This window comes from Centipeda periodontii DSM 2778, assembly GCF_000213975.1.
Classification (GTDB): Bacteria; Bacillota; Negativicutes; order Selenomonadales; family Selenomonadaceae; genus Centipeda; species Centipeda periodontii.
In genome coordinates this window covers 1,767,507-1,811,465 of sequence record NZ_GL892076.1, presented here as the reverse complement: position 1 = coordinate 1,811,465, position 43,959 = coordinate 1,767,507, and the positions used below count along the sequence as shown (strand labels likewise).

Sequence of the window (43,959 nt, the reverse complement as noted above, 5' to 3'; positions counted from 1 at the left end):
GGGCATCGACGGATACCGTGACGAGGACATCCTAAACATAGCGGATGAGATAAACAGCCGCCCTCGTCGAGTGCTCGACTATCAAACACCAGCAGAACTGTTTAACACCTTCTTGGATGAAGTATACGCTATTGAAAATGTTTCTTAATTAAATCACTGTTCAACTTGCTCTTGCAATTCACGAATGTTTCTAAAACCCTACACAACATAGATTCCATTCGTCACCTTTGGCGTTTGGAATCTCTTTTTTATTGCAAAGAATCATTAGGCAACAAGCCCTCTCTTGTGTTATAATTTTCTTATATTTGAAACGTAGGAGGGAAGGCCGTTGTTTGCAAAGACCTATGGTGCGACGACCCTCGGGATTGATGGACGGATTATCGACGTTGAGGTGGATGTGTCGCCGGGGCTGCCAGGGTTTGAGCTGGTGGGGCTTCCCGATACGTCGGTGAAGGAGTCGAAGGAGCGGGTACGGACGGCGATTCGCAACTCCGGCATTCAGCTGCGGCAGGAGCGGGTGACGGTGAATCTCGCACCTGCCGATGTCCGAAAGGACAGCTCGGGGCTTGATCTGCCGATTGCGGTTGGTCTCCTTGCATCCTACGGTATGGTTCCGGAGACGGCGGTGCAGAGTACACTGTTCTCGGCAGAACTCTCTCTCGATGGAAACTGCCGTCCGATCAGCGGTATTCTCCCGATGGCAATCACGGCGCGGGAACATGGTCTCACAGAGTTTTACGTTGCACCGTCCAATGCAGACGAGGCACTCCTGATTGACGGACTAAAGGTCTATGCGGTCGAGAATCTGGCGCAGCTTGTGCGTCATTTGACTGGCACAGAGGTGCTGACTCCTGCCATACCGAATCATATCGAAACACAAAAAGATGCTGCCTTCACCGATGACTTTGCGGACGTACAGGGGCAGTATCAGGCGAAACGTGCGCTTGAGATTGCAGCGGCGGGAGGTCATAATGTCCTGATGGTCGGTGTACCTGGCTCGGGCAAGACGATGCTGGCACGCCGCATGAGTTCGATCCTGCCGGAGCTGACGAAGGAAGAAGCCATCGAGATCACGAAGATTTACAGTATCTCGGGGCTGCTCGGCAAGGATACGGGACTTGTGACGACTCGTCCATTTCGCAGTCCGCATCATACGTCCTCGACGGTGGCGATGATCGGCGGCGGCAGCATCCCGCGTCCGGGCGAGGTGACGCTTGCGCATCACGGCGTGCTCTTTCTTGACGAGTTGCCGGAGTTCAGCAAGAAGACGCTTGAGGTGCTGCGTGAGCCGATTGAGGATCGCCAGATTACGGTGTCGCGTGCGAACGCAACACTGACGTTTCCCTCTAGTATTATTTTGGTAGCCGCAATGAACGACGTAACGTCGATAACGATACAATGTAATGATGAACGAGAGGCAACTTGATACTCCATCGAATTATACGAATTGCGGAGGGAACTAAAGGAAACTGTAGGGGCGAGTACATAGAAGTTCCTTTACAGATTTTTATTTCTTGGGGAAATTATAGGATGATTTATGGGGAACAATTTACCCATAGAATTCACACTCAAAAACGGCGCGTAGCTTTTAGCTGCACGCCGTTCGGTTTATCTTCATGGTTTCGGTGGTTTTTGTTGTATTGCCGCCTCACCGGGCTGTGAATGTCTTTTCACAAATGTGCCAGAAGCTCCTGTAGGAGTGCCTCATCTTGCAAAAGTGTGATGGCAAAACATTTCTTTCCGGCATCTTTGAGTGATGCGCCGATGTGATATGCCTCTTGGTGGTCAAGAATAAGGAAACGATCGTGAAAGGCATTGGTGTGATTGATGGTAAGCGTTGGATATTGACGGTTGAAGGTCGCAACATCTGCTGCCGTCAATCTCGTATTGCTAAATGTGTGGATTTCCACGGAAACATTAGCTGGTTTTTTTGCCAGCAAATTGAGCGTCCCTATATCCACATAGCCATCAATGAGAATGATGTTCTTGGCAGCCTTTTGAATCAAGCTCGCCAACAAGCTGAAGGCATCGTAAATTTGTCCGTTGAAGAATATCTTTTGACTGGACTCTGTATGGGCATGGATAAAGTCAAAGACTTGCTCGAGTTTTTCATCGGTTTCTTTTTGATAGGTGAGTTGCTTCAATTCTACCCGCTCTATGCGCTCGAAAAGGTGAGCGTTGCCCGAGATAAAATGCCGCATCTCTACGAAAGCATCCATGATACGGATGCTGACATCAATAGCAACATCGCTGCGGAGAACTGCTGACAACATAGCTATGCCCTGTTCGGTAAAGGCGTAAGGAGGGATTCGCCGCCCGCCATGTGAGGAACTTGACATCACAATTTGTGATGTCAAGTTTTCCGCTTCCTCTTTGGTTAACTGGAAACAGTATCTTTCGGGAAATCTTTTCTGATTCCGCTTCACAGCCTGATTCAGAACTCGTGTCTCCACTTGGTAGAGCATAGCAAGGTCGCTGGCAAGCATTACCTGTTGATTGCGTATGGTGTAAATAAGTCGGCTGATATTTGGAGTGTCCGTGGTCGGTGAGATGGACACAGGCTGAATTTCTTTCATATTACTTTATCTCCTCTTGAGGTGCCAAAATGGGATCTCAAATTCTGCTGTTGAATAGCAATTAACCAAACTTTCTTGAGTAGGGTCGAGAACATAGGAGTTTCTTATGCCTCGACCCTAGAATATTTAATCGTTGATTTTCCAGTGTCCAAATCGTTTACTGCCGACGCGCTCTATCCGACCAGTCTCACGAAGCTGTTTTACTTCACGTTCAACTGTTCTTTTTGTAACACCTAGCCTTTCTGCCATTTCAGCCATTGTTACTGTTGGATTATCTATGATCAACTCCAGAATCCTACCCGCTATACCGACATCCAAACCGACATCTAAACCGACATCATGTCGGTTTGGGGATTTAGGATGAGCAACAAGTGCACTCTTGAGTGCCTTGAAATGTACTCGAAGTCCATTTCCTCGTAGTTCATAAAATGGAAGGTCTGCCCCCAGCTCCTTACAGGCTTCACAGATTTTTTCTATACCGCGTCCCCAATGTTCAATGTATCCAGCACGGTAGAATACGTTTGCAATATCTGGATTGTAGGGGATGGAATCATGAGGCTCCATCAGGGTCTCAACCGTCCATCCATCTGGAAGAATGCACTGATTGCTTATGATAAACGACTCATTCTCAATGCGAATCTGAACGGGAGTCCCAAACATATAACAGGTGTGGGCAATCGCGTTATATACTGCCTCACGGATGGCAGCTCTTGCATAAGGGTATGTTTCCACCCGACGATCATGTATATATGACACGTTAGCTTTCAGATACTTCAGATAAATCAGGTCGATTACTTGATCTGCATTCTTTATCAACGAATTTTCAAGATCATCATGATATTGCAGATCCGCTCCATCTCCGAACTTAGCAATTTTTATATAACTACCATTTTGTATAACGCTTGGATCGTGGTAAAAGAGCAACACCGCTGATCTTTTTAGTTTGCCGTTGGACATCAGATGCAACTTACTTAAAAGCTCTGCGTTAGAAAGATCAAGATCCTCCTGAGCCATTCGTTTGCTTCTTAGGGCTTCTCTACGGAAGATTTTGAAGCTCTCCTCGTCGAGATCATCTACTGTAATGTCCTCGACCGTTACATCCTCCCAACGAACGCCTGTCTTTCGCATAATGAACTGCGATAGTGCAATTCCTGTCAGTTGCTGCTTCGTAGCTCCACTGCGATAATGGAATTCTCCATGATAGCTGATAGGGAAAGTGCTAGGCTCTACTTTGATTTCGAGATATTCCACACCATCTTTTGTGTGTTTGTTGACATCCGCAACAATTCCAAGACCGGATTGGATTTTATTCGGAATATCCTCCAGCAGTCTTTGGATGTTCTTTACACCGACAATATTTCCGGAGTCATTCACTCCGATGTACATCGTGCCGCCCTGTGCATTGGCAAAACCACAGAGCCATTTCAGATACTCGTCCCGCCAAGACTCTTTATATTCTACATTCTGAGTTTCGGACATTCGTTATTTCCTCCAAAGTATATTGTTTCTCTCTGATCTCGTGTAGCTTGCTAATGATAAGGGAGATCGCGTCAGATGTAAGGGGAATAAAGACGCTGTTTATGGAGACATCAATCTAGTATCTCCCTTTTACTCTATATAATACAATATATTATACCATAAATCCTCGCCCTATTAAGAAAGTAGCTATGTCCAAGGACATTATTTTGCGTTAAAAGCAGATTGAAAAACTTTACAATATACAATATCCATACTGAGAGCTCTAAGAAGGACTTTAAATGTCAAAAAATGATAAAGACAGGTGGGAAACAGAGATATGGTAGTCATCATCATTTTTTGAAAAAATTGCACAAAATTGCTTGAAATTTGCTTGTTTGTGCAATATAATGTTGATATATCAATCACACAGGTCAGAAATACCATAGGAGGTGCAAAATCATGCAAGAAGAATACACCCGTGTCAAGCCTGTGGATAAGGAGCGAATGTCCAAGTATCTCGAGGCTGCTAAGGGACCGGGGCGGACGATGAAGCAATTTGCAGAGGAATGCGGTGTAAACCCATCTACATTTTCACGCATAGTAAATAAAAAGCTTGGAGGTGCCAGTACCGAGACTGTTATTCGCTCGATCTTTGAGCATAGAGATCGCACAAGTGGAATCACGCTTGAAATGCTTATGGATGCAAACGGTTTTGCTTCAGCAGAGGAGGTGCGGCTGTTTGCCGAAAAATGTACTGGTGCAATTACAGAACTTACGAGCATGGCTCATAAAGTCTTGGAACATGACCCTAATAAAATTGAACAATTTGAAGACATGCTTATACGCAAACAGACAGCATCAAGAAGTGTCATGAAGGAGCTGATGCGAAGAGCTCCTGATACTATTTTTTCGCCTCTACATCGTGTCAGAGTTTCAAAAACAAGGGTGATTTCTCTACAATTTTTGTATAGAAATGAAATCATTGGGGGCAATGGGCAATGGGGATTTGAGTTTTTGCAGACGTCATCCTCTGAGCGTATTATTCGTCGCTTTGGGGTAAATACAGATGATGCTGATAGTGATGAAATAGTTAAGCAACGAAGAAAATTTGAAAATGGGCGGCGCTTCTATGAAAACTTTACGCGTCGTTATGCAGCACTTACTTACTTCAAATCCGATGAAGTACCACAGAGAATATCTTATGTCGTTGATAATTCAGAGGCTTATGAAGACATTTTAGAGGACTTTGGTGAGCAGAAATTTCAAGGCTATGTTTCGTTACTTCTTGTGGATTTAAAGGAAGAAAAGGTAACCAATGAATTTGTCTTCCCACGTCAAGATGGAGGGAGTACAGAAAAATTTTTTTCTGCTCCATTTCCTTCGGATTTAGATGATGACGTGAACAATTTAGTGGATATTGACGAGATTCCATTTTAAGTAAAAGGAGTGGTAGTGTGCTTCAAAAAGGCAGTAAAATTCAAGTATCAGAGAGCGAGGCAATGGAACGGCTCAAATGTCCCGTTTGTGGGAAAAGAGCAGCAGACATCGATGCCAATGGTAATGTGAATTTGGCCCTCAAGTGCCCCAACTGTCATAATATCGTGAAACTCAACTATTCAGGACAACGTACATTATCGAGGCGACGGGTAGTCTGAACATAACACCAACATACCGAGCAATGGAGCCGCTATGAGCTACCGAATGGCCGGATGATGGTAAAGCGAGAGCTTTATCGTCATCCGGCCTTTTTGTGTTCGTGGAAATATTTCTAAAAAGTTCGGCCACCACGACTAAATGTGTCCAGTGGGATATTAAGAGGAAGATCTTCCTCTGCTGAAAATATCCAAAATAGTTTCTTCAGAAGTGGTGACCAAAACGGCTCGAACTGTCCGCTTTCTGTTGAGGGGAGTAACTTCTTCGGTACGTAGTGAGAGGAGATGATGAAAACAAGAAAATCAAGTTTCCCTAGGTAAGTCAATCTGTTGTCCAAGATGGCCATAGGACGGCGGGATGCGAATAGGGATGCTGACAGGTAACGAGCTTGTCAGTATCTCTATGCTCCCACCGTGCTTCTTTATGCCCATTTTCGGATAGAAGCCCGTGCGTAGTTTTGCATCCCGCCGTTCGGCAAGAACGAAAGGAACGCAAAACTATGAAAATCCAGCTCAACGGTATCATCAAAGACTACTCCGCGCAGGAGGTCAAGGCACTCCGACAGCAGGGACATCTTTTTCAGCTCAGTAAGAAGCTGGGCGTGTATGTCCCCGCCCCGATTCAGATCCACGAAAATGGAAGATTTCGGGATACGGGCATGGACGAACTCGTCCGGCGAAAGGCTGCCGGAGAAAAGTTCCTCAAGGCGTCGGAGCGGGCAATTTATGCACCTGTCGATGCCGAGCAATACTCTGCTGTCATGCGACCGATCTGGCGGGAGGATAAGCGGGAAAAGCGTGGGCAGCACTGTATCTATGAAGGAAAACCCTGCTGCGCCAATCGCAGCTGTGATGGCTGCTCACATCCCGTGTATCGGACAATCTCCTTGGAGCGTGCGGTGGAAGTCAACGATCTCGCGCTTCCCGTTCAAGAGGATGTCACCGAGACCGTCAGTTGCAGAGAGCGCAATCGCAAATTGTACGAGGCTCTCGGTGAACTCGATCCCATCGACCATGAAATTCTCGTCCGCAAGGCGGCGGGAGAGTCAGAGCGTGCGATTGCCACCGCCGTTGGCTTCAAATCTAAGGAAAGCATCCGCAAGCGTATGAATAAGTTCATGCCCGGGCTTCAAGCACAGCTCAAAGATTTTATGTAAAAATCGGTGACCAAAACATACGGCGGTGTCCTCTTCTTTATAGGAAGGTGAAAATCCCCGCAGTCAATCGAAAGGAAGTGATCTCCATGCGGGAGGAAAATGAAGCAATAGCCGAGCTTATCGGCGTTCTTCACCGACTGGTTAATGTCTTGGAGGAATTCGTGCAGAGTTCCGAAGGAGAGGAACCGTTGCCAACGGAGAAGACAGAAGCACCGACCCTTGAGGAGGTACGCGCCGTACTTGCGAAACTCTCTGTCGAAGGACACAGTGCCGCCGTCAAGTCGCTGATCGCAAAGTTCGGCGCAAACAAACTCAGCGACATTGCACCGGAGCAGTATGCGGCACTCTTGAAGGAGGCTGAGCGCATTGGCACGTAAGCATGCCGTTCTCTCCGCATCCTCTGCCGCACGATGGATTGCCTGTCCGCCGTCGGCACGGCTCAATGCGGAGAAATCCGACACGCCGAGCGAGTATGCCGCACAAGGTACGGACGCACATATGCTCTGCGAGTACAAACTTTGCAAGGCTCTGGGGGAGCGGGTACGCGATCCGACCAAGAACCTCGCTTCCTATGACACTGAGATGGAAGAGTGCGCTGAGGCGTACTGCCAGTTTGTGATGGAACTGGTCGGTCAGTTCCGTGACGAGAGCAAGGACACGATGGTGTCGGTGGAGCAGCGCGTCGATTTCTCGGCGTTCGTGCCGGATGGCTTCGGTACAGCCGATACGCTTATCATTTCGGGTAAGACCGTCTGCATCGTGGATTACAAACACGGCAAAGGCATCGAGGTCAGTGCCGACCACAATCCGCAGATGATGTGCTACGCGCTCGGATGCATCCAGATGTTCGACGGTCTGTACGACATCGAAGAGGTGCGGATGGTGATCTTCCAGCCTCGTCTCGCCAACATCTCGGAGTTCAGCATCTCGAAAGTCGACCTTCTGGCATGGGCGGCAGACACGCTTGTACCTGCGGCAAAGCTGGCACACGCGGGAGAAGGCGAGTTCTGTGCAGGGGCGCACTGCCAGTTCTGCAAAATCAAGGCGACCTGCCGTAAGCGGGCGGAATACAATCTGGAACTTGCTCGGTATGATTTCGAGATGCCGCCGACACTGGAGGACGCAGAGGTGGAGGCGGTGCTTGCAAAAGCCGACACGCTCGCCGCATGGGTCAGTGACATCAAGGAGTACGCCCTGCAGCGGGCAATCCAAGGAAAACAGTGGACGGACTGGAAACTGGTGGAAGGTCGCTCGAATCGGAAATACACCGATGAGGCGGCGGTCGCCAATACCGTCAAAGAAGCGGGCTACGAGCCGTATGAACAGAAACTGCTCGGGATTACGGCAATGACCAGTCTGCTCGGAAAAAATAAGTTTGAGGAACTGCTCGGAGGCTTCATCGTAAAACCGCAGGGGAAACCAACCCTCGCTCCCATGAGCGACAAGCGGCCTGTGATGAATACTGCAGCAGAAGATTTTAAGGAAAGTTGAGGAAAACACATCATGGCAAAAGTTATCAATCCGACAAAAGTGATCACGGGAGTCAAGACACGTTGGAGCTATGCCAACGTCTGGCAGGCAAAGTCCATCAACGGCGGTACGCCGAAGTTCAGTGTCTCGCTTATTATTCCCAAGTCCGACACCAAGACCGTGACGGCAGTCAAGAACGCCATTCAGGCGGCATATGAGGAATGGCAGTCAAAGCTCAAGGGAAACAGCAAGTCCGTCCCTGCGCTCACGGCGATCAAGACACCGCTCCGTGACGGCGATGTGGAACGCCCGGATGATGCGGCATACAAGGACAGCTACTTCGTCAACGCAAACTCGGCTACGGCTCCCGGCATCGTGGATGCTGCCCGCAATCCGATCATCGAGCACTCGGAGGTCTACTCCGGCGTTTACGGACGCGCAAGCATCAACTTCTACGCATTCAACTTGAACGGCAGCAAGGGCATCGCTTGCGGGCTGAACAACCTGCAGAAGATTTCCGACGGTGAGCCGCTCGGCGGCAAGACCCGCGCCGAGGATGACTTCGCCGATGAGGACGAGGACTTTCTCAGCTAAATAAGAGTTGACCGACACGGGCAGCGGGGATTCTTCCTCGCTGTCTTTGTCACGGAAGGAGAACATACATGAAGTCCATTTCTATCGATCTCGAAACGCGAAGCAGTGTGGATATTGGGAAAAGCGGCGTATATCGTTACGCCGAGGCAGAGGACTTCGCAATCCTGCTCTTCGCCTATGCCGTGGATGGAGGCGCGGTGGAGGTCATCGACCTCGTGGGTGGTGAGCAGATTCCGCAGGAAATTCTGGATGCTCTGACCGATGAGAGCGTCATCAAGTGGGCATTCAATGCCAACTTTGAGCGTGTGTGCCTGTCGCGTTACTTGTCGGACTTGGGGATGACCCTCGATCCGTTCCATGATAATCATCCACTTTCTACGGTGTGTGCCCGCTTTCTGAGTCCCCGCAGTTGGCGATGCACAATGGTCTGGTCTGCCTACATGGGACTGCCGCTCTCACTTGCCGGCGTTGGACGTGTGCTTGGACTGGAAGAGCAGAAAATGACGGAGGGCAAGGCACTCATCCGCTATTTCTCTGTGTCGCCGTTCCATGAACCTACAGGAGAGAAGTGGGAGCTCTTCAAGTCTTACAACCGTCGCGATGTCGAAGTGGAGATGGCGATTCAGCAGCGTCTCTTCAAATATCCTGTTCCGCAGTCGGTGTGGGAGGAGTATGTACTCGACCAGGAGATCAATGACCGTGGGATATGTCTGGATATGCCGTTCGTGGAGAATGCCGTCAAGATTGACGCGCACACCAAGGAAAAACTGACGGACAGGCTGAAAACTCTGACCGGGCTTGAGAATCCGAACAGTGTGGCGCAGATGAAGGAATGGCTCAGAGACTACGGTGTCGAAACGGAGTCGCTTACCAAGAAGTCTGTGACGGCACTTCTTGCCACTGTTCCCGCTCCATTGAAGGAAGTATTGGTGCTCCGTCAGCAGCTTGCGAAATCATCGGTGAAGAAATATCAGGCGGTGAGAAATGCTGTCTGTGCGGACAGCCGTGCGCGGGGAATGTTTCAATTTTATGGTGCCAATCGTACTGGGCGTTTTGCGGGACGCATCGTGCAGCTGCAAAATCTTCCGCAGAATCATCTCCCAGATTTGGCGTATGCCCGTGACCTTGTGCGGCAGGGAGATTCTGAATCCCTTAATATCCTCTACAACTCCGTACCGGATGTCCTGTCGCAGCTGATCCGCACTGCCTTTATTCCAAAGGAAGGCAGGAGATTCATCGTTGCGGACTTCTCTGCCATCGAAGCACGGGTGTTGTCATGGCTTGCGAAGGAGCGATGGCGCATGGATGTATTCGCTGATGACGGCGACATCTACTGTGCCACAGCGGGCAGGATGTTCCACTGCAATGTGGTCAAGCATGGAGAGAACGGGCATCTCAGGCAAAAAGGGAAACAGGCAGAACTGGCGTGTATCGCTGAGGGACAGCTTGTCCTTACGAATGAAGGACTCGTTCCTATTGAGCGTGTTCGCACGGAGCATTTGCTCTGGGACGGAGAAAGCTGGGTCAGCCATGATGGTGTCATTTTCAAAGGCGAACGGGAGATAATTACCTATGAAGGTCTTACAGCAACCCCGGATCATCTCGTCTGGGTTCAGGGGAAATCGCAGCCGATACAGTTTGGAGATGCCGCCTCCTGCGGCGCACATCTCGTACAAACAGGAGATGGTGGGACGGCAATTCGGCTGGGTGAGAATCATCAGCCCGGAAAAGAGATGGAATGCGGCAATGAATCATTGCTACGTTCTGACAAAATGTACGGGATGCGGTGCAATCCAGTGGCAGTACTTGGACAATCTTCGCAGCGGGAAATCGAAGGGCTGCCAGAGCTGTTCGCAACCGAGACAGATTCCATCTTGGTTGGACAGACGACTCACAGCAGCAAAACAACGCTGCGAGAACCCGAACGACAGGGCGTACCCTCTGTATGGAGGGCGAGGGATCAAGTTCGATTTTCCGAGTGTGACGGAGGCAGGTCTGTATCTCATAAAAACATTCGGTCTGCCCTCACGCTCGATGGAACTGGATCGCATCGATACGAACGGAAATTACACCAAAGGGAATCTACGTTTTGTACCCAGAGCGCAAAATCAAGCAAACCGCAGAATTACGGTTTTGTCGGAGTTTCATCAGGAGTATTGGCCTTATTGCCGCGCTGTGGTAACGAGAAAACTGTCCGCAGGAATGACTCGTTCGGAGATCATCAAAGCTGCGGAGACAGCTGTCAGCGAGAAAAGGAAGAATTGGCGTATCATCAGCGCACGGCTCGACTTTATGACATCAGAAATGCCGGAAAGCATCACCGTTTTACCGTATCGGGAAAATTAGTCCACAACTGCGGCTACGGCGGATCCGTCGGTGCGCTGAAAGCGTTCGGTGCATTGGAGTCCGGGATGAAGGAAGAGGAACTAAAGCCGCTCGTGGATGCATGGCGTGCGGCAAATCCAAATATCGTGGATTTCTGGTGGGCAGTCGACCGAGCCGCAAAAGACTGCATCAAGGAACGCAGCACGAAGGTCACGCACGACATTCGGTTCATTTATCAGAGTGGCATGATGTTCATTCAGCTTCCGAGCGGGCGCAGACTCTCCTATGTAAAACCGCGCATCGGAGAGAATCAGTTCGGTGGCGAATCCATTACTTACATGGGACTCGACCTCTCGAAAAAGTGGGCGCGGATCGAATCCTACGGTCCGAAGTTCGTGGAGAATATCACGCAGGCCATCAGCCGCGACATCCTCTGCTATGCCATGCAGACGCTGCGGAACATGGAGATTGTCGCTCACGTCCATGATGAAATCATTATCGAATGCGATGAACGCACCTCACTATCTGCCGTTTGTGAGCAGATGGCGAGAACCCCGCCTTGGGCAGAGGGGCTTCTGCTTCACGCCGACGGTTTCGAGTGCGCATTCTATCAGAAAGACTAATGTCCATCCTCCCAGAAAATTGGGAGGATTTTTGGTGACCAAAACCTCCCTGTTCGTCCTCTTACTGATGAGAGGAACTAATCAGTTTTCAAAGGGAGGAAATCTTATGTTCTATGTTAAGGAAAACATCAATGACGCTCTGGAGGTCACGGTGGAAATCAACGATGAGAATGTCTTTTGCCATTGTCCGCGCTGCGGAGCGGAAGTGCCCGTCGATTTCAACGAGTTCTTCGGCGATGCGGAGTTCGACCTCTTCGGCACGGCGATCTGCTGCACGGAGTGCAGCAGGAAGATGAGGTGCGAGAAATGATTGAGCGCAGAAACCACGAGGGCTATGCCGATCCTACGGCGCACGCCGCTCTCACAAAGGTAAGCAGGGAGGGCAGATTTGTTTATATCTGCTCACCCTATCGGGACAGCCCGCACGTCAACGTCATGCGGGCGCGGCAGTACTGTAAGTTCGCGGTGAGCAGGGGACGCATTCCGATTGCCCCGCATCTGTATTTCCCGCAGTTTATGTCAGAGACAAACGAGCGTGGGAAAGCGATGTCGTTGAACCTCGAGTTTTTGCGGCTGTGTGGCGAGGTCTGGGTGTTCGGCGAGAAGATCACCGAGGGCATGGCAGCGGAGATTGCTCATGCCAAGAGACTGCGGAAGAACATCCGCTATTTCACAACAAAGTGCGAGGAGGTGCTTGCTCCATGAAAATCGCGGTCTGTAACCGCAATACCGAGAAGCGGTACAAAAACAAAGAAATGAGCTGGGAGGACATCAAAGAGCGCAACCGTCATCCTATCCGTACCTCGGAAACCGTGGAAGAGTATCCGAAACTGCCGAAGGCACAGCGGGATATTGCCAAAGACCAGGGCGGCTTTGTCGGCGGCTGGCTGAGAGGCGGCATTCGGAAGAAAGGTCATGTCATCAGCAGGGAGTGCGGTGCGCTCGATGCTGATCACATTCCCGACGGGGAGGATTTTCTCGGTAAAGCAAAAGAAGTCCTCGCGGGCGTACGTTTCTTCATCTACTCCACACACAGCCATACGTTGCAGCATCAGCGGTATCGTCTCGTGATGCCGTTCTCCCGCGAAGTCAGTGAGGAAGAATATGCGCCGTTCATGCGTATGGTCGCGAAACAGATCGGCATGGAGTATTTCGATGACTCCACCTATCAGGCAAACCGCATGATGTACTGGGCTTCCTGCCCGTCCAACGGCGAGTTCATATTTGAGGAGCAGGACGGTGATCCGCTGGATGTGGATGCCTATCTTGCCAAATATGATGATTGGCGGGATGTGACGCAATGGCCGGTATCTTCTCGCCAGTCCGAAGCCGTAAAGCACAGTGTCAGCACACAGGCAGATCCGCTTCAGAAAAGTGGCATCGTCGGAGCCTTCTGCCGTGCCTACAGCATCGAGGAAGTCATTGAGAAACATCTCTCCGATGTCTATACACCGTCGGCGGTAGATGGGCGTTATGACTACATCCCCGGCGAAGGAACGGCGGGTGTGGTCGTCTATGACGGCAAATTCGCATACTCGCATCATGCAACCGATCCTGCCTCCGAAAAACTCCTGAACGCATTTGACCTCGTTCGAATCCATAAGTTCGGTGACGACGACTCCAAGAAGTCCTTTGCGGCGATGGCAGAACTTGCCAGTCGCGATGAACTCGTTTCCTCCTTGCTCCTCGCCGAGCGGAGGGAGACGGCGGCACAGGATTTTGAGGGCAGTGATTGGGAGACGGCACTCGTTCGTGACAAGAACGGCGTACTGGTCAACTCCCTGCGCAATTTGAAACTCATCATGGAGCATGATTCGGTCTTGAAGGGGATCGTATTCAACCAACTGGCGGACAATATGGAAATTCGGGGAGAAGTCCCGTGGAAGCATCCGGGGAGGTTCTGGCGGGATGCAGATGACGCGCAGCTCATCTGCTATGTAGACGATCACTATGGAACGTTCTCGGCACGAAACTATGAGATTGGTGTGACCAAGGTCGCCGACGACCGATCCTATCATCCCATCCGTGAGTTTTTAGACAGTCTGCCGCCGTGGGATAAAGTCCCGCGTCTGGACACCCTGCTCATTGATTATCTTGGAGCACCGGATAATGCCTATGTACGTGCAGTCACGAGAAAGACACTCTGCGCCGCTGTTGCAAGAGTGCGGAAACCCGGCATCAAGTTTGACAACATTCTCGTTCTGAACGGACCGCAGGGTATCGGAAAGTCCACGATTGTGGCACTTCTGGGCGGCGAGTGGTATTCCGACAGCCTGTCTCTGACCGACATGAACGACAAGACCGCAGCCGAAAAACTCCAAGGCTACTGGATCATGGAAATCGGAGAACTTGCGGGCATGCGGAAAGCCGACATCGACAAGGTCAAGGCGTTCATTTCGCGGCAGGATGATAAATACAGAGCCAGTTTCGGGCGGCGTGTTACCCCGCATCCGAGGCAGTGCATTTTCTTTGGCACGACCAACTGCGAGGGTGCATATCTCCGTGACGGTACAGGAAATCGCCGCTTTTGGACAGTCAAGACACCGGGCGGGAAAAGGAAGCCGTGGGATCTCTCTTTGGAGGAGATCAAGCAGATTTGGGCAGAGGCAGTCGCAAGATACGATGCTGGGGAATCCCTCTACCTTGACGCAGAGTTGGAGTCCGTGGCGAAAGCCGAGCAGGATGCCGTTACGGAGCAGGATGAGCGTGAAGGATTGGTGCGGCTCTATCTGGATGAACTTCTGCCTGCCAACTGGAATCAGATGGGGCTTTATGAACGGCGGGACTTCCTGAGCGGCGACGATCTTTCCGCACGAGGGACAGAAAAGCGGCAGACCGTCAGCAATATGGAGATCTGGTGTGAATGTTTTGGCAGACGGAAAGAGGATCTGCGTCCCATCGACAGCTATGCCATCGCTGCCATTATGGCAAAGATCCCCGAATGGCAGAAACTGCCCGAGCCGAGACGCATCCCGATCTATGGCAAGCAGAGAATTTACAGCCGCTTGTGACTTGTGCCAGAGTTGTTCCACGTCCGAAGCCTTGCTGTATAAGACTTCGGTACAAGGGAACAATATTTATATATTAAATAAAATATATAAAAAATAAATAGTGAGCGCGCGGGTATACACATACGCGTGTAAAGCAAAATTTCCTGTGCATCGTTGTTCCAAAAACCATCGGAAGGCTTGATATGACTGGATGGAAGGATGGAACAAGCACATGGAACGGAGTGTGGAACAGGAGAACAGGATGCGGGAAAAAGACATTGAGAAGGAACTTGCAGCAAGAACCAGAGCGATGGGCGGCATCGCACCAAAGTTTACCTCGCCGGGATTCGATGGAATGCCCGATCGACTGGTGCTTTTGCCCGGCGGCAGAATGGGTTTTGTGGAACTGAAAGCACCGGGCAGAAAGCCGAGACCACTTCAACTGGTACGGCACAGACTGCTTCGGCGGCTTGGATTCAAGGTGTATGTGATTGACGAGATAAATCAAATTGACAGCGTATTGGAGGAAATCGACCATGAATGAACTTACGGTATTGGAACACAACAGCATCCGTGTCATGACCACGGAGCAGCTTGCCGAGGCGTATGGATGCAGGGCAATTCATATCCAGCAGAATTTTAAGAACAACAGGGCGCGATTCGTTGAGGGGAAGCATTACTTCAAACTTGAAGGTGCTGATCTCAAGGCTTTCAAGGACTCACTCGAAAATATCGAGTCAGTTGTCGGGAGTCGCGCACCGTCTCTGATTCTTTGGACGAAACAAGGGGCGGCGCGTCACAGCAAAATGCTCGGAACTGAGCGGGCGTGGGATGTTTTCGATGAGCTGGAAGAAAGCTATTTCAACCCCATAAGGAACATGACACCCGAGGAATTTCTGCTGTTCAGCGCACAGCGAATGGTGGAACAGGCGAAGGAAATCAAGGCGGCAAATGCCCGTATCGACAAGGTGGATGAACGGCTTCTCGATGTGGAGTCCAAGCAGATGACCATCGATGAGCACCACTACACCATCATCGGCTATGCAAACCTCACGGGAGTTCGTGGCGTTGGTCGGGATGTCGCCGCAAGACTCGGACGCAAAGCCTCGGCAATGTCCAGAAAGCAGGGCTACCACATCGGCAAGGAGTACGATGCCAAATATGGCATGGTGAATACCTATCATGTGGATGTGCTGCAGGAAGTGTTTCGGTAATGAATTCCGTTGAGATTGGAGGTGATGCCCCATGAAGTTCATACCGCATGATTACCAGCAGTACGCCATCGACTTTATCGCAAGCCATAAAACTGCCGCCGTACTCCTCGATATGGGACTTGGAAAGACGGTAATTACGCTTACAGCCCTCAATGACTTGCTCTTTGACCATTTTGAGATTTCTCGCGTTCTCGTTATCGCACCGCTTCGTGTGGCACGGAACACATGGCCGCAGGAGATCGGTAAGTGGGAGCATCTGAACCATATCCGTTATTCCGTTGCAGTCGGAACGGAGAAAGAGCGTCGGGATGCGCTTCGCAAGCAAGCCTCCCTCTACATCATCAACCGCGAGAACGTGCCGTGGCTCGTGGAGAAAACGGACTTCTCCTACGATGCCATCGTGATTGACGAACTCTCGTCCTTCAAGAATTGGAGCAGTAAACGCTTCAAGGCACTCATGAAGATTCGCCCTCTGGCAAAGAGAGTCATCGGGCTGACGGGAACGCCGTCCGGCAACGGCTTGATGGACTTGTTCGCAGAGTTCAAGGTGCTCGACATGGGACAGCGTTTGGGGCGGTTCATTACGACGTACCGGCAAGATTACTTCGTGCCGGACAAGCGAAACGGACAGGTGGTCTTCTCCTACGCTCCCTTGCCCGGAGCCGAGGAGCGGATTTACGAGAAGATTGCCGACATCACCATCTCCATGAAAGCCGCCGACCATCTGAGAATGCCGGAGCTGATCGAGAGCGAATACAGTGTTCGCATGAATGAGGAAGAGAAGAAAATGTATGCCGAGATGTGCGAGCAGTTGGTTTTGCAGATGAAGGGCGACGAGGTGACGGCGGCAAATGCCGGAGTCCTGTCCGGGAAACTCGCGCAGATGGCAAACGGTGCAGTCTATACGGACGATGGAACTACCCTGCATATCCATGACCGCAAACTTGATGCCTTGGAGGACATCGTCGAGAGCATGAACGGCAAGCCTCTTCTCGTGACATATTGGTTTCGGCATGATGCGGAGCGCATCGAAAAGCGCGTGCCGTGCGTCCGACTGGATACGGATGACGCAATCGCCCGATGGAATCGCGGAGAGATCCCCGTTGCTCTCATCCATCCGGCGAGCGCAGGTCACGGGCTGAACCTTCAGAGCGGCGGTTCGAGCTTGGTGTGGTTTGGCATCACATGGAGTTTGGAATTCTATCAACAGACCGTGGCGCGGCTCTATCGGCAGGGACAGAACTCAAACACTGTGGTGGTGCAGCACATCATCGCCGAGGGCACGATTGACGAGAGAATCCTTCGCGCTTTGAAGCAGAAGGACAAGACACAGGCGGCTCTGATTGCTGCCGTCAAAGTGGAGGTAACATCATGAACTATGAAATTCTGGCAAACGCCATCGTCGAACAGGCGGCGAAAGACTATCGGTGGGCACGAGCAGTTCTTGCTAAAGATGCGAAGAATGCAGACGCGATTGATATGCGTGCTGATACGGAGCAGTTCTTCCATTCCGCATGGTTCGCGCTGCTGACCAGTCTGGATGGGGAATGGCTGCTTCAGAAGTTGGAGGGGGAATTTGCATGACGGCAAAAGAGTATCTGAGTCAGGCGTATCGTATTGACCAACGGGTCAACAGCAAGCTCCGCCAAGTGGACTCTCTGCGTGATCTTGCTACCAGAGCCACGTCCACAATGGGAACGGAGCCTGTCAGTGGCACGAGGAATGTCCATCGCTTGGCGGATACCATCGACAAGATTGTCGACTTGGAAAATGAAATCAACGATGACATCGACCATTTGGTGGATTTGAAGCGTGAGGTTATGGCGACCATCAGCAAGGTGCAGGATACCAACGCACTCATGCTGTTGGAACTTCGGTATCTCAGCTTCATGTCGTGGGACGAGATTGCGGGCGAGATGCACTATACTTCCCGCTGGGTGCATATTCTCCATTCCAAAGCGCTCACTGCTGTGGATAAGATTCTTGTAGCGGAGGTAGATAGGTCATGAGTTATCAGGAAGCACTAGAAGACAATATTTCTATCGGTAAGGATAAGTATGGTTTTGAGGTTTATTACCCAGAGTGCCATATTTGCGGAGCGCCAGTCACGACTTGGACGTATAAAAAGGGGATGAAAATTACCTGTCCCAAGTGTCGTAGCTTTTTTTCGGCAGTAAGAAAAGCCGGCAACAACTTTCTTGCAACAGAAAAAAAGGGACGCAAGCTGGAAGAAGCAATCAAAAGAATCAGCAAGGTGGCACCTATAGAAAAATATCAACGGGCATATGATGTAATAAAAAGAAATATCGACCGACCAGGTTGGTTTCAGAGCACAGAAGAAATCATGACTGCGTTGGAACTTGTCCGTAAAGGATTAAAGATCCGTCATCAAGTGAAGATTTTTAATTATTCCATAGACTTCGTTATCCCAGAATATAAGGTCGCCCTAGAGATTGACGGCAGACCGTTTCATGGCAAGGATCATGCAGATAAGCAGCGAAAGCGAGATGAAGTCATCATTTGGAAGCTGGGCGAGGATTGGGAGATTATCCATATCGATACAGACAATATTAACGCCAATGTTACGAAACTCGTCCCGGCCATCAAAGCCGTTTTGAAATCACGCAAAAAGACTTCACTATAATTCTCTTGAGTTCCAGTGTTGACATGGTAAAATGGTGTTATGAAAAGTATGCTTAAAGGCTCGACCTCCAATGGGAGCAATCCCAGCGGAGGTTTTTTCATGCCATCGAGGAGGTGAAACGATGCCGAGAAAGCCGAAACGACCCTGCCGCATGACAGGCTGTCCGAACCTCACGGATCGAAAGAGTTGCTACTGTGAGACGCACGAAAAAACGATGCAGAGGCATTATGACCACTTCGCTCGTGGCTACGATCAGCATAAGAGATACGGAGGTTCGTGGAAGAAAATCCGTGACCGACACTTGGCAGCGCATCCACTTTGCGAGTGCTGCAAAGAGCGGGGCAGATACATCCACGCAACACTCGTGCATCACATCCAACCGATTTCGGACGGTGGCACGCATGATACGGAGAATCTGATGTCGCTCTGCGTGTCCTGTCATGAGCGAATTCACCAGCGTAGCAGAGGCGACCGCTAGACCCCCCAGGGGGCGGTCAAATCTCTAAAACCGCGCCGTTACTGGACCGGGGAGGGGGCGCACGCAAAAAAACGTCGGTTCAAACAGGGTATTAAGGGAAGGGGGCGAGAAGATGGCGCGTGACGGTACAAATCGTGGCGGGCGGCGCATCCGGGCGGGAGATAAGCCCGAGGCACTGGCAGATAAGATTGCGGGCGGGCGCACGGCGCACATCATGGAGTTCCCCATGACGGAACTGGACGGCACAGACCTTGTGGATGCCGCTGACCTCTACGGTGAGGAGATGCCAACGCCGAGCGAGTTCCTGTCTGCGCGACAGCGGAACGGAAAGCCGCTCGGTGCGGATGAGATTTTCCGCGAAACATGGCTGTGGCTGAAGGAGCGCGGCTGTGAGCGGCTTGTGAATCCACGGCTCATTGAAAGCTACGCGCAGGCATTTGCCCGCTTCATCCAGTGTGAGGAAGCGATGAGTCAATATGGGCTCATCGGCAAGCATCCGACCACAGGCGGCGCGATTGCAAGTCCCTTTGTCCAGATGGGGCAGGCATTCCAGAAACAGTCCAATCTGCTCTGGTATGAGATATTCGACATCGTAAAGCAGAACTGTACCACCACGTTCAGCGGATCGCCGCAGGAGGATCGGATGGAACGGCTGCTGCGTTCGAGAAAGTAAGGAGGGAAGTCATTTGAACAAAACAACATCGGAGATGAAGCTCGTTCCGATCAGTAAACTCGTTCCGTATGCCAACAACGCACGGACGCATTCGCCCGAGCAGATCAACAAGCTGCGCGGCAGTCTGCGGGAGTTCGGATTCGTCAGTCCCGTCATAATCGACAAGGACTACGGCATTCTCGCAGGACACGGGCGCGTTATGGCTGCACGGGCAGAGAACATCGAGCAAGTTCCGTGCGTATTCGTGGATTACCTCACAGAAGCGCAGAAGAAAGCCTATATCCTCGCAGACAACCGTTTCGCACTCGATGCGGGCTGGGATGAGGAGATGCTGCGCGTTGAGATGGAAGCCCTGCAAGGCATGGACTTCGACATCTCACTCACAGGCTTCGACGAAGCCGAGATTGCCGATCTGTTTGCCGCAGACGATAACGAGGCGCAGGAAGATGATTTTGACGAAGATGCCGCCCTGCAGGCAGAGCCTTTCGTAAAAACCGGTGATTTGTGGCTTTTGGGCAAGCATCGTCTCCTTTGTGCAGACTCTACAAAACCCGAGGATGTAAAACTTCTCATGGATGGCAAAAAGGCGAATGTGTGCATTACCGACCCGCCGTATGCGTGTAACTACACAGGCGGCACAGGCATGAAAATCATGAACGACAACCTGAAGGGCGAGGAGTTCTATCAGTTCCTGCTCTCAGCATTCAAAAATGCCTATGAGAATCTTGCGGACGGGGCTGCCATTTACATTTTTCACTCGGATGCGGAAAAGGTCAATTTCTACAATGCTGTCGTTGCTGCCGGATTTCACTACTCAACGACCTGTATCTGGGTAAAGCAATCTCTTGTTCTGGGGCGTTTCGATTATCAAATGCGCCATGAGCCTGTCATCTATGCATTCAAGGACACCGTAAAGCATAAATTCTACGGAGACAGAAAGCAGACCACCGTTTGGGAATTTGACCGACCGAGTAAGTCGAAACTGCACCCGACAACAAAACCGCTCCCGCTCGTCGCATACCCCATGAAAAACTCCTCTCTGGTCAACAGCATCGTCTTGGATTTGTTCGGCGGCAGCGGATCGACGCTGATGGCAGCGGAACAAATGGATCGCACGGCATATCTGATGGAACTTGATCCTGTTTATGCCTCGGCGATTGTGCGCCGTTTTGTGGCATATCATGGAAATACAGAGGATGTGCATATCATCCGTGACGGGAAAAAGCTCCCCTGCTCCGAGGCATATATCCCCACAGCAGAGGAGCTTGGCATGAAGGATGCCACGATAAACGACATTCAAAAAGGGCGGAAGAAAGGAGGATGAGGACGTGTGCAATGTGAAATATACGTTTTCCGAGGACGGGAGCATTGCCTATGGGCATCTTCCTGACGGTATCGTTTTTATGGTGGACACGTCATCTTTGGATAAGATCGCCGGAATCAGCTTTTATCGCAATTACCGTGATTTGACGGGAAAAATCCTTTATGTGATGGACAGATACAGAAAACAGCTGCATCGACATCTGGTGGATGTCCCCAAAGGCTACGAGGTAGACCATATCAATCTGGACACCTTGGACAATCGCCTATGCAATCTCAGAATTTGTACGCATCAACAGAATCAGTGCAACCAACCACGGCAGAGGAACAACACCTCTGGGGTGACGGGTGTCAGCTTCTATAAACCTCGCGGGAAATATCGTGCGAGAATCAAGATTTGTCAGCATGATATACACCTTGGCTATTATCAAACATTCGAAGAGGCTGTTCAGGCGCGGAATGTGGGAATGGCTTGTATGTTCGGGGATTACGGAAGATATGACGAGGTGGAAGAAATCCCTCCGTGGATAGAAGAAGATGTCATCAACCGATGTAAACGGTTCGTGGATTTATCAATCTGCGAATCGTTTATTGATTTTGTGAAAGAATGTGGCGTAATGCCGAAGGAGGCAGCATAATGAAAGTTTTTCTAAACGCAGGTCATGCGCCGAACGGAAATCCCGACCCCGGCGCGTGTGGGTACGGACTGCGCGAGTGTGATGTGGCAAAGAACGTCGCTGACCTTGTGGCGGCCTATCTCACTGCCGCAGGTGTGGAGGTAGTCGGCTGTCTGCAATCTGATAGCCTCCATGAAGTTGTCTCCGCTTCCAACCGCAGCGGTGCGGACGTATTCATCTCCATTCACTGCAATGCCTGTAACGGCAGTGCGAACGGAACGGAGGTCTGGCACTTCTACGGAAGCGGCGCAGGGGAGACACTGGCAAACTGCATTCAGAACCAGATTGTGGATGCGCTTGGTACAACGGATCGCGGCGTGAAGGGGGCAAAGCCCGGTGTCAACGGTCTGTACGTTTTGAGCAACACGGATGCGGTCGCAGTGCTTGTGGAGCTTGCGTTTATCGACCATGCGGGCGATGCAGAGCTTCTTGGGACGCAGCAGGATGAATTTGCCCGCGCCATTGCGCGTGGGGTAACGGATTATGAAGGAGAGTGCTGAAGATGAAACTGGAACATATTCAAAACGAACTGAAGAACCATATCGGGGACTTTGTGCAGACGGAGGCAAAAGAGGCGACCGTCCTCTGGCTGCATGAGAAGGGGCTTCCCGCAGCGCGTGAGGTGTCGGCGGCGTATACGGCGGCACTGAAGGAGAGCGCGGAGAAGGAGACGGGATGGTGCAGATTCCGCGACCGCATCTTCCTACCGCTCGTCATCGACGGTGCGATCTGGATGACGGGCAAGATGCTCGAGCGCATGACCACTCCTTATTCTGTGAAATGATGATACTCTGTGGTTTATCTCACTGAAGCTATGGGTGTATACAATACAATCCGCTTGCTAATTCTTCCCATACGAGTGATGAATGTAATGACCAAAGTTCATAAAGGAGGTTTTCAAAATGAAGGTCAATTACGACATCCAGAAGGAAGAGCGCAAGGCGATGGTCGGGATTGTGGGAAAAGTGCTCGAGATGAAGCCCACCTACTGCGGCGCACCGAGCTTTTCCTACAAGGTCGGCGCATTTGAGATCACAAAGGCGGGCATCCTTTGCTTCGACGATGCCGCAGACGAAGCGACTGTTACGCGTGTGCGCACGGCACTACGCGAGGCGGGTTTCACGTCCAAGGACGGCGAGAACGAGGCTTTCTGCGGGGACACAGGGGCGAATGAGCCGAGCCGACCGGAAGCGGCGGTGGAAGAGCCTAGCGAAGTTGATCCGGCAGAGGATAAGCTGACACCAACAGAAACGCCGGCAGAAGTTACTGCGATGGAGGAAGCTGTCGCAGCAACCGATGAGGACTGCCTTTCGATCAGCCTCCCGCGCACCCTTTTCACGGAGACGGCGCTGCAGAATCTGGACGCGCTCCTCCTGAGCAAGGGACGGCTGATTTGCCATGCCTTTGACATCGGGGAAGCGACCTACACGCTGATCGATGACCGCATCACCTTTGCATGGCTGCACGGCACGGTCACCGACGAGACGGCAAAGGCATACGCCGAGTTCATCAGCAAACTCTGCCAGATGGCACGGATGCAAAAGCGCGTCACGGCAAAGGAGAAGATTGTGGACAACGAGAAATACGCATTCCGCTGCTTTCTCCTGCGCCTTGGCATGATCGGAAACGCCTACAAAGAGTCGCGCAAGATTCTCCTGCAGAACCTCACGGGCAGCAGCGCGTTTAAGAGCAGACATCGGAAGGAGGCTGAGGATCATGCGATTTCCGAGTAGGGAGCAGATCGCCGCACTTCGAGAGCGGTACCCGCGCGGGACGAGAGTGGAACTCCTCGGAATGGACGATCCGCAAGCCCCTCCGACAGGAACGATGGGCGAGGTCATGGGCGTTGATGACGCGGGGCAACTTCTTGTCCGATGGGAGACAGGATCGTCACTGAGCCTGATCCCCGGTGTGGACTCTTTCCACATCGTGCAGAAAGGCGACAGATCATGAACGAGAAGGTTGTTTCCCAGATCATGGACATCCGCAACTCCGGGCGGGTGAATATGTTCGACGTCCCCAGAGTTCAGCGGATGGCGTTCGAGATGGGGTTCTACGAACTGGTCTGCTTCATCGAGGAAGACCGTGCGACGTATGTACGATTTATCCTCACGGGTGAAAAATAGCTTACGATTCTAGGGATTTAGCACAGCCTTTCGGGGCTGTGTTTCTCTCGAAAAATAAGTGTAGTTTATTCAAAATACGACTTGCTATATTCTGCGTTTAGAGGCATATATGTACATGACCAAAGGGAACAACCTACACACAGAAAGCGAGGAACACAAAATGAGAAACGCAGAAGCAAGATGGCCGAAGACCACCACGATGGAGCACCTCGATGAGATGCGGTTCGGAACGAGCGGCGCGATCCTTCGCTACGGCGAGCAGATCCTTGTCGTCGGGATGGAATGCTGGGGCTTCCACGCAGCCGTCTACGAGATGGTCGAAACGCCAGAGGAGACAGGCTTCGCGGACATTGAATGCCGCTTGAACCTTGTCGAAGCCGCCACCGAGCTTTTCGAGGACGGCGGTCACGCGATGGCTTGGTGCATGAAGCGCATCTAAGCCACGCCGAACAACAAAACAGCCCTTCGGGGCTGCTTCTCGTTTCTGTGTTTTTGAGTCGCTGACGGCGGCTCTTTTTTGATGGGGGTGATTGCTTGCGGAAACTGACGGACTACAAGCCGACAAAGTTCATGGCAGAGGAATCGCACTATGACAAAGCCGCTGCGGACTATGCTGTGGGCTTTATCGAGTGCCTGTGCCATACGAAGGGGACGTGGGCAGGAAAGCCCTTCGAACTCATCGACTGGCAGGAGCGCATTATCCGAGACATTTTCGGAATTTTGAAGCCGAGCGGGTATCGCCAGTTCAACACGGCGTATGTTGAGATTCCCAAGAAACAGGGAAAACAGTTGGCACTCAATACGAAAATCCCGACACCGAACGGATTCACTACAATGGGTGATATTCGTGTGGGAGATACCGTTTTTGACGAAAACGGACAGCCCTGCCGAGTTGTCGCCAAGAGCGATGTGGATGATACGGAGCAAGCCTATCGATTGACCTTCCGCGACGGATCGTCCATCGTGGCAGGGGAGCGGCATCTCTGGAATGTGGAGTACATCATCGGACAGCCGCGCTCCGTCCTTTGGACAACGGGCGAAATCTATCGCCGAACAATGAAGCACCGACAGCGGTATGCAGATAACGAGAAAGAAGTCCGCCGCTCCATTATCCGAATCCCTGTGGCAAAGAAACTGCAGATCGAGAAAAGAAACCTACCCGTTGCTCGCTCCCGCTTTCATTATTTGGCAGATATGGAACCGCTCTCAGAGAGAGTCCCCATGCAGTGCATTCAAGTAGACAGCGCAAGTCATTGTTATCTGGTAGGAGAATCCTTCGTGCCGACGCACAACAGCGAACTTGCGGCCGCTGTCGCACTGCTCCTTTGCTGTGGAGACGGTGAGGAACGTGCCGAGGTGTATGGATGTGCTGCCGACCGTCAACAGGCGAGCATCGTATTCGAGGTCGCTGCCGACATGGTGCGGATGTGTCCTGCACTCGGTAAGCGAGTAAAGATCCTCGCCTCGCAGAAGCGGATGGTGTATCTGCCAACGAACAGCTTCTATCAGGTGCTCTCGGCAGAGGCATACTCAAAGCACGGCTTCAATATCCACGGCGTGGTATTCGACGAACTTCACACGCAGCCGAACCGCAAACTCTTTGACGTTATGACGAAGGGCTCTGGTGATGCGCGTATGCAGCCGCTTTACTTCCTTATCACCACAGCGGGGACGGATACCCAGTCCATCTGCTATGAGACGCATCAGAAAGCGAAGGACATTCTCGAAGGGCGAAAGATCGACCCGACCTTCTATCCTGTGATCTACGGAGCGAAGGAAGATGAGGATTGGACAGACCCCGAGGTCTGGAAGCGGTCAAATCCGTCGCTTGGCATTACGGTCGGCATCGACAAGGTACAAGCGGCGTGCGATTCGGCACGGCAGAATCCCGCCGAGGAGAACAGCTTCCGACAGCTTCGTCTGAACCAGTGGGTGAAGCAGTCCGTGCGGTGGATGCCGATGGACAAATGGGATGCGTGCGGCCTGCCTGTGGATGCAGCGGCATTGGAAGGGCGTGTCTGCTACGGCGGACTAGACCTTTCCTCCACGATGGACATTACGGCATTTGTTCTGGTGTTTCCACCGACAGAGGAGGATGAGCCGTTTGCCGTGCTTCCGTACTTCTGGATTCCTGAGGAGAATATCGACCTGCGTGTGCGGCGCGACCACGTTCTGTATGACTTGTGGCAGAAGCAGGGCTTTCTTATGACCACCGAGGGGAATGTTGTTCATTACGGATTTATCGAGGCGTTCATTGAGAAACTTGGCGAGAAGTATAACATCCGCGAGATTGCCTTTGACCGATGGGGCGCGGTGCAGATGGTACAGAACCTCGAAGGCATGGGATTCACGGTCGTTCCCTTCGGACAGGGGTTCAAGGATATGAGTCCCCCGACCAAAGAGTTGATGAAGCTGACACTGGAAAAGAAAATAGCGCACGGCGGGCATCCCGTCATGCGCTGGATGGCAGACAACATCTTCATCCGCACCGACCCTGCGGGGAATATCAAGGCAGATAAGGAAAAATCCACCGAGAAGATCGACGGTGTGATCGCACTCATTATGGCGCTCGACCGTGCGATCCGATGTGGAAATGATACGTCGGAATCGGTGTATGAGAGCCGTGGGGTGTTGGTATTTTGAAATGGAGGTTTCCATGAACCTATTCAGCAAACTCTTCCGTTCACGGGACAAGCCTATGAATCATCTTGGCGGCTTGTCCTTTTTGTTTGGACAGACGGCGGCGGGCAAGGCGGTCAACGAGCGAACGGCAATGCAGACGACGGCAGTCTATGCCTGTGTCCGCATCCTCGCAGAATCCATCGCAGGGCTGCCGCTTCACGTCTACGTCTACCAAGGGCAGGGCAAGGAGCGCGTGCCGGAGCATTCTCTGTACTTCCTGCTCCACGATGCGCCGAACCCCGAGATGACGAGTTTTGTCTTTCGTGAGACGCTTATGGCGCATCTCCTCCTGTGGGGGAATGCCTACGCACAAATTTTGCGGGATGGCAGAGGGCGTGTCCTTGGACTCTATCCGCTCCTCCCGGACAAAATGGAGGTGAGTCGCGATAGCCGCACGGGTGAGCTTTACTACACCTACACGAGAACCACGGAGGAGAATCCAAATTTTTCGGACAAGGGGCAGATTCGTCTGCGATGTGAGGATGTGCTACATATTCCGGGGCTTGGATTTGACGGACTTGTGGGATATTCACCTATCGCTATGGCAAAGAATGCCATCGGCATTGCGCTTGCCACAGAGGAATATGGTGCCGCCTTCTTCAAGAATGGGGCGCGTCCGGGCGGTGTTCTGGAACATCCGGGTGTTCTCAAAGACCCGTCAAAGCTCCGTGAGAGTTGGCACGCCGTCTACGGCGGTACGATGAACACGGGCAGGATTGCCGTCCTTGAGGAAGGCGTGAAGTATCAGCAGATTGCCATACCGCCCGAGGAGGCGCAGTTCCTAGAGACGAGAAAGTTCCAGATCGACGAGATCGCACGGCTCTATCGTGTGCCGCCGCATATGGTAGGAGACTTGGAGAAATCCTCGTTTTCAAACATCGAGCAGCAGTCGCTTGAGTTCGTGAAGTACACACTGAATCCGTGGGTAGTCCGTTGGGAGCAGTCGCTGCAGAAAGCACTGCTGACGGACAAGGAGCGGAAGGACTACTTCATCCGCTTCAACGTGGACGGGCTTCTGCGCGGAGATTACAAGAGCCGCATGGAGGGCTATGCCATCGGGCGACAGAACGGATGGCTGTCGGCGAACGACATCCGCAGCCTTGAGGACATGAATCCGATTGAATCCGCAGAGGGCGGTGATTTGTACCTTATCAATGGGAATATGACGACGCTAAAGGATGCGGGGCTGTTTGCCGGAAGGCAGAAGGGAGTAAGTGATGAAACGTAAATTTTGGAACTGGGTACGGAACGAAGGAGAGAAGCGTGTCTTGCTTCTTGACGGTGAAATCTCAGACGAGACGTGGTGGGGCGATGAGGTCACACCTCAGATGTTTCGAGAGGAATTGAATGCCGTCGAGGGAGATATTGACCTCTGGATCAACTCGCCGGGCGGGGACTGTTATGCAGCGGCACAGATTTACAATATGCTGATGGAGTATAAGGGGAACGTCGCCGTCAAGATTGACGGGATTGCAGCCTCTGCTGCATCTGTTGTCGCGATGGCAGGATCGACGGTTGAGATGTCGCCCGTGGCCACCATTATGATTCACAATCCGATGACCGTCTCCATCGGAGACACGCACGAGATGGAGCGGACAATTACGTTCCTCTCTGAAATCAAGGAGAGCATCATCAACGCATACGAGATCAAGACGAGATTGTCCCGTGCGAAGATTTCACGGCTGATGGATGCCGAGACGTGGATGAATGCAAAGAAGGCGGTGGAGCTTGGATTTGCGGATTCCGTTCTCTATGAGAACAGGGAACATCTCACAAGTGCTGCGGCAGACGGGCTGATCTTCTCCCGTGCCGCCGTCACGAACTCTCTGCTCTCGAAATTCGGGCAGGGAACACAAAATGTCGATGCAGAGCCTCTGAAAAGACGGCTCTTTTCTATTTCACATTAAGGAATTAACGGAGGGACAAGAACATGGATAAGATCATGGCAATGCGCGAGAAGCGTGCAGAAATGTGGGAACAGGCGAAGCAGTTTCTGGATTCTCACGAAAAGGACGGGCATCTTACAGCCGAGGATGCTAAGGCATACGAGCAGATGGAGAATGAGGTGCTCGCACTCGGCAAGGATATCGAGCGCATGGAGCGTCAGGCGATTCTCGACGCGCAGCTTGCAAAGCCCGTGACGGCGGCAATCACCAACACTCCGGGTGCATCTCTCAATGCAGAAAAGACGGGGCGTGCAAGCGAGGCATACCGCTCTGCGATGCTCAAAGCTCTCCGTACGAACTTTCGGCAGGTGGAGAACGTCCTGCAGGAAGGCGTGGATGCCAACGGCGGCTATCTCGTTCCTGCGGAATACGATAAGCGTCTCATCGACGTTCTGAATGAGGAGAACGTCCTGCGTCCGCTTGCGACGGTCATCACAACGAGCGGGGAGCACAAGATCAACATCGCCGCCACGAAACCTGCGGCATCGTGGATTGAGGAGGGCACAGCTCTGACTTTTGGCGAGGCGACGTTTGACCAAATCGTTCTTGATGCGCACAAGCTCCACGTCGCGGTCAAGGTGACGGAGGAACTGCTCTATGACAACGCCTTCAACCTTGAGAACTATCTCATCGAGCAGTTCGGCAAGGCACTGGGCAACGCAGAGGAGGATGCGTTCCTGAATGGCGACGGGACGCACAAGCCGAAGGGACTCCTTGCCTCCGCAAAGACATCCGTCACCACGGCGGCGGCAGACATCAAGGCGGACGAACTCGTGACGCTCGTCTACAGTCTCAAGCGTCCCTACCGCAAGAATGCATCGTTCATCGTCAACGATCAGACGCTTGCAAGCATCCGAAAGCTCAAGGACGCGAATGGGGCGTATTTCTGGCAGCCGTCGTATCAGATGGGCGAACCCGACCGTCTGCTCGGCTACCCCGTCTATTCCTCGGCGTATATGCCTGCTGTCGAGGCGGGTAAGACCGTCATCGCATTCGGTGACTACTCCTACTACAATATCGGCGACCGTGGGACACGTTCCCTGCAGGAACTGAAGGAGCTGTTTGCGGGTAACGGCATGGTCGGCTATGTTATGAAAGAGCGTGTGGACGGCAAACTCGTTCTTGAGGAAGCGGTGCAGACGCTCAAGATGAAGGGCTGATAAATCGTCCACTTATCCATTTTATCAGCGATTTCATTGGTTTTGCGGCAAGAGGGGAGGTGGTTCTATGCTTGTGCCGCTTGCAGCAGTCAAGCAGTATCTTAGGATTGACGGGGATGAGGAGGATGACCTTCTCACGCACTTTGCGGAAACGGCAGAACAGATTTGCACGGCACTTCTGCGCGTGAAGAAGCTGTCCAAGGTTGAAGATCAGGCGATTGTACGGGTCGCAATACTCTACGCCGTATCCTATCTCTATGAACATCGGGAGGAAGCGGATCACAGAGGGCTTGCGCTGACACTGCGCTCGCTTCTCTTCGGTGTGCGGAAGGAGGTCTTTTAGGTGAGGGTGTCCATGAGCGAACTGCGTCATCGGATTTCCATCCTGCGTCCCGTAACGGAGACGGATGATGAGGGGAATATTCTCGTGCAAACAACACAAGAAGTCGGTAAAGCGTGGGCGCTTGTTCTTCCGTTTGCGGCAAAAATCTCGGACGGGTATGCGGAGAAGGTGCAGGAGGTGGATTACCGCATCGTCATCCGTTATCGTGCGGATGTGCGCGTGACGGATCGTATCCGTTGGGGCGACAAAACGCTCACACCCATTGCGCCGCCGTATCCACTCAGCGGGAAAAAACAATGGCTCGTTCTGGAATGCAGGGAGTTGGTGGAAGATGGCTAGATACCGAGGTTTCGTCTCTGCCGAGAAGATATTGTCCGAGCTTGGCGCAGAGGCGACGGCTGCGGCAAAGGAAGCCCTCGCGCACGGCGCAGACGATGTGGTCGCGGAGGCAAAGAACCGCTGTCCAGTCTATATGGGAACAGATAAGCGCGTGGTCAAAGGTGCGCTGCGGGATTCCATCCACAAACGTCTGCGCCGGAAGGACGGCTCTGTTTGGAGGATTGCAGCGGATGCAGAGTCTCAGGATGGTGTTCCCTATGGCGTACTCGTCGAGTTCAGCCCACGCATCAACCGTCCGTTTCTCTATCCCGCGCTCGATGCCAAGAAGGACGGGATCCGTTCTGCCATCGTCGATGCCGTAAGGTCTGCCATTCGGAGGAGAGGGAAATGAGTACGGCACGGATGGTGTATCAGGCACTTGTGCGCTCCAAGGCACTCTCGCAGCTTCTCGCTCACGGAAAGAAGGGCATCTACCACGGGCGCAGTCCCAATGCGGGGACATACCCCATTCTCGTCTACTCTGTCATTTCCGACGTTCCTGCGCTCTCGGCAGACGGCACGGAGTTGGAACGCCGTGTGACGGTGCGTATCCATATTCTGACGAAGGATGGGAGATTCGGAGAGATTCATCGTGCCGTGCAGAATGCGCTTCTGCCGCTCGGTTTTGTGCGGGCGCAGACGCAGGAGATTGTTGAGAAAGATATATTTGTTGAAATCACAGATTACAGAACAGCAATGGAGGGAGAATAAAATGCCAAGTCCAACACCAACAGGAAAGCCTGCCGCGAATCTGACAAGCGGGCAGTTCATCAACATCCAGAAACTTCATATCGCGAAGATGCTCACCGATGTAGCAGGAGGGGCGGCGACCTACGAAGCTCCGATTCCGCTCGGAAAACTGCTCCGCAAGGTGGACATCAAGCCGCAGACGAATCAGGCGGAGCTTTTTGCCGACGGTCAGTCCGTGGATACGGCATCGAATACTGCATCCTATGACCTTACCTTCGATACCGCCGCGCTTCCTTTGGAATACACGGCCTATCTTTTGGGGCACAGTATCGAGAATGGCGTAATGAAGGCGGGCAAGGACGATGTCGCGCCATACTTCGCCGTCCTCTTTCAGTCGGATAAGCGCAACGGGAAGAAGCGTTTCACCAAATTCTACAAAGTCCAATTCACGGAACCCTCTGAGAGCGGCAACTCGAAGCAGGAGAGCATTCAGTTCGACACGCCGACGCTCACGGCAAAGGCGATCTACCGCCTCTCGGACGGGCTGTCCTACGCCAAGGCTGACGAGGAGGCAGCGGGCTTTGCCGCAGAGACAGGCTCGAAGTGGTACGAGCAGGTCTGAGGGAGGACATGATGGATACACCGAAACTGCATATTGCGGGCAGGGAGATTACGCCGAACCCTCCGAAGATGAAGGTCTGGCGTGAGTTTCTTGCCTTTTTTGATGCCGACAAGGAAGGTCTGAGCCTTGAAGATTTTCTGGACGAGCACGTCCGACTGATTGTCCTTGGATTCGGACGGGAGGAAGTGACGAGGGAATCCGTGGAGGAGAATGTGGATGTTGCGGACATAGTGCCTCTCACACGCGCACTCTTCCGATGGATTCAGTCGCTGACCTTTTCCAAACTGGTGAACCTCCCAAACGGAGAGACGGGGAAAGAGGCGTAGTTCTTTCTCCGTACCAGAATCTACTGCGCTACTACGAGCGGCTGCAGTCCGCTTACGGGTGGACGATGCACGAGGTTGATTCCCATGAGGTCGCTTTTTTGCTCGATCAGCTTGTGGTAACGGCACTGTGCGAACAGCAGCAATGTGAACGCTATATTGACGACGTGATGTAGGGAGGGGATAGGGTGGCAAAGCGCGGACAAAAGATTGATGAACTCTATCTCGACATCGGTCTCAACATCGCACAGCTGCAGCTGGACTTTGACACAGCGGGGAAAACCGTATCGGATTCCATTGCGCGACTCAACAGCAAGGCAAACAACATCCATCTGAAACTCGATGCCGACCTTGCCAAACTTGACGGTGTGGGGACGGAACTGGATAAGATCAAGGTGCGCCATCAGGCGATCAACCGAGAACTGGATATACAGCGGCAAAAAGAACAGATTCTTGCGGCGGTTTTGCAGTCTGCCAAGAAGAATGACGGCGTGGATAGTGCGTCCTATCGGCGTGCTGAAAGTAACCTGTTACGTCAGCAACGGACGGTCGCACAGACCGAAGCCGAGGTGCGGAAACTGAATAACCGCCTCAAGGAAAGTGCCGTTCTCTCCGGCACGGTCGGCGGACGTATCTCCGCAGGGATGACGGCGGCACAGGCGGGTGTCAAGAATCTAACGAGCGGATTCAACATACTCTCCGCGAAGATGGCTGCCGTTATGGCCGTCGCGGCAACCGGCGCAGGGCTGTTCAACATCACCAAGGACGCGATGCTTGCGGGTGAGAACGTCTACAAGCTGACGCAGCGGTTTCACGTCTCTGCGGGGGAAGCCGCTGAACTGGGGCGTATGTTTCAGCTTGCGGATACGGACATCAAGAGCATTATTCCGCTGATTGCACGTCTCGACAAGCAGGTAATAGCGGTAACGATACCACACGCGCACTCTCGCGCTTTGGTATTGCGCTCAAAGACCAGCAAGGGAATCTCCTGCCGCTGAACGAGCAGCTGGCACAGCTTGCCAAGGGATACAAGACCGCAAGCGAAGCAGGCATGGAGGAGGCGTATACCGCAGAAGTCCTCGGAGCACGCGGGGCTGCGCTTATCCCGATTCTCGAACAATATGAAGACCTTATGACCATTTCCTCGCGCGTCAAGACCACGGGACTGCTCGACCCCGCACAGGCGCATGAGACGTATCTCAAATGGCGTGCGATGGAGATGGAAGCGGGGCAGCTGAAACTTGCCCTCGGTGCGGCTCTCCTTCCTGTCGCCGAGGAGCTGATGCCCGAGATCAACGATGGATTCCAGACATTCATCGAGACGATTCGGGATAATAAGGACGAGATCAAGGACGCCGTCCTCGGATGGGGCGAGGCACTCAAGACCGTCGCGGAGCTTGCAGGCTTTGTCGGCGAGCAGATTCACAAGGTCAATGAACACGCAGAAGCGAATTCGTGGCTCATGAAGAATCATCCTGTGGCATCTCCGTTGATTGCGATCCCGTTTCTCGGCGGCAGCGTTCTCGATGCTCTCTACGGGGACGAATACAAGCAATACCAAGAACAGCAGAAACTTGCCAAAGAGAAAGCGGCGGCAGAGGAGAAGGCGCGTGCCGAAGTGGAGAAGAATGCCAAGGCACAGGAGCAGAATGCAAAAGCGGCACAAATCCGTGCGGCTGCGGAAAAGGATGCCGCAAAGACAGTCAGCGAATCTGCAAAAGCGACCGCACAACTGACCGACAATCTGTATGCGCTCACGCATACGGATATTCAGAATAGCTTGCACGCTTTGGATCGTGAAGCCTTCGAGTTCTTCCGGAAGGGCGCGGATCCGCATCTGATCGACGAATACCATCTGGCAAAGGAAGCGAAGATTTACGCCGACTTTCAGCGGGACGTTGTGGACAAGGCGAATGCGCTCTATAAGACCGACCTGCAGAACAAGCTGGACTCCATCGCCCGCGAAGCCGATGCCTTTCGGCAGAGGGGCTTGGACGAACTCCAAACACAGGTGTGGCTCAGTGAGAGCAAGGCGCGAGTGATGGAGCAGTGGGAGCGGGATGTCGCTTCCAATATTGACTCGATCTGGAAAACCGAGCTTGAGAATCGTCTTGCTGAGATTGAACGGGAAAAAGATGCGTGGGTACAGAAGGGACTGGACGAGGTCGAAGCGACACGCTGGGCGGAGAAGCAGAAACTCGATGCCAAACGCAACGCCGCTCTGGAAGTCCTCCGCTCCCAGAAAGAGGAACTGAAGGTATTCAAGCAGTCTGGGCAGGTCGGGCTGATGGAGTATCTTCGCAAGAAGAATAAGTTCACGGCAGAGGATCTGGGGCTGACACCGGAACTCTTGCAGCAGTTCCAGTCTGGGCGCAAATGGGCGATGGAGAATCTCCTGCCGAATTTCGCTCCCGAGAAGCGTGAGGACAGTTCCCGCATTCGTGTGAATGGGCAGGAGTTCTCGTATGCACAGATGATGGCAGGGCTTGGACAACAGGCGCAGAGCATCCAAACTGCGGGGCAGAATGTGCCGTCCTCTCATAATCAAGCACAAGGTTCTCCCTCCATGACGGACAATCGCCAGATTCACATACAGGTGCAAATCGAGAACGCTGTCACGGAGGACAACGAGGGAATGCGGATGCTTGCCGACCACGTTGCCGACCGTATCCGTCCCGCCGTCGAGAATGCCCTTGGAGGTGATTCCAATTCATATTCACATTGGTGAGGTACGGACATTATCCGTTGAAAACTGGCAGATCGCTCCCGACGATCGCCAGCAGCTTTTGGAGATTGTTGGCGGTGCTGTGGTGCAGGATTTCGGTCATATCCCGGAGGGCGACCGTGTTTCCTGTTCGGTCACGGTTACTGACACCGACTGGGAGAAAATCAAGGCATATTGGGACAGCCGCGTGATGGTGTCCGTGACCGACGAGGGCGGGAATATCCTGCCCTCCATGCGCGTTGTGGTGAAGTCCTACGAGTATATGGCGCATTTCCCGAAGGTATATAAACTGTCTTTAGAATTTTGGAGGGTATGACAATGGCAGAACTGCTGCATATCTATATGAATAATCCAACCGAGGGCAGCAAGGATGGGACGGAGGTCAGCTCCGGCACGGAACTCGCGCCCATCTCCGTCCTCCTCGATGCGGGCAAGGGCGAGCAGAAAGCCGTCAAATGTGCCGTGCGTTGCGAGAGCGGCTTCCATATCGACGGAGTCTTGACGATCAAGTTTGTCGGTGATCATGCGGATAAGTGGAAAATTGCTCTGCATAACGGATACACTGCCGAAACGGTATTGGAGTCCGCCGAGTGGAAAGACAGTATCTCATTATCCAATGTTGCTGATAAGAATACGATTTTCTGGGTCAAGGCACTCAGTAGTGCAGATGAGCCGCCGCAACAGGATACGAGTGTGGACATTCAGGCAGAGGGACTCCTAGTCTCGAATTGAGGAGGTTTGTATGGCGTTCAAATACATCAATCCCGGCTATGCGGAGCTGCTTTCGGTTCGTGGCGGCACGACGGTAACAGGGGAGCAGTACAGTAAAACGGGCGTATCATTCTGGCAGCCGACCTATTACAAGGGACTCAATCTTTCCGAGGTTCCATCGGAGCTTTACGGTAAATTCGATATGTACATCAAGAACTCCGAAAATGCAGACCGTGCAAGGTTCTCCATCGCTATCGGGGACTACAAAATCATGGAAGCAGAAACATTCTGGAGCAAGTGGAAGATTCGCGGGAACAACAACAATAATACGCTTGCCGCAGGTGAGGAAGTTCGTGTAAAAGTAATCAGCACGGTGTGGTTTCACATCAAGCCGGGACAAAACAATGACGGTCTTTTTCATGCCGTGATTGATGAACGCGAGGTTTGCAATAAAAGTGATGCGTATGTCGGTTATCTCACAAACTCGGATGCGAAGACAATATCGATCCTCAGCGGAACGGATGAAATTCTCATCTCGAATCTCATCCTCTCGGACGAGGCGATTAGTCCGAGAGAGCAGGTCGTTATGCTGCCCGTCCAAGCGACGCAGACGAACATGACCGACTGCGGCGATGGAAGTTATGAGGCAACGGCGGCGAATCAGGAGCTTCTGCAAACGGTCGATGTTGCCGCACTGTCCGCGCAGTATGGTGCGGACTCGCGTGTGACGGGGATTTCCCTCATCGGGAATCCTGCCTATCGCACGGCAGAAGGACTGTGTGCTCTGACGGCTCTTGAAAAGAGCGGAGGGAATGTTACGGAATACGGAAGGCACATTGTAGAGCAGAATCCGAATTCCACCGTTATGGACACGCGCACTGTCTCCATGAGGATTGCAGAACTCACGGGACGGCAGTTCGGATGGAGAGCGGGGACATGAGCATCAAGCTGAAACCCGTCGTCTGCATCGCGTGGCTGCCGATGGGGCGGATTCACCTAAAACCAATTATATACGCCACGGTGATTCCCGTATTTCGTCAGCCCGTGCAGGTGAGCGGAGATACGTCGCGCCGTCTCAATACATCCATCGCCATGCGTGCAGATACCCTGCGCGATATTCGGATCGTCAAGAAAATCCGAGTGACAGGGGATGCGCTTCGGCGTATCGGTCATTGCAAAGCAGCGTTGGTAGATACGAAACGGACTCTTGTCAAACAGTCGCGTATTCTTGCAGATACGAGGATAGAGATTCCTCATATGCTTATCTATGCAGAGTTCAGGGAGCGGGGGATTCGCTCGTTCTCGGTAACTCTTGGAGAACTCTCTCTTTCCGACACGATCCAACTCGAAACGGTGCAGCCGCTTTCCATCGACGACAGCGCTCAGGGGCGCGTATTGGATTATGCTTTCCGCTTTCTCGTGGAGGAAACAAGTCAGCGCGGCATCGTGCAGTCCGTCAAGGGAACGTACAGTAAGGACACGCTCCTTTACACGCCCATCCATATCTACGTGGAGCGGGCAAAGGTATCACGCTATACTGCCGAGATTGCGGCGGCACTTGGTTTGAAATTACACCGTCTGACCGATGATTTCACACCGTCGCAGAACTTCGAGGGGAGTGGAATGACGTATCATGACTTCATCTCCGCGCTCTTCGGCTGGACAGCGAAACTGCCGCAGCGTCAGATCAATGTGTTTATTCGTGGAGATACGCTCCACATCATTCAGCGCGGTATGGAGGAATCCGTTGTCGACATTACGGACTGGTCGCACGCACAGCCGACCATTGAGCGGAAACTCCTGCGTTCCGTCTGGCACAGTGCGAACAACAATCATGAAAGTGGAGCGCACAACGAGGAGGATACTGCGCCTATCCCTTTCACCGGCACGATTTCCTTCAAAGAGATCAGCCGCACCTACTCCAACGGCTTTCTCGTTCGTGAGACAAACGAAAATGGCTACAGCACTTATTCCTATGATGGGGAGTATCTCGCAGAAAAGCGGACGCACAACGTGGACGGCTCGACCAGCCGCACGGATTATGCCTACGCCTCCACGGGGCGCGATGTGTATCTCTTTAAGGAATGGGAGCGTACCACCGAGGCGGTGGGTGACGGAAAAAAGCACACGGAATATGACTGGGAGGATTGGAGTCGTGAGAAGGGGACAGAGCGCATCACCTACCACGCACCGCTTGGCTACGGATGGTATGCGACTACGGTATATGTGGACGGCGTATTGGAGGGCAGCAGCTTGTCGCAGGGAAAGCCCGGCGGCAAGGCGAGTCAGTTCACCGTCGAGCAGTCGAATCTCAGCCTTGGTGCAAGTTACGCGAGCGATGATGAGCTTCCGTACTCCTCGCTCATCGACACTGAGTTTCCAGTTGTGGGTGCAGATTATCTGCGAATGCTGACGAGAGAAATCGAATGGCTCAATCGCAAGACACAGGAGACGGTCACCGTGGAGATTCGCGCACGGATTCGTAGCGGCATTCCCGACATTGACCACATCGTCGATTTCACCGAGCGCATCCGCTTCGAGGGACACGAATACTTCTTGCAGGCCAATATGGTGGAACTCACGCCGCGCCTTCTGCGGCAGACAATCAAGATGGTGAGGTGGTTTTGATGCACGGCGTTATGGGGCTCGCAGCGGCGATACGGGCAGGGATAAAGAACTCGAAGGTGGTTGAGTCACAGGCTCAGCGCGGAAGGATTCAGAATGGACGTGTCCATATCGGCGAGCGGTCGTATCCTTTTCGTGCGGCAGTGGACTGTAACACGGCAGAGGGCAGTTTTGTGTGGGTACAGATTTCAAAGGGCGGCACTGCCGTCATTGTGGGAGCGTGAAACGATGCACAGGGCTAGAGTGAAAGCTGTGAGCGGAAATCGGGTTCTTGCGAATGGTACGTGGCTTACCTGCATTGGAAACCATGCTGTTTATCCGGGCGAATGGATCTGGACGGACGGTCGTTGCGTCTACGGGCATGAATCCGAGGGCGGCGGCAGCTACGTTCCGACGAATGTCCTTTCCGGCATACCGCTCCTCCAGATAAAGTGGAAGGATCAAAAAAACCAGATGCTCCATTCATACTATGCAAAAGGAAAGATTCATCCGCTCGGCTTTTCCAAAGAGGATATATGGATGGTCAACAGCAGCCGCCACTTCGCGTATGTCTCAGGCTATGGAATGCTCGATGCCGAAATGGATGAGCGGGGAAATCTCTATACCCTCGAAGCTGTGAATGCTCTCGTGTTCCCGCTCATCGGGGCAGATCAGCGTGACAGTATTCTCTCTGTCAAACGCAACGGAGAGATCATCGCCTCATATGATCTTGTGCAGATGTTTGGTGCTCCCGCCGTATCCGGTCCCACTGACCTCTATAGCTGTCAAACAGAAGGCGGGCGGGTGGATAAAGCTGGGAACTTCAAAGTGATGATATGGCACTCTGTATCAGAGCATGGGGGAGACGGAAGTCATGTCAGCACCGACCGTTATGTGTTCTTCGACGGTCAGAACATGGAATCTTGGATGGAGAAAACCAAAACAACGTCAAGAGACTCTGTTACAGGGGAATCCTATACTTCGGAAAGCAAATGGAGCGCACCGGATTATAGTGTCCGCTATCCGCTCCATGACGGTATGTATATGCGCTTTCCCGCAAATCTGGATTACCTTATCTCCGGGAAAAAATATATTTCAAAGATTTACAGTGCAAAGGATGAGCTGCTTATGGAACTGGAAACGAATCCGACTGCCCGTACAAGTCTCTGCCCTCTGGGACAGGGGAAATATCTGGTCAGCACGGGATCGCCCTTATATTTATGGAAGGACGGTCAGCTTACAGAGCTTATGCGCGGATGCTACAACTACCGTCTGCGCAGGATGAATCATCTCGGAAAATGGAAAAAGGCAGGAGGTTTTTGATATGGATCAGATTTTAACCATACGTCTGTATGCGGCGGGCATCGGAATCGTCGTCGGGGAGTTCCTCGGCAGCTTTGACGATCTGCTCTATGCCCTCGTTGTGTTTGTGGCGACGGACTACATCACAGGTGTTCTCCGTGCGATTGTAGAGAAGAAGCTGTCGAGTGCCATCGGCTTCAAGGGAATCTGCAAGAAGGTCTGTATCTTCACCCTTGTTGGTGTGGCGAATGTCCTCGATACCCACATTATCGGTAGCGGCTGCGTCCTGCGCTCCGCCGTGATCTTCTTCTACATCTCGAATGAAGGAATCTCGATCATCGAGAACGCAGCACGGATGGGGCTTCCCGTCCCGCAGAAACTGCAGGACATGATGCACAGCCTCAGAGATAAATAACTGCTTTAACCTCAACGCCCGGCGGCTTACCGTCGGGTTATTTTTATGCCCGAAAAGGTGACCACAAGAGCCGTTTTTGTCCGCTGTTTCATGAAGGGAGATGTTGAAATGAGCAAGGAAGAAGGACTTCGGGAAATGACGTATCAGATGGTGATGCGAACTTCATGGAAAATGCTGCAGAGCGGGCTTTTGTCAGAGGACGAATATCTTGCGTTTGAAGCAAAAATGCGCGAGAAATATCGTCCCGTCATCGGACTTCTATTTTCAGATATTGACTTGCTATCGTGCGGATAGTACGGGAATATGGGACTGGAAAGGAGGAATCACCATGAAGATACGAAGAGTCCAACCAAGCCCTATATTGCAGAAAAAGCTGCGTGTGGCTGCCTACGCCCGCGTCTCTGTGGATACGCTTCACCACTCCCTTGCGGCGCAGGTCAGTTACTACAGCAATCGCATCCAGAATAATCCCGCATGGGAATACGCAGGCGTGTATGCGGACGAGGGAATCACAGGCACAAGCACCACGCATCGGACGGAGTTCAAGCGGCTGATCGCCGACTGCAATGCCGGGAAGATCGACTTGGTGCTTGTCAAAAGCATCAGCCGTTTTGCCAGAGATACCGTGGATTGCCTTCATACCGTCCGTTGCTTGAAAGAGAAGGGGATTGCCGTCCGCTTCGAACGCGAGAACATTGATTCCACATCCGAGGACGGAGAACTCCTCTTGACGCTGCTCGCATCCTTCGCCCAAGAGGAGAGTCGGAGCATCGGTGACAACATTCGGTGGGGTGTGCGGCGACGATTCGCCGAGGGGATTCCGAACGGACACAAAGCGCCTTACGGCTACACATGGGACGGAGAGATGTTCCGTATTATCCCTGCCGAGAGTGAGATCGTAAAGGAAATCTTCCGGAGATACCTTACCGGGGAATCCGCATACGCTATCGCCAAGACACTTGCGGGACGTGGAATCACAGGACGGCAGGGGAGACCCATCGAGCAGACCACGGTAAAGGATATCCTCTCTAACATCTCCTACACGGGGACGATGGCGCTGCAGAAGAACTACATCAGTGAGGGGCATATCCGCAAGCGGAATAAAGGAGAACTTCCCATGTATCTGGTGGAGGGGATGTTCGAGCAACTCGTGTCAAAGGTAGATTTCGACAAGGCACAGGAGATACGGAAACGGAGAGCCGCGCAGTCTAGCAATCGGAATCCTGTGCTGATGCCGTTTTCCGGAGTGGTGAAATGTGGATGTTGCGGAGGCGGCTTCAGCAGAAGAACCGCCGGGAAGTACAGACGATGGGGCTGCAACACAAGAGAGCGGAAAGGCAGAGAATCCTGTGACAGTCGTCCGATCAAGGAGGAGGAGCTTGTGGCTGCGGTCAGAGCCGTCATGGAGAAGAACAATTTCGATGCCACAGAACTCAGACGCAAAGTCTCAAAAATTGTGATTCACGCTGATTGCGTAGAGTTTCACCTAACCAATGGTCGCATAAAAAAGACTGCCCGAATCTACAGCGGGCAGCGTGGCAGCAATCCCTTCACGAACAAAGTGTACTGTGCTTCATGCGGCAGCAAATGTGAGCGCGATACTTGGACGAAGGGAACTAAGGTGTGGTCTTGCAGTCAGCCGCGTACGAAATGCCGACTGAAGCGGCTGCCCGAATCCGAACTAAAGGAAGCGGCAGAATCCTTTTTCGGCGATGGCTACGAGGGCAAGATCGTACAGAACGTAAAGCGGATTGTCATATCCGACGATGAGGTCATATTTCAACTCAAAGAAGGAGGCGCATACCGATGGCAAAGACAGTGAGAGTCATTCCTGCAAGCCCTAAAATCTTTCGGTCGGAGGTTACGGCAGAACCAAGACGGCGCAGGACGGCAGGGTACGCCAGAGTTTCGACCGACCATGAAGAACAGGCTTCCAGTTATGAAATGCAGATGGCGCATTACAAGAACTACATCGAAAGCCGCGCTGACTGGGATTTCGTCGGCATGTATTCGGACGAAGGGATCAGTGGAACCAACACAAAGAAGCGTGACGGCTTCAACCAAATGATCGAGGATGCCCTTGCCGGCAAGATCGACCTCATCATTACAAAGTCGGTCAGCCGCTTTGCGAGAAACACTGTGGATTCTCTGCAGAACGTCCGCAAACTCAAGGAAAACGGTGTAGAGATCTATTTTGAGAAAGAGAACATTTGGACGTTCGACACGCGCGGAGAACTCCTTATAACGATTATGTCCAGCCTAGCTCAGGAGGAAAGCCGCAGCATCTCGGAGAACACCACATGGGGCAAGCGGAAGCAGTTCGCCGAGGGCAAAACCAGTGTGGGCTACAGTGCCTTTCTCGGCTATGACAAGGACTTCGAAATCAACGAAGAACAGGCGAAAATCGTAAGGCTCATCTACAAACTCTTCCTTGGCGGGCGATCCTTCTATGCCATCACTAAGGAACTGGAGACGCGTTGCATCAAATCCCCGTCGGGAAAGGACAAGTGGTACATTTCCACGGTGCGCTCCATCCTCACGAATGAGAAGTATCGCGGTGATGCGCTGATCCAGAAAGAGTATACGGCAGACTTCCTCGATAAGACGCGACGGAAGAACACGGGCGAGATTCCACAGTACTATGTGGAAGAGCACCACGAGGCGATTATCCCGCCAGACTTATTCGACTTTGTGCAATTGGAGATAAAACGCAGAGAGCAGAACGGCAAGCACAGTGGTGTGAGTATCTTCGCGAACAAAATCAAATGCGGCTGCTGCGGCGGTTACTACGGTGCGAAGGTATGGCACTCCACGGACAAGTACCGCAGGGTGATCTACCGCTGCAACAAGAAATATGCCCACAAGGGCAAGCCGTGCAGTACGAGGCACTTGACGGAGGAGGAAATCAAACAGATTTTCGTGAAAGCACTGAACTCCTTGATGGAAGTCAAAGAGAACGTGATTGCAGAACTTCGCGCTCTGATTGATAGCGTTTGCCAAACAGGGGAGCTTGTCGAGGAACACGGTAGAGTAGAGCAAGAACTCACTCTTTTGACAGAACGGCTTGAAAAACTGATTCGCGAGAATGCACGCGTGGCACAGGATCAGACGACGTATCTGAAACAGGAGAATGAGATTCGCGCTCTCTATCTGGAAAAGCAGGGAGCTTTGGAGAAGCTAGACAAGCAAATTGCCGAGAGGGAGAGTAAGAGAAATATCCTAGAGGGCATGATTCAAGTGGTATGTGGTATCAACGGGGAGCAGGTTGCATTCGATGAGGAGCTATGGGGCGGGCTGCTTGATCACATCGTGGTCAAAGAGGATGGCGCGGTAGTTGTTGTTTTCAAGGGTGGGATTGAGACTGCAATTGAGGGATGAAGATATAAATTCAAGAGATCACCTTTCACGCAAAAGATTCCATCGGTTCGTTGTAAAATGAAGTTGAACAGCTAAACAAAAACAAAATCCATAGTGACATCCCGTGCTATAATGGTTCCGCTACAAAACATCAGCAAAGGAGCAATCACTATGGATTACGCCTATTCTACCACAACGGAGGCCATTCGTAAATCGGGAAAGCACCTTACCCTTGATGAAAGAGGGCAAATACAGGCACTCCACCGTGAGGGATTCTCGCTTCGCGCCATAGCCGCACGGATTGGATGCTCGCATACAACGATCCACTATGAGATTACACGTGGGACGCCTGAACGCCGATCTGCTCGCGGGCGGTCTCCACAATATACGGCAAGGCGTGGGCAACGGGCTTACCTCGAACATCGAAAGAACTCCAAACGACCGTATAAGGTTGACAGCGCAGGCTGTGCGCCATTCCTGCGTTGGATGACCGAAAGAATCCGTAAGAACAAGTGGTCGATCGACATGTGCGTCGGGGATGCTAGGGCGAACAAACGGTTCGACGAGGATGGTATCCCTTGCACCAAGACGCTTGACAATATGCTGTGGGCGGGTAGGATTCCGCTGACGCTGTTCGATGTCCCGCAAGCGCTCGGACGAAAGTGCAAGCGCAAGCGAAACCGCAAGAACAAGCGCCTGAAAGGGCGTAGTATAGAGGAGCGTT

At 52.4% G+C, this 43,959-nt stretch carries 49 protein-coding genes and 2 pseudogenes; 49 read left to right on the top strand and 2 right to left on the bottom strand.

Going from position 1 to position 43,959, the window contains the following annotated elements:
- Together HMPREF9081_RS14825 and HMPREF9081_RS08145 are read left to right on the top strand one after the other, a co-directional pair.
- Positions 1-148 (top strand): annotated as a pseudogene (locus HMPREF9081_RS14825) (IS30 family transposase); the annotation flags it as partial.
- 180 nt (positions 149-328) lie between these two features.
- A complete protein-coding gene (locus HMPREF9081_RS08145) occupies positions 329-1,426 on the top strand; it encodes a YifB family Mg chelatase-like AAA ATPase (protein ID WP_006306673.1) in 1,098 nt (365 codons plus the stop codon).
- A 244-nt stretch (positions 1,427-1,670) separates the two neighbouring features.
- Here the strand turns inward: HMPREF9081_RS08145 and HMPREF9081_RS08140 are convergent, their stop codons facing one another.
- Together HMPREF9081_RS08140 and HMPREF9081_RS08135 are read right to left on the bottom strand one after the other, a co-directional pair.
- The gene (locus HMPREF9081_RS08140) at positions 1,671-2,576 is read right to left on the bottom strand and encodes an ORF6N domain-containing protein (protein ID WP_006306672.1); all 906 of its coding nucleotides are present in this window, start codon (positions 2,574-2,576) and stop codon (positions 1,671-1,673) included.
- Positions 2,577-2,702: 126 nt separating this feature from the next.
- On the bottom strand, positions 2,703-4,055 hold the full coding sequence (locus tag HMPREF9081_RS08135) for an RNA-binding domain-containing protein (RefSeq protein WP_006306671.1): 1,353 nt from the start codon (positions 4,053-4,055) through the stop codon (positions 2,703-2,705).
- 438 nt (positions 4,056-4,493) lie between these two features.
- Here HMPREF9081_RS08135 and HMPREF9081_RS08130 point away from each other — a divergent pair, with 438 nt between their 5' ends.
- The 47 genes and pseudogenes from HMPREF9081_RS08130 to HMPREF9081_RS07900 all read left to right on the top strand — a co-directional run.
- Entirely contained in the window at positions 4,494-5,471 is a 978-nt protein-coding gene (locus HMPREF9081_RS08130) for a hypothetical protein (RefSeq protein WP_006306670.1), read from the top strand.
- Between the two features lie 715 nt (positions 5,472-6,186).
- Entirely contained in the window at positions 6,187-6,843 is a 657-nt protein-coding gene (locus HMPREF9081_RS08125; RefSeq protein ID WP_006306668.1) for a hypothetical protein, read from the top strand.
- A gap of 86 nt (positions 6,844-6,929) precedes the next feature.
- Entirely contained in the window at positions 6,930-7,220 is a 291-nt protein-coding gene (locus HMPREF9081_RS08120) for a hypothetical protein (RefSeq protein WP_040394862.1), read from the top strand.
- A complete protein-coding gene (locus HMPREF9081_RS08115; RefSeq protein WP_006306666.1) occupies positions 7,210-8,334 on the top strand; it encodes a DUF2800 domain-containing protein in 1,125 nt (374 codons plus the stop codon). Before HMPREF9081_RS08120 ends, HMPREF9081_RS08115 begins: the two co-directional genes overlap by 11 nt.
- A 12-nt stretch (positions 8,335-8,346) precedes the next feature.
- Entirely contained in the window at positions 8,347-8,907 is a 561-nt protein-coding gene (locus tag HMPREF9081_RS08110) for a DUF2815 family protein (protein WP_006306665.1), read from the top strand.
- A 68-nt stretch (positions 8,908-8,975) separates the two neighbouring features.
- On the top strand, positions 8,976-11,855 hold the full coding sequence (locus tag HMPREF9081_RS14530; protein WP_006306664.1) for a DNA polymerase: 2,880 nt from the start codon (positions 8,976-8,978) through the stop codon (positions 11,853-11,855).
- 106 nt (positions 11,856-11,961) lie between these two features.
- On the top strand, positions 11,962-12,165 hold the full coding sequence (locus HMPREF9081_RS08100; RefSeq protein ID WP_040394858.1) for a hypothetical protein: 204 nt from the start codon (positions 11,962-11,964) through the stop codon (positions 12,163-12,165).
- Positions 12,162-12,560 carry a DUF7768 domain-containing protein gene (locus tag HMPREF9081_RS08095; RefSeq protein WP_006306662.1) on the top strand — a complete coding sequence of 133 codons (399 nt, stop codon included), beginning with the start codon at positions 12,162-12,164 and terminating at the stop codon, positions 12,558-12,560. Before HMPREF9081_RS08100 ends, HMPREF9081_RS08095 begins: the two co-directional genes overlap by 4 nt.
- Positions 12,557-14,866: a virulence-associated E family protein gene (locus tag HMPREF9081_RS08090; RefSeq protein WP_006306661.1), complete on the top strand. Its 2,310-nt coding sequence runs from the start codon at positions 12,557-12,559 to the stop codon at positions 14,864-14,866. Before HMPREF9081_RS08095 ends, HMPREF9081_RS08090 begins: the two co-directional genes overlap by 4 nt.
- Before the next feature lie 241 nt (positions 14,867-15,107).
- Complete coding sequence (locus tag HMPREF9081_RS08085; RefSeq protein ID WP_040395550.1) at positions 15,108-15,389, top strand: PDDEXK family nuclease; 282 nt, start codon at positions 15,108-15,110, stop codon at positions 15,387-15,389.
- Positions 15,382-16,059 (top strand): ORF6N domain-containing protein, encoded by a 678-nt coding sequence (locus HMPREF9081_RS08080; RefSeq protein WP_006306658.1) that lies wholly within the window; start codon positions 15,382-15,384, stop codon positions 16,057-16,059. The genes HMPREF9081_RS08085 and HMPREF9081_RS08080 overlap by 8 nt, the downstream gene beginning before the upstream one ends.
- A 31-nt stretch (positions 16,060-16,090) precedes the next feature.
- On the top strand, positions 16,091-17,434 hold the full coding sequence (locus HMPREF9081_RS08075; protein ID WP_006306656.1) for a DEAD/DEAH box helicase: 1,344 nt from the start codon (positions 16,091-16,093) through the stop codon (positions 17,432-17,434).
- Positions 17,431-17,643: a hypothetical protein gene (locus HMPREF9081_RS08070; RefSeq protein WP_006306655.1), complete on the top strand. Its 213-nt coding sequence runs from the start codon at positions 17,431-17,433 to the stop codon at positions 17,641-17,643. The genes HMPREF9081_RS08075 and HMPREF9081_RS08070 overlap by 4 nt, the downstream gene beginning before the upstream one ends.
- Positions 17,640-18,068 carry a hypothetical protein gene (locus HMPREF9081_RS08065; RefSeq protein ID WP_006306654.1) on the top strand — a complete coding sequence of 143 codons (429 nt, stop codon included), beginning with the start codon at positions 17,640-17,642 and terminating at the stop codon, positions 18,066-18,068. Before HMPREF9081_RS08070 ends, HMPREF9081_RS08065 begins: the two co-directional genes overlap by 4 nt.
- The gene (locus HMPREF9081_RS08060) at positions 18,065-18,703 is read left to right on the top strand and encodes an endonuclease domain-containing protein (protein ID WP_006306653.1); all 639 of its coding nucleotides are present in this window, start codon (positions 18,065-18,067) and stop codon (positions 18,701-18,703) included. Before HMPREF9081_RS08065 ends, HMPREF9081_RS08060 begins: the two co-directional genes overlap by 4 nt.
- 121 nt (positions 18,704-18,824) lie before the next feature.
- Positions 18,825-19,181 (top strand): HNH endonuclease, encoded by a 357-nt coding sequence (locus tag HMPREF9081_RS13295; RefSeq protein ID WP_006306652.1) that lies wholly within the window; start codon positions 18,825-18,827, stop codon positions 19,179-19,181.
- Positions 19,182-19,293: 112 nt separating this feature from the next.
- On the top strand, positions 19,294-19,854 hold the full coding sequence (locus HMPREF9081_RS08050) for a P27 family phage terminase small subunit (RefSeq protein ID WP_006306651.1): 561 nt from the start codon (positions 19,294-19,296) through the stop codon (positions 19,852-19,854).
- Positions 19,855-19,867: 13 nt separating this feature from the next.
- Positions 19,868-21,178 carry a site-specific DNA-methyltransferase gene (locus HMPREF9081_RS08045; protein WP_006306650.1) on the top strand — a complete coding sequence of 437 codons (1,311 nt, stop codon included), beginning with the start codon at positions 19,868-19,870 and terminating at the stop codon, positions 21,176-21,178.
- A 13-nt stretch (positions 21,179-21,191) separates the two neighbouring features.
- Positions 21,192-21,812, top strand: coding sequence for an HNH endonuclease (locus HMPREF9081_RS08040; protein WP_006306649.1), 621 nt, complete (start codon positions 21,192-21,194; stop codon positions 21,810-21,812).
- A complete protein-coding gene (locus HMPREF9081_RS08035; protein ID WP_006306648.1) occupies positions 21,812-22,351 on the top strand; it encodes an N-acetylmuramoyl-L-alanine amidase family protein in 540 nt (179 codons plus the stop codon). The genes HMPREF9081_RS08040 and HMPREF9081_RS08035 overlap by 1 nt, the downstream gene beginning before the upstream one ends.
- Before the next feature lie 2 nt (positions 22,352-22,353).
- Positions 22,354-22,635, top strand: coding sequence for a hypothetical protein (locus HMPREF9081_RS08030; protein ID WP_040394849.1), 282 nt, complete (start codon positions 22,354-22,356; stop codon positions 22,633-22,635).
- 118 nt (positions 22,636-22,753) lie between these two features.
- Positions 22,754-23,584 (top strand): hypothetical protein, encoded by an 831-nt coding sequence (locus HMPREF9081_RS08025; protein ID WP_006306646.1) that lies wholly within the window; start codon positions 22,754-22,756, stop codon positions 23,582-23,584.
- The gene (locus HMPREF9081_RS08020) at positions 23,568-23,804 is read left to right on the top strand and encodes a DUF4314 domain-containing protein (protein ID WP_006306645.1); all 237 of its coding nucleotides are present in this window, start codon (positions 23,568-23,570) and stop codon (positions 23,802-23,804) included. The genes HMPREF9081_RS08025 and HMPREF9081_RS08020 overlap by 17 nt, the downstream gene beginning before the upstream one ends.
- Positions 23,801-23,977 (top strand): DUF5049 domain-containing protein, encoded by a 177-nt coding sequence (locus HMPREF9081_RS08015; protein ID WP_006306644.1) that lies wholly within the window; start codon positions 23,801-23,803, stop codon positions 23,975-23,977. Before HMPREF9081_RS08020 ends, HMPREF9081_RS08015 begins: the two co-directional genes overlap by 4 nt.
- 160 nt (positions 23,978-24,137) lie before the next feature.
- Complete coding sequence (locus tag HMPREF9081_RS08010) at positions 24,138-24,416, top strand: Nmad4 family putative nucleotide modification protein (protein WP_037350273.1); 279 nt, start codon at positions 24,138-24,140, stop codon at positions 24,414-24,416.
- Positions 24,417-24,511: 95 nt separating this feature from the next.
- On the top strand, positions 24,512-26,620 hold the full coding sequence (locus HMPREF9081_RS08005) for a terminase TerL endonuclease subunit (protein ID WP_006306642.1): 2,109 nt from the start codon (positions 24,512-24,514) through the stop codon (positions 26,618-26,620).
- Positions 26,621-26,633: 13 nt separating this feature from the next.
- Positions 26,634-27,887 carry a phage portal protein gene (locus tag HMPREF9081_RS08000; RefSeq protein ID WP_040394844.1) on the top strand — a complete coding sequence of 418 codons (1,254 nt, stop codon included), beginning with the start codon at positions 26,634-26,636 and terminating at the stop codon, positions 27,885-27,887.
- Positions 27,877-28,566 (top strand): head maturation protease, ClpP-related, encoded by a 690-nt coding sequence (locus tag HMPREF9081_RS07995; protein ID WP_006306640.1) that lies wholly within the window; start codon positions 27,877-27,879, stop codon positions 28,564-28,566. The genes HMPREF9081_RS08000 and HMPREF9081_RS07995 overlap by 11 nt, the downstream gene beginning before the upstream one ends.
- A 23-nt stretch (positions 28,567-28,589) precedes the next feature.
- Positions 28,590-29,765: a phage major capsid protein gene (locus HMPREF9081_RS07990; protein ID WP_006306639.1), complete on the top strand. Its 1,176-nt coding sequence runs from the start codon at positions 28,590-28,592 to the stop codon at positions 29,763-29,765.
- 67 nt (positions 29,766-29,832) lie between these two features.
- Complete coding sequence (locus tag HMPREF9081_RS07985; RefSeq protein WP_006306638.1) at positions 29,833-30,108, top strand: head-tail connector protein; 276 nt, start codon at positions 29,833-29,835, stop codon at positions 30,106-30,108.
- Positions 30,109-30,120: 12 nt separating this feature from the next.
- The gene (locus tag HMPREF9081_RS07980; protein WP_006306637.1) at positions 30,121-30,447 is read left to right on the top strand and encodes a phage head closure protein; all 327 of its coding nucleotides are present in this window, start codon (positions 30,121-30,123) and stop codon (positions 30,445-30,447) included.
- A complete protein-coding gene (locus HMPREF9081_RS07975) occupies positions 30,440-30,838 on the top strand; it encodes an HK97 gp10 family phage protein (protein ID WP_006306636.1) in 399 nt (132 codons plus the stop codon). Before HMPREF9081_RS07980 ends, HMPREF9081_RS07975 begins: the two co-directional genes overlap by 8 nt.
- Positions 30,835-31,197 (top strand): tail completion protein gp17, encoded by a 363-nt coding sequence (gp17, locus tag HMPREF9081_RS07970; protein ID WP_006306635.1) that lies wholly within the window; start codon positions 30,835-30,837, stop codon positions 31,195-31,197. Before HMPREF9081_RS07975 ends, gp17 begins: the two co-directional genes overlap by 4 nt.
- 1 nt (position 31,198) lies before the next feature.
- Complete coding sequence (locus tag HMPREF9081_RS07965; protein ID WP_006306634.1) at positions 31,199-31,798, top strand: major tail protein; 600 nt, start codon at positions 31,199-31,201, stop codon at positions 31,796-31,798.
- Positions 31,799-31,809: 11 nt separating this feature from the next.
- Positions 31,810-32,124, top strand: coding sequence for a phage tail assembly chaperone G (gene gpG / locus HMPREF9081_RS07960; RefSeq protein WP_040394841.1), 315 nt, complete (start codon positions 31,810-31,812; stop codon positions 32,122-32,124).
- A gap of 185 nt (positions 32,125-32,309) precedes the next feature.
- Positions 32,310-34,849: pseudogene (locus HMPREF9081_RS07955) on the top strand (hypothetical protein).
- On the top strand, positions 34,809-35,162 hold the full coding sequence (locus HMPREF9081_RS07950) for a hypothetical protein (RefSeq protein ID WP_006306630.1): 354 nt from the start codon (positions 34,809-34,811) through the stop codon (positions 35,160-35,162). Before HMPREF9081_RS07955 ends, HMPREF9081_RS07950 begins: the two are co-directional and overlap by 41 nt.
- Positions 35,163-35,164: 2 nt before the next feature.
- Positions 35,165-35,578, top strand: a complete 414-nt coding sequence (locus HMPREF9081_RS07945; RefSeq protein ID WP_040394838.1) for a hypothetical protein — start codon at positions 35,165-35,167, stop codon at positions 35,576-35,578.
- Positions 35,579-35,588: 10 nt separating this feature from the next.
- Positions 35,589-36,497 (top strand): hypothetical protein, encoded by a 909-nt coding sequence (locus HMPREF9081_RS07940; RefSeq protein ID WP_006306628.1) that lies wholly within the window; start codon positions 35,589-35,591, stop codon positions 36,495-36,497.
- A complete protein-coding gene (locus tag HMPREF9081_RS07935) occupies positions 36,494-38,185 on the top strand; it encodes a hypothetical protein (RefSeq protein ID WP_040394835.1) in 1,692 nt (563 codons plus the stop codon). Before HMPREF9081_RS07940 ends, HMPREF9081_RS07935 begins: the two co-directional genes overlap by 4 nt.
- The gene (locus tag HMPREF9081_RS07930) at positions 38,185-38,406 is read left to right on the top strand and encodes a hypothetical protein (RefSeq protein ID WP_006306626.1); all 222 of its coding nucleotides are present in this window, start codon (positions 38,185-38,187) and stop codon (positions 38,404-38,406) included. The genes HMPREF9081_RS07935 and HMPREF9081_RS07930 overlap by 1 nt, the downstream gene beginning before the upstream one ends.
- Positions 38,407-38,410: 4 nt before the next feature.
- Entirely contained in the window at positions 38,411-39,484 is a 1,074-nt protein-coding gene (locus HMPREF9081_RS07925; RefSeq protein ID WP_006306625.1) for a hypothetical protein, read from the top strand.
- Position 39,485: 1 nt separating this feature from the next.
- Positions 39,486-39,878: a phage holin family protein gene (locus HMPREF9081_RS07920; protein ID WP_006306624.1), complete on the top strand. Its 393-nt coding sequence runs from the start codon at positions 39,486-39,488 to the stop codon at positions 39,876-39,878.
- A 108-nt stretch (positions 39,879-39,986) separates the two neighbouring features.
- Complete coding sequence (locus HMPREF9081_RS07915) at positions 39,987-40,172, top strand: SHOCT domain-containing protein (RefSeq protein ID WP_040394833.1); 186 nt, start codon at positions 39,987-39,989, stop codon at positions 40,170-40,172.
- A 34-nt stretch (positions 40,173-40,206) separates the two neighbouring features.
- On the top strand, positions 40,207-41,700 hold the full coding sequence (locus tag HMPREF9081_RS07910) for a recombinase family protein (protein WP_006306622.1): 1,494 nt from the start codon (positions 40,207-40,209) through the stop codon (positions 41,698-41,700).
- Positions 41,685-43,256 (top strand): recombinase family protein, encoded by a 1,572-nt coding sequence (locus tag HMPREF9081_RS07905; RefSeq protein WP_006306621.1) that lies wholly within the window; start codon positions 41,685-41,687, stop codon positions 43,254-43,256. Before HMPREF9081_RS07910 ends, HMPREF9081_RS07905 begins: the two co-directional genes overlap by 16 nt.
- Positions 43,257-43,406: 150 nt before the next feature.
- The coding region (locus HMPREF9081_RS07900) for a helix-turn-helix domain-containing protein (protein ID WP_040394832.1) at positions 43,407-43,959 on the top strand (553 nt) is incomplete at its 3' end.

Bases quoted from the DNA above. Each gene is read 5' to 3' on its own strand.
- HMPREF9081_RS07930 (WP_006306626.1), top strand. From the start codon at position 38,185: ATGCACGGCGTTATGGGGCTCGCAGCGGCGATACGGGCAGGGATAAAG.
- HMPREF9081_RS08080 (WP_006306658.1), top strand. From the start codon at position 15,382: ATGAATGAACTTACGGTATTGGAACACAACAGCATCCGTGTCATGACC.
- HMPREF9081_RS13295 (WP_006306652.1), top strand. From the start codon at position 18,825: ATGCCGAGAAAGCCGAAACGACCCTGCCGCATGACAGGCTGTCCGAAC.
- HMPREF9081_RS07965 (WP_006306634.1), top strand. From the start codon at position 31,199: ATGCCAAGTCCAACACCAACAGGAAAGCCTGCCGCGAATCTGACAAGC.
- HMPREF9081_RS07945 (WP_040394838.1), top strand. From the start codon at position 35,165: ATGGCAGAACTGCTGCATATCTATATGAATAATCCAACCGAGGGCAGC.
- HMPREF9081_RS08135 (WP_006306671.1), bottom strand. From the start codon at position 4,055: ATGTCCGAAACTCAGAATGTAGAATATAAAGAGTCTTGGCGGGACGAG.
- HMPREF9081_RS07990 (WP_006306639.1), top strand. From the start codon at position 28,590: ATGGATAAGATCATGGCAATGCGCGAGAAGCGTGCAGAAATGTGGGAA.
- HMPREF9081_RS08060 (WP_006306653.1), top strand. From the start codon at position 18,065: ATGAGTTATCAGGAAGCACTAGAAGACAATATTTCTATCGGTAAGGAT.
- HMPREF9081_RS08095 (WP_006306662.1), top strand. From the start codon at position 12,162: ATGATTGAGCGCAGAAACCACGAGGGCTATGCCGATCCTACGGCGCAC.
- HMPREF9081_RS08010 (WP_037350273.1), top strand. From the start codon at position 24,138: ATGAGAAACGCAGAAGCAAGATGGCCGAAGACCACCACGATGGAGCAC.
- HMPREF9081_RS08025 (WP_006306646.1), top strand. From the start codon at position 22,754: ATGAAGGTCAATTACGACATCCAGAAGGAAGAGCGCAAGGCGATGGTC.
- HMPREF9081_RS08065 (WP_006306654.1), top strand. From the start codon at position 17,640: ATGACGGCAAAAGAGTATCTGAGTCAGGCGTATCGTATTGACCAACGG.
- HMPREF9081_RS07920 (WP_006306624.1), top strand. From the start codon at position 39,486: ATGGATCAGATTTTAACCATACGTCTGTATGCGGCGGGCATCGGAATC.
- gp17 (WP_006306635.1), top strand. From the start codon at position 30,835: ATGAGTACGGCACGGATGGTGTATCAGGCACTTGTGCGCTCCAAGGCA.
- HMPREF9081_RS07940 (WP_006306628.1), top strand. From the start codon at position 35,589: ATGGCGTTCAAATACATCAATCCCGGCTATGCGGAGCTGCTTTCGGTT.
- HMPREF9081_RS08090 (WP_006306661.1), top strand. From the start codon at position 12,557: ATGAAAATCGCGGTCTGTAACCGCAATACCGAGAAGCGGTACAAAAAC.
- HMPREF9081_RS07905 (WP_006306621.1), top strand. From the start codon at position 41,685: ATGGCAAAGACAGTGAGAGTCATTCCTGCAAGCCCTAAAATCTTTCGG.
- HMPREF9081_RS07925 (WP_006306625.1), top strand. From the start codon at position 38,411: ATGCACAGGGCTAGAGTGAAAGCTGTGAGCGGAAATCGGGTTCTTGCG.
- HMPREF9081_RS08085 (WP_040395550.1), top strand. From the start codon at position 15,108: ATGCGGGAAAAAGACATTGAGAAGGAACTTGCAGCAAGAACCAGAGCG.
- HMPREF9081_RS08110 (WP_006306665.1), top strand. From the start codon at position 8,347: ATGGCAAAAGTTATCAATCCGACAAAAGTGATCACGGGAGTCAAGACA.
- HMPREF9081_RS08020 (WP_006306645.1), top strand. From the start codon at position 23,568: ATGCGATTTCCGAGTAGGGAGCAGATCGCCGCACTTCGAGAGCGGTAC.
- HMPREF9081_RS08075 (WP_006306656.1), top strand. From the start codon at position 16,091: ATGAAGTTCATACCGCATGATTACCAGCAGTACGCCATCGACTTTATC.
- HMPREF9081_RS08100 (WP_040394858.1), top strand. From the start codon at position 11,962: ATGTTCTATGTTAAGGAAAACATCAATGACGCTCTGGAGGTCACGGTG.
- HMPREF9081_RS07935 (WP_040394835.1), top strand. From the start codon at position 36,494: ATGAGCATCAAGCTGAAACCCGTCGTCTGCATCGCGTGGCTGCCGATG.
- HMPREF9081_RS07980 (WP_006306637.1), top strand. From the start codon at position 30,121: ATGAGCGAACTGCGTCATCGGATTTCCATCCTGCGTCCCGTAACGGAG.
- HMPREF9081_RS08000 (WP_040394844.1), top strand. From the start codon at position 26,634: ATGAACCTATTCAGCAAACTCTTCCGTTCACGGGACAAGCCTATGAAT.
- HMPREF9081_RS08030 (WP_040394849.1), top strand. From the start codon at position 22,354: ATGAAACTGGAACATATTCAAAACGAACTGAAGAACCATATCGGGGAC.
- HMPREF9081_RS08070 (WP_006306655.1), top strand. From the start codon at position 17,431: ATGAACTATGAAATTCTGGCAAACGCCATCGTCGAACAGGCGGCGAAA.
- HMPREF9081_RS08125 (WP_006306668.1), top strand. From the start codon at position 6,187: ATGAAAATCCAGCTCAACGGTATCATCAAAGACTACTCCGCGCAGGAG.
- HMPREF9081_RS08050 (WP_006306651.1), top strand. From the start codon at position 19,294: ATGGCGCGTGACGGTACAAATCGTGGCGGGCGGCGCATCCGGGCGGGA.
- HMPREF9081_RS08120 (WP_040394862.1), top strand. From the start codon at position 6,930: ATGCGGGAGGAAAATGAAGCAATAGCCGAGCTTATCGGCGTTCTTCAC.
- gpG (WP_040394841.1), top strand. From the start codon at position 31,810: ATGGATACACCGAAACTGCATATTGCGGGCAGGGAGATTACGCCGAAC.
- HMPREF9081_RS08035 (WP_006306648.1), top strand. From the start codon at position 21,812: ATGAAAGTTTTTCTAAACGCAGGTCATGCGCCGAACGGAAATCCCGAC.
- HMPREF9081_RS07995 (WP_006306640.1), top strand. From the start codon at position 27,877: ATGAAACGTAAATTTTGGAACTGGGTACGGAACGAAGGAGAGAAGCGT.
- HMPREF9081_RS08140 (WP_006306672.1), bottom strand. From the start codon at position 2,576: ATGAAAGAAATTCAGCCTGTGTCCATCTCACCGACCACGGACACTCCA.
- HMPREF9081_RS07915 (WP_040394833.1), top strand. From the start codon at position 39,987: ATGAGCAAGGAAGAAGGACTTCGGGAAATGACGTATCAGATGGTGATG.
- HMPREF9081_RS07910 (WP_006306622.1), top strand. From the start codon at position 40,207: ATGAAGATACGAAGAGTCCAACCAAGCCCTATATTGCAGAAAAAGCTG.
- HMPREF9081_RS07975 (WP_006306636.1), top strand. From the start codon at position 30,440: ATGGCTAGATACCGAGGTTTCGTCTCTGCCGAGAAGATATTGTCCGAG.
- HMPREF9081_RS14530 (WP_006306664.1), top strand. From the start codon at position 8,976: ATGAAGTCCATTTCTATCGATCTCGAAACGCGAAGCAGTGTGGATATT.
- HMPREF9081_RS08130 (WP_006306670.1), top strand. From the start codon at position 4,494: ATGCAAGAAGAATACACCCGTGTCAAGCCTGTGGATAAGGAGCGAATG.
- HMPREF9081_RS07950 (WP_006306630.1), top strand. From the start codon at position 34,809: ATGCCCTTGGAGGTGATTCCAATTCATATTCACATTGGTGAGGTACGG.
- HMPREF9081_RS08015 (WP_006306644.1), top strand. From the start codon at position 23,801: ATGAACGAGAAGGTTGTTTCCCAGATCATGGACATCCGCAACTCCGGG.
- HMPREF9081_RS07985 (WP_006306638.1), top strand. From the start codon at position 29,833: ATGCTTGTGCCGCTTGCAGCAGTCAAGCAGTATCTTAGGATTGACGGG.